The sequence below is a fragment of the Pseudomonas sp. HMSC063H08 genome (assembly GCF_001813645.1).
Taxonomy (GTDB): Bacteria; Pseudomonadota; Gammaproteobacteria; order Pseudomonadales; family Pseudomonadaceae; genus Pseudomonas; species Pseudomonas aeruginosa.
In genome coordinates this window covers 568-55,024 of the sequence record NZ_KV813494.1, presented here as the reverse complement: position 1 = coordinate 55,024, position 54,457 = coordinate 568, and the positions used below count along the sequence as shown (strand labels likewise).

Genomic DNA, 54,457 nt, shown 5'->3' with positions numbered 1-54,457 from the left:
TGGTTGATGCCATACACACCCACGTTCTCGCCAGCCACGCGACTCAGGCTGCCACCGTTAAGCACCGCGCCAGCGGTATCGCCGTTCTTCAGGCCACTGACTTGGTAGGTCAGGCTCGGATCGGCATCGCCATAGACCTTGGTCTTGCCGTCGGCGATCACATTCAGCAGTGCCTTGGTGATGGTCAGGGTTATTGCCCTGGTAGCTCAGGTCGTAGTTCGCGCTGACCAGACCCAGGCCGCCCTGGTTGATGCCATACACACCCACGTTCTCGCCTGCGGCACGGTTCAACCCACCGGTCAGGATCGAACCGGCGGTATCACCGTTCTTCAGGCCGCTGACCTGGTAGGTCAGGCTCGGGTCGGCATCGCCATAGACCTTGGTCTTGCCGTCGGCGATCACATTCAGCAGTGCCTTGGTGATGGTCAGGTTATTGCCCTGGTAGTTCAGGGTGTAATTGCTGCTGACCAGGCCCAATCCACCCTGGTTGATGCCGTACACGCCGACGTTCTCGCCAGCCACGCGGTTCAGGCTGCCGCCGTTGAGGACCGCACCGGCGGTATCGCCGCGCTTGAGACCGGAGACCTGATAGGTCAGCGCCGGATCGAGGTCGCCGTAGACCTTGGTCTTGGCATCGGCGATCACGTTCAGTTGCGCCGGGGTGATGCGCAGGTCGTTGCCGACGTAGCTGAGGGTGTAATTGGCCGTGTTGAGGCCCAGCCCGCCCTGAAGTATCCCGTAGTTGCCGACGTTCTCCCCGGCCACCCGGCCGAGGTTGCCGCTCAGCACGCCGGCGGCGGTATCGCTGTTCTTCAGGCCACTGACCTGGTAGGTGAGGGTCGGATCGGCGTCGCCATAGACCTTGGTCTTGGCGTCGGCGCTGACGATCAATTGCGCCGGCGTGACGGTCAGCTTGCCGTCCTGGCGCACCAGTTGGTAACGCTGGCTGAAATACTCGCTGCCATTGGCGTTACCGGTGATCGCGTACTGCCCGACGTTCGACGCCTGGGTCGCCGTGGTGCTGGCGGTCGCCTGGTAGAGGTCGTTGAACTGGCTGTTGACGTAGGCGTCGATGGCGTTGATGCCGGACATCGTGGCCGTCAGAGTCGGATTCACATCACCGTAGACGCGGGTAGCGTCATTGGCGGTCAGGGTGGCGGTCTGCTGGCGGGAAAGGATGTCGCCGGCAGTGGTGGTGGTCTTGAACATCTCCACCTGGGCGCGCTCGGCGAAGCTGTTGAACGCTCCCTCGCGCATGAACAGGTCCAGGCGGGTATCGACGCGGCTGGTCTTGCCGCCGAGGCCGAAGATCAGTTCCTCGGTCAGGCCGGTGCCGACGTCGTACTGCAGTTCGTCGGTCACGCCGATCACGCCGCCGAAGCCCTTGACGCCCCAACTGGTGCCCCAGTTTCCGGTCCAGGTGGTGACGCTGCCGTTGCCGGCGGCGACGGTGAACCCGCTGGGCGCACCGCCGTTCGGGGTGGCGGTGACGTTGCTGCCGTTGACCTAGTAGCGCAGGTTGGTCACCAGGTAGTCCGACGAATCGTTGGTCGGGAAACTGGCGGAACCGCTGACCCGCCGATAGGGCAGCGCGGTGAACACCAGGCGGTCGAACTCGCTGTTGCCGTCGGCGGTCAGCGTGTAGTTGCCGGTGGTGCCGACGCTGTTGGCCTCGAGAATCCGCGTGCCGACGCTGGAGACGATGTTCTGCGCCGTGCCGGTCATGCTCTGGTTGATGAACGGATCGAACACCGTGCCGCTCGTGGTCACGCCTGTGGCGTTGCTCTGCCGGTACTTGAGCGTACCGTTGAAGGTCTGCAGCGCCAGGTTGCCGGCGTAGTTGTCCCAGGAAGCCAGGTCGATGCTACCGGCGCGGCCGGCGAGGTTGGCGGCGATCAGCGCGGTACCGGCCTGCTGGCTGATCTTGCCGGCGGTGCTGGTCTGCATCCACAGGGTGCCGCTGCCCAAGTCGACGATGCCGCTGGTCTGCGGCGTGCCGCCGCTGAGGAAGTTGATGTTGCCGCCGGCGCGGATTGCCAGGCTGCCGTTGCGGAACAGGATCGGCGCAGAGATATCCACCGCACCGGCAGGTCCGGTGGCGATCAGCTCCAGGCCGCGACTGGCGCCGCCCAGGTTGCTGGTGATCAGCGGCGCTTCCACCGACAGCCGGTCGCTGGCGCTGAGGGTCACCTTGCCGCCTGCCAGCGCCCCGGTAACCACCGAGGCATTCACCGTCGCGTCGCCGCTGGCGCCGTTGGCGCCCCCCACCGAACCGGAGGTGCCGCCGGAGGCGACGATGCGCAGGGTGGTCGGATCGAGCAGCCAGGTGCCACCGTTGCCATAGGGTGCGGCGACGCTGACGTAGGCGCTGTCGGCGATGCTCAGGTTGACCTTGCCGGAGGTCTCCACCAGGCCGCCGTTGCCGCCCTGGGCGCCGCCGCGCGCGAGGATCCGCCCGTCCATGCGGGTATTGCCGTCGGACCAGACCACCGCCAGGCCGCCATTGCCCTTGCCGGTAGCCGAGACGTCGATGCTGGCGCCCTTGGCCAGCGTAGCGTTCTTCGCCCGTGGCAGCTCGCCGCGGCCCTGGAAGTCGCCGCCGATGCGCACGCTGCCGCCCTGTGCGGCGCCGCGGGCGTCGATGCGGGCGGTGCTCGCCAGGGCCACCTGCTGGCCGCTGACCAGCACGTCGCCGCCGTTCTTCGGACCGCTGACGTCGATCTTGCCGGCGACCTGGATGTCCCCGGACTTGCTTACCAGCGCCACGCTGCCCTCGCGCACCTCGGTGCCGCGGGCAAGGATCACGCCGGACAGGTTGACCGCGTTGTCGACCACCCGGGAAGCCTGCTCGGCGGTGATCAGCACGCTACCGCCGTCGGCCTGGATCGCGCCGCCGTTGCTGACCAGCGCCTGGGCATCCTGCGGCTTGCGGGTAACCGGGTCGGTCACGGCGATCGACACCAGGCCATCGCCGTAGAGGTCGATGGTCGCGGCATTGCCGGCGGCCATCGCCACGGTGCCGAGGCGGGCGTTGATCACGCCGTTGTTGGCCACGGACGGCGCGACGAAGGCCGCCAGGCCTTTCTCCGCGACGCTGATGCTGCCGTCGTTGACGATCCGCGCGTCGGGGTTTCCGGGCTGGTCGAAGATCAGCTTGCCCTGGCGGAAGTGTTCGTCGCTGATGTTCGCCGTGGTGGTGATCAGGGAGCCCACGTCTACCTTGGCCGAGCCGCTGAAGACCACGCCGTTGGAGTTGTAGATGATCACCTGGCCGGGCGCGGAGATGCGCCCGGCGATCACGCTTTCCTGGCCTGCGGTGACCCGGTTCAGGGTCGACGAGGTCACACCGGGCTGGTTGAAGCGCACCGCCTCGTCGGCGGAGACGTCGAAGCCCTTCCAGTTGATGATCGCGCGCTGGGTGCTCTGGTCGATCAGCGTGGTCTTGCCCTGCTGGCTGATCTTGATCTCGTTGGGGTTGAACTGGGCACCGGTAGGTGCCGCCATGGCCGCGTTGATGCTGGCGATGGCGAACATGAGGGTGCTGCTGGCGGCAAGGACGAAACGCCCTTCCCTACCAGCTTTCGAAGAGGTGCGCTTGCCGCGCTGGCTATCCGGACGGACCATGAAAATCTCCCTATCTGCGTGGCGCACGTCAGTTTTCCAGCACTGCAATTCGTCAGTTAAATGACGAAAATCTGAGAAGCAATTCACATTGCGCCTTGTGTGCCAAAAAAATGCCTTTCAGATCAAAAATTGTCCACTTGAAAGGGCGACCGTTCGTCGGAGTGACTCAAAAATGACACTACCGAGGTTAAATATGTAATACCGTCAAAAAACCGACAATACTTTCGGGATAATCACTGTCAAGAAAACCGGAAGACCTCCCTGGCACGCGGGTTTGCTAGGCTAGGCAGCCCCCGTCCGCTGCCGCCAAGGAACCTTCCATGAGCCATGCGCTGCGCGCCGTTTTCCTCGACCATGCCTCCCTCGACCTCGGCGACCTGGACATGCGCCCCCTGCGCGCCGCCTTCGACGAGCTGCAACTGCATGCCGCCAGCCAACCGCAGGAAGTCGCCGCGCGGCTGCACGGTGCGCGGGTCGCGATCAGCAACAAGGCGCCGATCGACGCGCAATGCATCGCCGCCTGCCCAGAGCTGGAACTGATCCTGGTCAGCGCTACCGGCACCAACAACATCGATCTCGCTGCCGCTCGCGAGCGCGGTATCGTCGTCGCCAACTGCCATGGCTACGGCACGCCCTCGGTAGCCCAGCACACCCTCGCGCTTCTACTGGCCCTGGCTACGCGCCTGCCGGACTACCAGCAGGCGGTACGCAGCGGCCGCTGGCAGCAATCCAGCCAGTTCTGCCTGCTGGACTTCCCCATCGTCGAACTGGAAGGCAAGACCCTCGGCCTGCTCGGCCATGGCGAACTGGGCGGGGCGGTGGCGCGGCTGGCGGAGGCGTTCGGCATGCGCGTGCTGCTCGGTCAGTTGCCAGGACGGCCCGCCCGGGCGGACCGCCTGCCGCTTGGCGAACTCCTGCCACGGGTCGACGCCCTGACCCTGCACTGCCCGCTGACCGAGGACACCCGCGGGATGCTCGGCGCCGCCGAACTGGCGCTGATGAAGCCTGGCGCCTTCCTGGTCAATACCGCCCGTGGCGGCCTGGTCGACGAACAGGCGCTGGCCGACGCCCTGCGCGGCGGCCACCTGGGCGGCGCCGCCACCGACGTGCTCAGCGTCGAGCCGCCGAGAAACGGCAATCCGCTGCTGGCCCCCGACATCCCGCGCCTGATCGTCACCCCCCATAACGCCTGGGGCAGTCGCGAGGCGCGGCAGCGCATCGTCGGCCAACTGGCGGAAAACGCAGAGGCATGGAAGGCCGGGCGCGCCCTGCGGGTAGTCAACGCCGGCTGATACGGCGCTGCGGGCACCGCGCACGGATGAACGGCGATCCTCGCCGACAATCCATGCGGGTATGCCAGGCCCAAGCCTGTTAAGATTTCCCATTTTTTCCGGAGCCCGCATGGACCCTCGCAGTGAAGTGCTGCTGCGCCAGCGCCACCTCTTCGCGACCCCGCTGCTGCTGGCCGGCCTGCCCGCCGACGACCTGCTCGCCGAGCTACCGCAGGCCCAGGGCTGGAGCTGGCACGCCGGCGAGCAGGCGCAGTTGGACGCCCGCTTCCCCGGCCGTAGCCGTTTCGACACGCGCGCGCCGACTGGCGCCTGGACTTCGGCCGTTCTGTTCCTGCCCAAGTCCCGCGAACTGACCGACTACCTGCTGGCCAGCCTGGCCGCCCGCCTGCCCGGCGGCGAACTCTTCCTGGTCGGCGAAAAGCGCGGCGGGATCGAGCGCGCGAGCAAGCAGTTGGCCGCCTACGGCAAGCCCCGCAAACTGGATAGCGCGCGGCATTGCCAGCTCTGGCAGGTGCGTATCGAACAGGCGCCGGCCGAGCCCGACCTGCACGCCCTGGCCCAGCGCTACAGCCTGCCGCTGGCCGATGGCGAGCTGCAGGTGGTGAGCCTGCCGGGGGTGTTCAGCCATGGCCGCCTAGATCGCGGCAGCGCGCTGCTGCTGGGGCAACTGCAAGCCCTGCCCGGCGGCCATCTGCTGGACTTCGGCTGCGGTGCCGGCGTACTCGGGGCGGCTCTCAAGCGTCGCTACCCCGCCAGTCGCCTGACTCTGCTCGACGTCGACGCCTTCGCTGTCGAGAGCAGCCGACTGACCCTCGCCGCCAACGGCCTGGACGGCGAAGTGATCGCCGCCGACGGCATCGACGGCGCGCCGCGCGAACTCGCCGCGATCGTCAGCAACCCGCCCTTCCACCAGGGCGTGCACACCGACTACCAGGCCTCCGAGCGCCTGCTGCAACGCGCCGCCGAGCACCTGGCGCCGGGCGGCGAACTGCGCCTGGTCGCCAACAGCTTCCTGAAGTACCCGCCGTTGATCGAACGCCACCTCGGCCCCTGCCGGACACTCGCCGAAGGCGACGGTTTCCGCATCTACTCCGCCCGTCGCTCCTGATTTCTGCCTGGAACCCTGTGAATGAAGCTTTTCCTCTCCCTGCCCGCACGCCCGCAGCCAGACCCTTCCGTGGCCACCCGCCGGGAGGCCGCCGATGACTGACCTGAACACCAGCCAGGGCCAGCAACTGCGGCGGGTGCTCAAGCCGCGCCACCTGAACATGATCGCCATCGGCGGCTCCATCGGCACCGGGCTGTTCGTCGCCTCCGGGGCCACCGTGGCCACCGCCGGGCCCGGCGGTGCGCTGCTTTCCTACGCCCTGATCGGGCTGATGGTGTACTTCCTCATGACCAGTCTCGGCGAGATGGCCGCCTACATGCCCGTTTCCGGCTCGTTCTGCACCTATGGCAGCCGGTTCGTCGAAGATGGCTTCGGTTTCGCCCTCGGCTGGAACTACTGGTACAACTGGGCGGTGACCATCGCCGCGGAACTGGTGGCGGCGCAACTGGTGATGAGTTTCTGGTTCCCCGAGGTGCCGGGCATCTACTGGAGCGCGATCTTCCTGGGCATCATGTTCGGCCTCAACGTGATTTCCGCGCGCGGCTTCGGCGAGAGCGAATTCTGGTTCGCCCTGATCAAGGTAGTCACGGTGGTGATCTTCATCGGCGTCGGCCTGGCGACCATCTTCGGCATCATGCATGGCGTGGAGTCGCCCGGCTTCAGCAACTTCACCATGGGCGACGCGCCCTTCGTCGGCGGCTTCCAGGCGATGGTCGGGGTGGCGATGATCGCCGGCTTCTCGTTCCAGGGCACCGAGTTGATCGGCATCGCCGCCGGTGAATCGGAAAATCCGCGGAAGAACATCCCGATCGCCATTCGCCAGGTGTTCTGGCGCATCCTGATGTTCTACATCCTGGCGATCTTCGTGATCGGCATGCTGATTCCCTACACCGACCCGAACCTGCTGAAGAACGATGCCAGCGACATCAGCGTGTCGCCCTTCACCCTGCTCTTCGAGCGCGCCGGCTTCGCCGCGGCGGCCGGGGTGATGAACGCGGTGATCCTCTCGGCGATCCTCTCCGCCGGCAACTCCGGCATGTACGCCTCGACCCGGATGCTCTACAACCTCGCCCTCGAGGGCAAGGCACCGCGCCTGTTCTCCCGTGTCTCGCGCAGCGGCGTGCCACGCAATGCGCTGTACGCCACTACCCTGGTCGGCGCCCTGTGCTTCCTCACTTCGGCCTTCGGCGACAGCACCGTCTACACATGGCTGCTGAACACCTCGGGCATGTGCGGCTTCATCGCCTGGCTGGGCATCGCCATCTCCCACTATCGCTTCCGCAAGGGCTACCTGGCCCAGGGCGGCCGCCTGGAAGACCTGCCCTACCGGGCCAAGCTGTTCCCCTTCGGCCCGCTGTTCGCCTTCGCCCTGTGCATGGTCATCACCCTCGGGCAGAACTACCAGGCGCTGGTGGGCGAACGCATCGACTGGATCGGCCTCCTCGCCACCTACATCAGCCTGCCGCTGTTCCTGGCGATCTGGCTGGGATACCGCTGGAAGAAGCGCGCGCGCTTCGTTCGCTACCACGAAATGGACGTCAGCCCGACCAATACCTGATTCACCCTGCCGCCCAGCGATTCCTCGCGGATCGCTGCGGATGCCGGCACGTTTCCTTGCGATCAGGCTCCCTCGCCGCCCTCCCGGACGAAAGTTTCCGTCCCGGGCTTGCCCAAGCCGCCCGGCTTGGGCAGAATGCGCCCCGTCCTAGGGGAGTAGTCTCCCGCGAGCGCCGCACCGGCCTCGCCCGGCACGCGTCAACACACTTGGTCCGCAGACCATGGCGCGCGCGACCCAAGCCTGCCCAGACAGGCCAAGGGTTTGACAAGACCTATGACACGCACGATCTGACCCGGGGCGGGCAGATGGCGCGTGTCATGGTGATTGGTCGACCCGCCCCTTAGGAAGCCTGATGGAATCGCTGTTCGTCCCCACCCTGATCGTTGCCCTCGCGGAAATCGGCGACAAGACCCAGTTGCTGGCACTCCTGCTCGCGGCGCGTTTCCGCAAGCCGTGGCCGATCATCGCCGGCATCGTTGCCGCCACCCTGGCCAACCATTTCGCTGCCGGCGCGGTGGGCGCCTGGGTCGCCAGCTTCTTCTCGGAAGCTACCCTCAGCTGGATCCTCGCCGCCTCCTTCATCGCCGTCGCCCTGTGGACGCTGGTACCGGACAAGCTCGACGACGAAGAGTCCGGACTGAAGAAATACGGCCCCTTCCTCACCACCCTGATCGCGTTCTTCCTCGCCGAGATGGGCGACAAGACCCAGGTCGCCACGGTCATGCTGGCCGCCCAGTATCCGCATTTCTGGCTGGTGGTGATCGGCACCACCCTGGGCATGCTGATCGCCAACGTACCGGTGGTACTGATCGGCAACCTGGCCGCCGATAAGCTGCCGCTGACCCTGATCCGCCGCCTGGCCGCGGCCGCCTTCGCCGCACTTGGCCTGTACGCCGCCTGGCACGCCGCGCAATTGACCGGCTGGCTCTGAAGGACTGCGCCGCCGGGCCCGGGATGGCTGGGCGGCCAATGCAAAATGCATAGGAACGGCTACAGTTCAGGCAGGCACCGGATGCCTGCCCCACCACTCGCCCACGAGAGCCGGAGATGCCCTCACACGACCTGAAACGACTCGCCCGCCATCACATCGAGCTGTCCTGGAACAAGGGCCGCATGGCGTTGGTGGAGCAGTTGCACAGCAAGGATTTCCTCTACAAAAGCTCGTTCATCGGCCATCCCCTGGATACCGCCGGCTATATCCGCCTGCTGCAGGACATCCGCACGGCGATGCCGGACCTGGAGGTCGTGGTCGAAGACTGCATCGGCGAGGAACGCAAGGTGTTCACCTGGAGCACGCTGATCGGCACCATCGTCCGGCCGACCCTGGGCTATCCGGCCAGCGACAAGGTGCTGAGCATTTCCGCGATGGGCTTCTGGGTGTTCAACCCGCAGGGCCAGTTGCAGGAGCTGTGCACCATGTTCGACATGGAGAGCTTTCGCGCTCAGCTGGGACTGCAGACCCGGCCCTTTGCGGAAAAAGCGCTGCCCTAGCCAACCGTCCTAGGCGTTGAAATAGCCGTTGTCGCGGAACCAGTCGATGGCGCGCAGCAGGGTGTCGTCGAGGGCGGTGGTGGAGAAGAAGCCGAGTTCCTCGCGGGCCTTGCGTCCATCGAGGAACTGCCCGCCAGCCATCACCTCGATGGCGGTTTCGTCGAGCAGCGGCAACTGGCCGCTGACCCGGTAGCGCAAGCGGCCCAGGGTGGCCAGCGCGCGAGCCATGGCCATCGACATCGGCTGCGGCGCAGGCTGGCCGAGCAGCTCGGCGATACGCCGGGTCAGGTCGGCCATTTCCAGGTTGTGTCCGGTCAGCAGGTAGCGCTCGCCGATACGCCCGCGCTCAAGGGCCATCAGCAGTCCGCGCCCGGCTTCGGCGGCATCGATGACGTTACGCTGGCCAGCGACGTAGTGGGTCATCTCGCCATTGCCGATGGCGGTGATCACACGCCCGGTGGTCGGGCCGATGTCCAGTTCGCCGAGTACCATGCCGGGAATCCCGATCACCACCGGCAGGCCGTTGCGCGCCTGCTCCCGGGCCTGCTCGTCGAGCGCCCATTTGCACAGCACGTAGGAACTCTTGCCGCTCGGCAGGCTGTCGTAGAACAACCCCTCGTGCCCCGGTAGTCCCTGGGGATGCCGGGGCATGGCATATGCCGAACCGACGTAGAGGATGCGCGGCACCCTGGCCTGCAGGCAGGCGGCATAGAACGGGTTGGTCTGGCCCAGCGCGCTGGCCACTTCCTCCTGCCAGCGGCGCGGCCGCGAAGGATAGTAGCCGGCGCTGAAGATCACCCCGTCGAGGCCGCGCAGGGCGCGTTCCAGGCCGGCGTGGTCGAGCATCTCGGCGACCCGGCACTCGGGCTCCAGATAGGCGAGACGCTGGATCTGCGAAGAAGGACGGTGGATCAGCACCAGATCGTGACCGGCGGCCCTGATGGCGCGCGCGGCGTGATGTCCCAGCAGGCCGGTGGCTCCGAGTACGGCGTATTTCACATGAGCTCCAGGGCGTGAGAGTGGCTGTTCGTCCACGGGTCCCGCAAGCGGGTCGGCCAGCAGTCTAGGCCGAACGCCGACGAGATACCAAACAGCAGGTTACGGAAATACACAACAGGCGTTTCCGATGGTAAGCCTGTCGGCGCGCCGGCCGCCCCCCGCGACCGCGCGCCCTGGCCTCACTTGCCGCGCCTGGCCTGCTGGTACAGCGGCATCACCTTGGGAATCGCGGCCTGGAGATTGGCCATCCGCGAACTGTCGGAGGGGTGGGTGCTGGTGAACTCGGGCTGGCTGGCACCGCCGCTGGCCTTGCCCATCTTCTGCCAGAGGGTGATCGCCGCTTCCGGGTTGTAGCCGGCGCGGGCGGCCAGCTCGAGACCGATCAGGTCGGCTTCGTTCTCGTTGGCACGACTGTTGGGCAGGGTCATCAGGTAGTCGACGCCGGTATTGGCCAGTTGCAGGCTTTCCTGGCCGAGGCCAGCCAGGGCGCCGATCTGGCTGGCCACCTGCACGCCGTAGGCCTTGGACATGGCCTCGCGCCCATGCTCGCGCAGGGCGTGAGCGATCTCATGGCCCATCACCGCGGCGATCTCGTCGTCGGTGAGCTTCAGCTTGTCGATCAGCCCGGTGTAGAAAATGATCTTGCCGCCGGGACCGCAGTTGGCGTTGAGTTCGTCGCTCTTCACCACGTTGACTTCCCAATTCCAGCTGGTGGCGTCCGGGCGGAAGGCGGCGGTCTGCGGGATCAGCCGCTGGGCGATCGCCTTGACTCGTCGCGCGTCGGCACTGCTGGTATCGAGCACGCCGGCGCTTTTCGCCTCGCCGAGAGTCTTCTGGTACGACTGGGCGTACATCTGGTCGACTTCCTGGCTGGACAACATGCTGAACATGTATTGCTTGCGGTCGACGCCGACGGCGCCGCCGCTGGTGGTGTTCACTGCCTGGCAACCGGCGAGCAGCAGCGCGCCGGCGAGGGTGGCGAATCGGAAGGGATGAGCCATGGTCCTTTGTTCTCCTCTGAAGGCCGAGCGCATGGTAGGCCGCGCCTCGAGCGCCGGCAACAGCCGTTGGCGAGGAAATCTCCATCGGCCGATTAAGGATTTGCCGCCCTCTTGCCGATAACCTCGCCAGAGACAATTCCAACAAGGGTCGGAAGTCCCATCATGAAGCTCAAGTCGATCCAGTTTTCTGTCGCCGCCCTCGCCGGCGCCAGCGTTCTAAGCGTCGTCGTGGTGTTGGTGCTGTATGCCCTGTTCGCCGGCGCGCGAACCCAGGAACTGGTGCAGCAACGCACCCAGGGCCTGCTGGAGAAGGTCATCAACGAGCGCCTGGTGGCCCTGGCCCGCGCCCAGGTCAGCCAGATCCAGCGCGAGCTGGAGTATCCGCTGACGGTGGTCCACGGCCTGGCCAACAGCACCCGCCTGCTCGGCGAGCCGGGCGCCGACGGCATGCCGCAGCTGAACGCCAGCCGCGACGAAATCTCCGCGCTGCTGCGTAGCACCGTGCAGAACAACCCCAAGCTGCTCGACACCTTCATGGCCTGGGAAGCCAATGCCTTCGATACCGACGCCGCCTTCGCCGGGCAACCCGGCAAGGGCTACGGCCCGGACGGTCGCTACCTGCCCTGGTGGTATCGCGGCGCCGACGGCAAGCCGATCGTCGAGGCCATGACCGACAGTATCGATAGCGAAAAGCTGCTGCCCACCGGGGTGCGCGAGAACGAATTCTACGCCTGTCCGAAAGAGAACAAGCGTCCCTGCATCATCGACCCGGCCCCCTACGAAATGGGCGGCAAGACCGTGATGATGTCGTCCTTCAACGTGCCGATCATGGTCGGCGACCAGTTCCGCGGCGCAGTCGGCGCCGACCTCTCGCTGGCCTTCATCCAGGACCTGCTCAAGCGCGCCGACCAGCAGCTCTACGATGGCGCCGGGGAAATGGCGCTGATCGCCAGCAACGGCCGCCTGGTGGCCTACACCCGCGACGACAGCAAGCTCGGCGAGCCCGCCGGCAGCGTCCTCGACGGCAACGAAGTGGACAACCTGAAGAACCTCACGATCGACCAGCCGCTCTACGACATCGACGCCGAGCACGGCCACATCGAGCTGTTCCTGCCTTTCACCATCGCCGACAGCGGCGTGCGCTGGACCCTCATGCTGCAGATTCCCCAGGCGGCGGTATTCGGCGAACTGCAGCAACTCCAGGGCGAGCTGAGCGACCAGCGCCAGCAGGATATCCTCGGCATGAGCCTGGCCGGCCTGGTGGTAGCGGCCCTCGGCCTGCTGGTGGTCTGGCTGGTCGGCTACGGCATCGCCCGGCCGCTGCGCCAACTGGTCGGCATGCTCGACGACATCGCCCAGGGCGAAGGCGACCTCACCCGCCGCCTGAGCAGCGAGCGCGCCGACGAGCTGGGCTCCATCGCCAAGGGCTTCAATACCTTCCTTGGCAAGCTGCAGAACATGATCGGCCAGGTGGTGCAATCGGTGCAGAAGGTCAGCGACTCCTCGGAGCACACCGCCGACATCGCCATCCGTACCAACCAGGGCGTGCAGCAGCAACTGGCGGAGATCGAACTGGTGGCCACCGCGGTCCACGAGATGACCGCCACCGCCCAGGACGTGGCGCGCAACGCCACCCACGCCGCCGAGGCAGCCAACCACGCGGACCAGGCCGCGCACCAGGGCAAGCAGATCGTCGAAAGCAGCTCGGCGGCGATCCAGGCCCTGGCCAGCGAGATCGGCCGCGCGGTCGGCGTGGTGCAGAACCTGGCCAAGGACAGCGAAAACATCAACGCGATCCTGGTGGCGATCCGCGGTATCGCCGAGCAGACCAACCTGCTCGCCCTCAACGCCGCCATCGAGGCCGCCCGCGCCGGCGAGCAGGGTCGCGGTTTCGCGGTGGTGGCCGACGAGGTACGCAACCTGGCGCAGAAGACCCAGCAGGCCACCGAAGAAATCCAGAGCATGATCCAGCAGTTGCAGCAGGGCACCCGCGACGTGGTGAAGGTCATGCAGGACAGCCAGGACCGCACCGACGACAGCGTGCGCCATGCGCGCCAGGCGGCCGAAGCGCTGGAGTCGATCACCCAGGCGGTATCGGTGATCAACGACATGAACACCCAGATCGCCAGCGCCGCCGAGGAGCAGAGCGCGGTGGCCGAGGATATCAACCGCAACGTCGCCAACATCGGCCAGGTCGCCAACCAGGTGGCCGGCGGCGCCGACGAGGCCTCGCAGGCCAGCGCCGAGCTGACCCGCCTGGCCGAGCAGCAGCGGCGCCTGGTGAATCAGTTCAGGGTCTAGCGTCAGGCCGGGGTCAGGCACTCCGGCCCGTCGGTTTCAGGCTTGTTGACGAAGCCGGCCAGGGCCACGCTGCGCAGGTTCGGCTGGGGCTTGGCGAGCAGGCTTATCAGCGCCGGCAGCGGCGTGTCCGGAGCCAGCCAGGTATCCTGCTCGGCCTCGTCGAGCAGCAGCGGCCGGCGGAACTCGGCGGCCGCCTGGGATACCTGGGCCACGCTGAGCCAGGTCTGTCCCTGCACCGGATAGGCCTCCCAGATGCCGGCGAAGAACAACAGGCGCTCGCCGGTGGAAACCCAGTACGGACGCTTGCGCACCCCGCGCCATTCATAGAAGCCGTTGGCCGGCAGCAGGCAGCGGCGCTGCTGGAACGCCTCGCGGAACATCGGTTGCTCGGCGAGGGTTTCCGCCCGCGCGTGGCTGGGCGTACGCGACAGGTCGGTGAGCCAGGCCGGGGTCAGCCCCCAGCGCGCCAGGTCGGCGCGGCGCGCACCGGCGTCCTCGCGAACCATCAGCACCTGGTTCGCCGGAGAAATGTTCCAGTGCGCCCGCCAATCCGCCGGAAAGCCCGGCAGGGCCGCCAGCGACGGATTCCAGCGGAACAGGGCGTAACGACCACTCATGCTTGGCACTGCCTGGTGAGGGAAAGCCGCACAGTGTAACCCGAAGCGCCACACTGGCCTTGCCGAACGCAAGCTGAATGAAACCCAATCTTAACTTGACGCGCCTATCCTCCAGGCTTATGGTGCCGCCCGCATTCTGTAACCCACACAGGAGTCCTGCATTGGACAACAGCCCTAGTCGATTGCGACAGGTCCATCCGGCGAGCTAGTCCAGCAGAACCCTCTGCCACTGCCTCGCCGAACATGGCGGACAGTGGCGATCCGCATCCCGTCCGGGATGACGCATCCCCATTTTCCCTTCGTGTCCCTTCCCTCGCGCCAACGCGCAGCGGGAAGCCGCGGTCCTGCGCAATCCATCGTCCTTTATCCGCGCGGACCGACGGCCCGCGCCAGCTCCGGCCGTCGGCCGGCAACGAGGTGAAACATGGATTGGAAAGTATTTCTCCTGCGCGTCGCGGTCGCGCTGGTCCTGGGCGCCCTGATCGGCGCCGAACGCCAGCTGCGCCAACGCCTCACCGGCCTGCGCACCAATGCGCTGGTCAGTACTGGCGCCTGCCTGTTCGTGCTGATGACCCAGGGCGTGCCCGGCCTGGCCGGCGACGCTTCGCGGATCGCCGCCTACGTGGTCTCCGGGATCGGCTTCCTCGGCGGCGGCGTGATCATGCGCGACGGCCTCAATGTGCGCGGCCTGAACACCGCAGCCACCCTCTGGTGCACCGCCGCCATCGGCGTGCTGTGCAGCATGGGCCTGCTGCTGGAGGCCACGCTCGGCAGCCTGGTGGTGCTCTGCGCCAACATCCTGTTGCGCGACATCGCCCAACGCCTGAACCGCCAGGACGTGTTGCCGGCCAGCGAGGCCGAGCAACGCTACGAAGTGCAGATCGTCTGCCGCGCCGAGGACGAGATCCAGGTACGCAGCCTGATGCTGCACAGCCTCGGCAGCAGCGACCTGCGCCTGCAATCGCTGCACAGCGAGGATCTGGACAACCCGGCCAAGCTGGAAGTCCGCGCCGAACTGCTCGGCACTCCCGAGGCTCCGGCGCAGCTGGAACGCCTGGTCAGCCGGGTCAGCCTGGAGAAGGGCGTCAGCTCGGTGCGCTGGCAGGTCTTCGAACTGGCGGCCGACTGAGCGGCGGCCGCCTCAACACAACAGGCTGCCGGGGCCGCAGGGCTCCGGCGGCTCCTCGGCCAGCGGGGCGGCGGCGTTGTAGGCGAGGATCAGCTCCCGCGCCCGCTCCGTCTGCTCGTCCGCCACCAACAACGCCAGCAGTCCGCCAGGCGGCAGTTCGCCGATGGCGCCGACCAGGTGGCGGCCGCTGACATGGGCGGCGATCCCTTCGCTGGCGAGCATTCCCACCAGCATCTCGGCCTCCAGCAGGTCGGCCGGCTCATATACGCGCTGCATCAGTCATCCTCCCGGCGGACGTTCAGTGACCAGTCCTGCCCATCGGTGCGCAGGTCGAACAGGATCGGCCGGCAGCACACCGGGCAGTCCTCGTAGTACTGCTGGTCGCCGGCGCTCAGGTCGAGCAGCGCCTCGGCCGGTTCCCCGCAGTAAGGGCAGCTATAGGCCTGGCTTTCGAGCATCGCTGCACCCCCTATGAGTTCCGTTTATAATCGCGCGGTTCAATTTTCGGCCACCCCCTGGGCGGCCTTCGCAGCATCCATATGGAACCAGAAAGCATGATGGGCGAGTTCGAAGCCATCCGACCCTACAGTGACGCCGAAGTCCCCGCGGTATTGCAACGCCTCCTGAGCGACGACGCCTTCCTCGGCGCCCTGGTCCGCTACCGCTTCCCGCGCCTGGCCGGTCCCCTCGGTTGGCTGCTCAAACCTCTTATAGCCCATCGCCTGGCCCGCGAGGTCACCGGCATCCGCAGCGTCGCCACGCTACAGGACAAGTTCGAGCCCTACGTCGACCACACCATCGAGAAGGCCACCGATGGCGTCACCTACTCCGGGGTCAATCGCCTCAAGCCAGGCTGCGCCTACCTGTTCATCGCCAACCACCGCGATATCGTGATGGACCCGGCCTTCGTCAACTACGCCGTGTACCACGCCGGCCTGCCGACCCCGCGCATCGCCATCGGCGACAACCTGCTGCAGAAATCCTTCGTCAGCGACCTGATGCGCCTGAACAAAAGCTTCATCGTGCACCGTTCGCTGAGCGGCCGGCGCGAGAAGCTCGCCGCCTACCAGACGCTCTCCGCCTACATCAACCACTCGATCCGCGAGGACCGCCAGTCGGTGTGGATCGCCCAGGCCGAAGGGCGGGCCAAGGACGGCGATGACCGTACCGACTCGGCGATCCTCAAGATGTTCCACATGAGCCGCAAGGACGAACCCTTCGCCGAAATGGTGCGCGCCCTGCATTTCATCCCGGTGTCGATCAGCTACGAATACGACCCCTGCGACCTGGCCAAGGCCCGCGAGTTGCACACCCGCGCCAGCACCGGCGAATACCGCAAGGCGCCGGGCGAGGACGATGCCAGCATCGCCCTGGGCATCACCGGCTACAAGGGCCGCGTGCACATCAACTTCGGCGCCGAACTGGAGGGCGAGTTCAGCGACGCCAAGCAGTTGGCCGCCGAACTGGACCGGCAGATCCTCGGCAACTACCGTCTGTTCCCGGTGCACTACCTGGCCTACGAGATGAGCGAGAACCGCGACCCGGACCTCGCCGTCCCCACGGCCGAGAGCCTGTTCGGCAGCGAAGAACTGGAGAAGGCGCGCAAGGAATGGAACCGCCGCCTGGAGCAATGCCCGGCCGAGCAACGCCCCTGGCTGGTGCTGCAATACGCCAACCCGGTACTCAACCAATACCGGATCAAGCAGCAATCCTGAAGACGAAAGCCCGGCGCCGCCGGGCTTCTCCATCGGGCAACGGCTTCGAACCCGCAGACGGTTATCCGCGTGCGGTTCGGCTCGCCGAGGCAGGCCCTCTCAGAACCGCGTGCTGGCCCAGCTGACCAGCAGCGCCAGGCCCAGGCAGGCGGCGCCGAATCGGTAGAAGAACAGGTTGATCCGCAGGGTCGCCTCGTCCATCGGCAATGCCTCCTCCCCCGCCTCGCCCTCCGCGGCCCAGCGCGCCAGGGCGCGACGCTCGCGTGCGCGGGTGGCCAGCAGCAGCCAGGCGCCGGCGACACCGAAGAACAGCGCAAGGCCGTTCACGGCCTGCGCGGGATGGGCGAGGAACAGCGCCCACAAGGCTTGCAAGGACATCGATAACCTCCGCAACAGGACAACACGCCGGGGCTACCGAGTAACGCCTTGGGTGAGCTGATGACAGGACGGACCGTCGGGGACGGCGGGGAAGGACTGGTCGAATTCTATCCAGAATGCATGAGCGACGGCCAGCGACGACCGGGTTGTCGCGACGAAGCGCAGCGGTTAGCAGCAATCCGTCTAAAAAAGGCGCGGCCTCGCCAGCGTGACCAGCTAGTCTGAAAGTGCTTTGCCGGTCACAGAACCCCACCCAGGCAAACGACAACACAGGAGAGTCGTCATGCTGGAAACCGCACCCCACGAACATAACTATCTGATCGACCACCTGGACGAGATCGAGGCCGTGATCGTCGATCTTTCCTTCAATGTCCAGGACGACCGCTGGCTGGTGTACTGCACCGCCTGCGGCCATGAACACCTCGACCTGCCTGAGACCGACGAACGCATCAGCATCGGCGAGCCGGACCCGTTCCACCAGGCCGCCTGAGTTTCCCGAGCGCATGAAAAAGCCCGGCATCCGCCGGGCTTTCTCGTTACCGCCGGCTCATTGCTGGCCGAGGGTCTGAGCGATGGTCGGGTCCTTGAATACGCGGCTCAGGGCGTCGCTGAGCACCTCGCTGACCAGCTTGCTGTTGGTCGCCTGGTTCGGCGCCATACCGAAGCGCTGGTTCAGCGAGGCGCCGTAGCGACCGGTGTAACGCCGGCTGCTGTTCTGCACGTCGGCGCGGAAGGTCGCGGTGATGTCGGCCTGGGTGACGTAGACGCCGTCCTTCGGCGACTGGTACTTCAGCTCGGCCAGGGTCAGGGTCAGTTGCGGCGCGTTGTAGGCGTTGGCCGAAGGCGTGTAGCCGAGCAGGCGCACGGCCGTCTCGGCCTGGGCCTGGAGCTTGGGCACCACGTCCTCGCTACGGACGGTCAGGGTGCTGGTATCGGCGTAGAGGCCGCCGCGGGTGCCCAGGGACGGGCCGGGACGGCCATCGACCACCTTGACCACCACCGGCTGGCCATGGCCGACGGCGGTCAACGGTCCTTTAAGGATCGGTTGCGGGTCCAGTTGTTGCGGGCTCAGGGCGCAGCCGCCGAGAACCAGGGCGCTTGCGGTCATCAGGCTGAGCAACAGGCGATGCAGCATGCTCATCTCTCCATGGGTTGGGCACGAATGGCCGGCAGTATAACGGCGCCGCGAAGGCACCGCAGCATTGCCTTGGACGTTCGCCACGGGGCGCGGTTCCTCGCCTGTGGCAGGTGGCGCAGGGCACGCATGCCCGGCGTTTGGCAGATACGGCGCGGCGGATTGTCCCAGGGGGCTTTCGCCGGCGGGCACTTCGTGACCGGGAATGGGAAAAAAGTCTAAGGAGCGGGGTATTTTTTGATTTTCACCGTTATAATCGCCCCCCGATTATAAGGACGCCTCCTGATCGGGTTCCGGCCCCCGCGCCATCCCCCCACAGAGAGCCGCCAGTAGAGCGCTGCCCCATGAGGCAGACGCCCTGAAACGCCTGTAGCGAGTTTTTCGGCAAGGAATGCCGCATGACCCCGCACGATTCTGCGAAGGCATGCCCGCGACAGACGAGCCCTTCCGGCCCATGTCTCCAAAAGAGCGTGGATCGAAGGTATTTCACTACTTCACGAGAGTGTGGCGAGCAATGAAGAGTTTTGCGTCGGTAAGTGCGCCATTAGCGCTTGAAACAGCCCCCCGCAGACGCGACCGCAGCGGATACCTCATGACCAGAGCCTGACGGCCCGTTCCGTCGCGAATGTGCTTGCACGACCGGATGCCCGCATGGGCCAGCCAGGCTGCCAGATCGCCAGCCCCGCGCCCGGCATCCATAGGCGATGACGCCCGGCGTCCCGCCGTTGTTGCGAAGAATCGGACATGACGGCTCCCTCCGCCGCTGCCTGCCGGCCCGTACCGGCCTCGGCCCTGCCCCGTCTGTCGTCAATTTGGTGCTGAAGATTTTGGAGAAGCGTTAATGGCGCAAAACGATCACGAAACAGTCGACATGCTGCTGGTAGGCGCCGGCATCATGAGCGCGACCCTGGCGGTCCTGCTCAAGGAACTCGACCCCAACCTGAAGATGGAAGTCGTCGAACTCCAGGAGTCCGGCGCGATCGAAAGCTCCAACCCGTGGAACAACGCGGGCACCGGCCACGCCGGCCTGTGCGAGCTGAACTACACCCCGCAGTCGGCCGACGGCAGCATCGACATCAAGAAAGCCGTGGGCATCAACACCATGTTCGAGGTGTCGAAGCAGTTCTGGTCGCACCTGGTCGCCAAGGGCACCTTCGGCTCGCCGAAGACCTTCATCAACCCGGTACCGCACCTGAGCTTCGTGCGCGGTAGTGAAGGCATCGCCTACCTGAAGAAGCGCTTCGAATCGCTGACCAAGCACCACGCTTTCGAGACCATGGTCTACTCCGAGGACAAGGCCACCCTCGCCGAGTGGATGCCGCTGATGATGCCGGGTCGTCCGGCCGACGAAGCGATCGCCGCGACCCGCGTCGAGGGCGGTACCGACGTCAACTTCGGCGCCCTGACCAACCAGCTCCTGCAACACCTGGCGCAACAGCCGGGCGCGCAGATCCGCTACAACCAGAAGGTCACCCACCTGCGCCGCGCCGATAACGGCTGGCGGGTCACCGTCAAGGACACCCGCAACGGCGGCGACCGCGAGATCCAGGCACGCTTCGTCTTCCTCGGCGCCGGCGGCGGCGCCCTGCCGCTCCTGCAACTTTCCGGCATCCCGGAAGGCAAGGGCTTCGGTGGTTTCCCGGTGAGCGGCCAGTGGCTGCGCTGCGACAACCCGGAAATCGTCAAGCAGCACCAGGCCAAGGTCTACAGCCAGGCCGAGGTCGGCTCGCCGCCGATGTCCGTGCCGCACCTGGACACCCGCGTGGTGGACGGCAAGAAATCCCTGCTGTTCGGCCCCTATGCCGGTTTCTCCACCAAGTTCCTGCGCCATGGCTCGTTCCTCGACCTGCCGCTGTCGGTACGCCCGGGCAACATCCTGCCGATGCTCTCGGTGGCCCGCGACAACATGGACCTGACCCGCTACCTGATCGGCCAGGTCATGCAGTCGCCGGAACAGCGCCTGGAAGCCCTGCGCAAGTTCTACCCCGAAGCCAGGGCCGAGGACTGGCGCCTGGAAGTCGCCGGCCAGCGCGTGCAGATCATCAAGAAAGATCCGAAGAAAGGCGGCATCCTGCAGTTCGGCACCGAGCTGGTGGCCGCCCACGACGGCTCCATCGCCGCCCTGCTGGGCGCCTCGCCGGGCGCCTCGGTGACCGTCTCGATCATGCTCGGCCTGATCGAGCGCTGCTTCCCGGAGCAGGCCCGCTCGCCGGAGTGGAGCGCCAAGCTGAAGGAAATCTTCCCGGCTCGCGAGAAAGAGCTGGAAAGCGACGCCGAGCTGTACCGCAGCGTCAGCAGCCGTTGCAGCGAGGTGCTGGAACTGACCGCGAAGAACGACGTGCAGGCCCCGGTCAACGCCGAGTGAGCCGCGCTACGGAACAAGCCGCCTTCGGGCGGCTTTTTCATTTGTGGAGTCAGGCGCCGGCCTCGCAATTGATCATCCAGGACACCCCGAAACGGTCCACCAGGGTACCGAAACAGGGCGACCAGAAGGTCTTGCCCAACTCCAGCTCGACCCGCCCGCCGTCCTCCAGCAAGGCGTCATAGCAGCGCCGCGCCTGCTGCGGGTCGCGGGTATTCAGCGAAAGGGAAATCCCGGAGATCGGCTGCAACGCCGGCCCGTGCCCGTCCGAGGCCATGATCTGGCTGTCGCCGATCTGCAGGTTGGCGTGCATCACCTTGTCGCACCAGCCTTCCGGCACCACCACCGGACCGGGCGCCTCGTCGAAACGGAACAGGAAACTCACCCTGGCACCGATGGCGTGTTCATAGAAACGCAGGGCCTCTTCGCAACGGCCGTTGAAGCAGACGTAGGGCTGGACGTACATGGGAACCTCGGCAGGCTGTTTTTCCTGTGAGTGTAGAAAAGCAGCAGCCTCTCGCAGAGCGAATAAAGCAGTCCTGGCCATTCGCCCCCCCTTGTCTCCCTGGCGCTCCGCAATGCGAGAAGGCCCGTATGCCTATCGTCCCTTGCCACCGCCAGCCGTCATTCGGGTGCTGGCGTTCGCCGACGGGTGGGATTCTTCGGCGGGCCGCGCAACGAAAAAGCCCGCCGAAGGGCGGGCTTTTCACCGCATGGCCGGCTCAGGCGCCCTTGGCCGCCTGCAGCGCTTCGATGTAGGGCGCGGCCTGGCGCTGGTCGGCGACCAGGGCGACGAAGTCGTTGCCCTTGGCGTCGCGCGCATCGAGATCGTAGCCGGCCTCGCGGAAGAAGGTGAGGAAGCGCTCAAAGTCGTCGATGCGCAGGCCGCGATAGGCCTTGATCAGCTTGTGCAGCGAGGGGGGCGTGTCGTCGGCCGGCTCGACGCCGAGGAACAGCTTGATCGACTCGTCACTGATCTCTTCGCCAATGATCTGTTTCTTGTCTTTGCGCATCGCTTTCTCTCAACGGCTCTGGGGCCGGGCTCGCCCGGCGCGGGATAAGGCCAGGCAGTTTACTCCCGGCGCGCGGCGAGGCTCAACGCGCGCGTACCGCGCCGGTGTGCAGGTCGGCCCAGACATGGCCGTTGGGATAGGCGAGGAACTGGCAATAGACCGTCTGGTTGCGCAGCAGGTCGAGCAACGCCGGGTACTGCGCCAGCGGGTAGTTGAGCGTGAGGGTGCGGGTCCCGGCATCGTAGACCGGCTTCTTCAGGCTCTTGCCTTCGCTGTCGAACTGGATCAGCACCTGGGCCAGGGTCGCGCCCTTGCTCAGCGGCTTGCCCTTCAGGCGCAGCAGGGTCGGCGTGGTGATCGGGATCGGCTGCTGGTTGGACTGCCGCTGGTTGCCCAGCACCACGCTGTACTCGGTGATCTGGATCAGTTGCTGCTGCTCCGGCGCCTCCTGGCGCAACTGGCCGTCGTCGGGCGGCAGGAAGCGCGCGTGCATCGGGGGATTCTCGGCGGCCAGGCCGGCCAGACTGACGAACAGGAGCAGGGAGCCGCACAGGCTACGGGCGAACATCGGGACCTCCGGACAGGGCGAGCCGGCACTCTAGCATGGCTGCCGACCCGCCGCCGAAGCGCTCAGGCGAACTGGGCGCGCATCCAGTCCCGGTAGGCCGGCGCATCGGCGCTGCCTTCGGCAGGCGCCCAACTGGCGAACTCGCCTTCGCCGAGCGGGCGGTAAGGCCCGGCCTTGCATTCGAACAGGATGCTGTCCGGCTCCAGCACCACCAGGGCATGGAACACCCCGGGCGGCAGGTCGACACCGGGGCAGTCCCCAGCGGCGCTCAACTCGCGCTTGTCGAGGAGTTCCCCGTCCTCGGCGAAGACCAGCAGGCCGAGACGGCCCTTGAGCACGATCAGCGCCTCGGCCTTGCCCGCATCCAGGTGCCGGTGCGGCGGGATGTAGGTATTCGGCTGGAGGCCCACTGCCATGCGGTGGCAGGGCTCCTCCATGCGGTGGAAGTTGTGATGCTGGCGACCACGCGGCGCGTTACCCGCCCCGCTCGCCAGTTCGGCGAACAATTGCTGGTCGAGGTAGCGCGGTCCGGCCATCTCAGAGCCCCTTGACCGCGAAGATGCCCGCGGCGTTGCGCCAGTAGCCCTTGTAGTCCATGCCGTAGCCGAACACGTAGCGGTCGGCGCAGTAGAGGCCGGTGAAGCTGGCCTTGAGGTCGGGCCGGGCCTTGCGCTCGTGTTCCTTGTCCACCAGTACGGCGGTGTGCACCGCGCGTGCGCCGGCATGCTTGCAGAAGTCGATGATCGCCGAGAGGGTGTGCCCTTCGTCGAGGATGTCGTCGATGATCAGCACGTCACGGTCGATGAAGGAGATTTCCGGCTTGGCCTTCCAGAACAGTTCGCCGCCGGAGGTCTCGTTGCGGTAACGGGTCGCATGCAGGTAGGACAGTTCGAGGGGGAAGTCGAGCAGCGGGAGCAGCTTGCCGGAGAAGATCAGGCCGCCGTTCATCACGCAGAAGACCACCGGGTTGGTCTCGCCGAGATCGCGGTTGATCGCCTCGGCGACGCGACCGATGGCTGCCTCGACCTCGTCGTTGTTGAACAGGCAGTCGGCTTCCGCCATGACTTGGCGGATGTGCGCGAGATCGACGGACATGGTGCTTCTCCCTGGCTGGGCTGAGAAAAAGTCGGCAAAGGTACTCATCCGGTCGCCATCGGGCAACCCCCGGCGGTCGAGTGCGAATCAGAATAATGGTCCAGACTGTGCGGAATGCATTACGCTAGCGCAATTTTTTTGCCCGCCCCCGTTGGAGACAGTCGCCCATGCCCGTACATGAGATCCGCCACCCCCTCATCCGCCACAAACTGGGCCTGATGCGCCGTGCCGATATCAGCACCAAGAACTTCCGCGAACTGGCCCAGGAAGTCGGCGCCCTGCTGACCTACGAGGCGACCAAGGACCTGCCCCTGGAACAGTACGAAATCCCCGGATGGGCCGGCCCGGTGACGGTGGAGAAGATCTCCGGGAAGAAGATCACCGTGGTCCCGATCCTGCGCGCCGGCATCGGCATGCTCGACGGCGTGCTCAGCCTGATTCCCGGCGCCAAGGTCAGCGCGGTCGGCGTCGCCCGCAACGAAGAGACCCTGGAAGCACGCACCTACCTGGAAAAACTGGCGCCGGACATCGCCGAGCGCCGCTCGCTGATCATCGACCCGATGCTCGCCACCGGTGGCTCGATGGTCGCCACCATCGACCTGCTGAAGAAGGCCGGCAGCAAGGAAATCCGCGCCATGGTGCTGGTCGCCGCCCCCGAGGGCATCGAGGCGGTACGCAAGGCCCACCCGGACGTGATCATCTATACCGCCTCGATCGACGAGAAGCTCGACGAGAACGGCTACATCATTCCGGGCCTGGGCGACGCCGGCGACAAGATCTTCGGTACCAAGCAGAAGGAAGCCTGAACATGGGCGATGCCTTCCAGGAGCCGCTCTGGCGCCAGGTGCTGTCAGGCGCGCAGATGCTGTTCGTCGCCTTCGGCGCGCTGGTGCTGATGCCGCTGATCACCGGTCTGGATCCCAACGTCGCGCTGTTCACCGCCGGCCTCGGGACCCTGCTGTTCCAATTGGTGACCGGGCGCCAGGTACCGGTGTTCCTCGCCTCCAGCTTCGCCTTCATCACCCCGATCATCCTCGCCAAGGGCCAGTTCGGCCTGGCCGCGACCATGGGCGGGGTAGTCGCCGCCGGCTTCGTCTACACCTTCATGGGCCTGGCGGTGAAGATCAAGGGCACCGGCTTCATCGATAAACTGCTGCCGCCGGTGGTGATCGGCCCGGTGATCATCTCGATCGGCCTGGCGATGGCGCCGATCGCGGCGAACATGGCGATGGGCAAGGCCGGCGACGGCAGCGAGTTGCTGCCGTACCGCACCGCGATGATGATCTCGATGCCGGCGCTGCTCACCACCCTGGTGGTGGCGGTATTCGGCAAGGGTATCTTCCGCCTGGTGCCGATCATCGCCGGCGTGCTGGTCGGCTTCGCCCTGTCGTTCGTCTTCGGCGTGGTCGACACCGCCGCAATCGTCGCCGCACCCTGGCTGGAGCTGCCGAAATTCACCGCGCCGGAATTCAACTGGCAGGCGATCCTGTTCATCGTCCCGGTGGCCCTGGCCCCGGCCATCGAGCATATCGGCGGGGTCATCGCGGTGGGCGGCGTCACCGGCCAGGACTACCTGAAGAAGCCCGGCCTGCACCGCACCCTCCTCGGCGACGGCCTGGCCACCTCGGCCGCCGGCCTGTTCGGCGGACCGCCCAACACCACCTACGCGGAAGTCACCGGCGCAGTGATGCTGACCAAGAACTACAACCCGAAGATCATGACCTGGGCGGCGGTGATCGCCATCACCCTGGCCTTCGTCGGCAAGTTCGGCGCGATCCTGCAAAGCATCCCGGTACCGGTGATGGGCGGCATCCTCTGCCTGCTGTTCGGCACCATCGCCTCGGTCGGCATGAACACCCTGATCCGGCACAAGGTCGATCTCTCGGAAGCGCGCAACCTGGTGATCGTCTCGGTGACCCTGGTGTTCGGCATCGGCGGCGTGCTGATCGGCAGCGGTACCGGTCCCGACGACATCGGCCTGAAGGGCATCGCCCTGTGCGCCATCGTCGCCATCGTCCTCAACCTGCTGCTGCCGGGCAACGACGGCTGGCAGAACAAGGCGCTCGACGAACAGCACAAGGATTCGCACTGAAACCAACGGGCGGAACACTTCGCTGTTCCGTCCGTATTCCACCCGCCTCGTTATTTTCAAATCATGTAGTCAATCGCTTACTACTTTGTAATTAAACTTCCTTGCATTTCCCAAATAACCACGCCATCTGACTAGCAGAGATTTACTCGCGCTGCTATATAGCCAGTCAAACATGACTGGCTAGCCGCTCTGCGCCGCACCCGGCGCGTCGTCAGCCATGAACTTCGAGTTTGGCGGATATATAAGGCCGATCATTTAAAGTCGTGGGAACTTTATTTATCCGCCAACGTCCTTCTGCGCCACCGACATTCATTATCGACAGGAAGTTAGAGATGAATAAACGCACTCCGGCAGTCTTGTTGTTCTGTGCCTGCGCCAGCCTGCTGGGCACCGCCCAGGCCGCCGGTACGCTAATCGGCCAGGTCGGAGTGCAGATGGTCATCGGTGCCGGCTGCACCATCATCAACGGCAGCGTCAGCGGCGGTATCAACCAGTGGGGAACCCTGGACTTCGGCAGCCATTCCGACCTCACCAACGTGGTCGACGCGCAGACCGTCGGCACCAGCGGCAATATCCAGATCCAGTGCAGCACCGGCCTGACCCCGAGCCTGACGGTGAACGCAGGCCTGCACGCCAGCGGCGGCCAGCGCTACATGCAGAACACCACCACCACCACCAGCACCATCGCCTACAACATCTATTCGGACGCCGCGCGCAGCGCGCTGATCCAGGCCAACACACCGGTGGACATCTCCTCGGTCTCCACCGGCACCGCGGTCAACATCCCCCTCTATGGCCGCGTGGTGCCCACCGGACAAAGCACACCCACGCCGACGGCGGGGACCTACACCGACACCCTGCTGGTCACCATCGCCTGGTAAGACGCGCCGCCAGGCGCGGCGCCGGGCAGCATGGTCCTGGGGGGACCGATGAGCCTGAACCGCTACTTCACCGGAGGACTGCTCTGCCTGCTCGGCTGCAACCCGGCAAACGCGCAGACCGCCACCATCGTCCTGAGCGCCACGCTGCTCCCGGCCTGCGAGGCAGGTAGCGTCGGCAGCGGCGGCGCGATCACCTTCGGCACCCTCGACTTCGGCCAGTACGCCTCCCTGAACAACGCCATCAGCGCCACCAGCCAGCAAGGCGCAGGCTCCATCCGGGTCAAGTGCGTCAGCGGCCAGACCTATGCGATCACGCTCGACGGCGGGCTCTACGGCAGCGTCGCCACGCGGCGCATGGCGAACATCGCCAACACCGCCCTCACCCTGACCTACAACCTGTACAGCGACCGCCCCGGCGGCATCGTCTGGGACAACACCACCGGCGTTGCCGCCACCGGCAACGGCAACGACCAGTGGTACCCCATCTACGGCCTGGTGCCGGCACAGACCACGCCGGTCGCCGGGACCTACCGCGACACCGTCAACGTGACCATCAGCTGGTGATGCCGATGTCCAGCCGGCATCTACTCCTGTCGCTTCTCCTGCTCCCGCTGCCGAGCCTGGTCGCGCATGCCGATCCATCGCCGATCAGCCGCGCCTTCCAGGTCCAGGCGGTGGTCGCCAACGGCTGCGCCTTCGGCACCGCCATCAGCAACAACGCCTATGACCTCGGCACCCTGAGCTTCGGCACCCTCGGCAACCTGGCCAGTCCGGTTAACGTCGCCAGCAGCTCCGGGGCCGGCTCCATCGTCCTGACCTGCACTCCGGGAATGACCGTCTCCGTCGCCCTCGACTACGGGGTCAATGGCGGCAGCAGCAGCCAGCGCTACCTGAAGCGGGTGAGCGGTAACGAGACCCTCGCCTACCAGCTCTACCAGGATGCCGCCTACTCCCAGGTCTGGGGCAACGGGGCACTCGCGCGGACCATCGCCAACTTTCCCGCCAGCACCCAGACCTACACGGTATACGCGCGCCTGTTCGCGGTCGGCAGCCTGCCGTCCGCCGGCAACTACCGCGATACCGTCACCGTCACCCTTTCGTTCTGAGCCGTCATGGAGGATCACATGCCCAGTCCACACCTACCTCTCCGCCCCGGCCGCTGGCTTGCGGCGCTGCTGGCGCTGTTCCTGGGCGGCCCGGCACAAGCCGCCAGTGCGGTGCTGATCTGGCCGATCAACCCGGCCATCGAAGCCGACCAACCGGCCACGGCGCTGTGGCTGGAGAATCGCGGCAAGCAACCGGTGACCCTGCAGGTGCGCGTGCTCGGCTGGTCCCAGGCGGATTTCCAGGACGTCTATCGCAACCAGCAGGCAGTGATTCCCAGCCCGCCCTTCGTCAAGGTCGAGCCGGGCCGCCGGCAACTGGTCCGGCTGATCCGCCAGGGCGGCCAGCCCAGCACGCCGGAGGACGCCTACCGGGTGCTGATCGACGAAGTGCCCGACGGCAGCGCGGGGCAGACGCAACGAAGCCCCGGTCTCGCCCTGCAGTTCCAGATGCGCTATTCGGTACCGCTGTTCGTCAGCGCCGACGGCGTCTGGACCCAGCCCCGCAGCGATGTCGAGCGCGACCCGGCCGACGCGACCCGGCCGAAGCTGGCCTGGCGGCTGGTCGAGGAACAGGGCAAGCGTTACCTGCAGGTGCGCAACGAGGGTAGCGTGCACGCCCGCCTCAGCCATGTCCGCTGGGAGGGCAACGGCCGCAGCCTGGCGCTGCTGGACGGCCTGCTCGGCTACGTGCTGCCCGGCCGGCAGATGCGCTGGCCGCTGCCGCCGGGGCTGCTGCCGGACGCCGGCATGACCCTGAAACTGCAACTGGCGGACAACGACGCGCCGATCAGCGTTCCCGGGTACTGAGGCGGACGTCGGTCCCGTGCCTCGCCCGTGTCAGCGGCGCTCTCGCCACCACCGCTCGCTACTGATCGGCCTGGCGCTGCTCTCCCCTGTCCATGCGGCGGACTACCTGGCCGGACTGCCGCCGCCGCAACCCGCTCCGTCCGGCGGCGGCAACGTCCTCTACTACCTGGAACTGGTGATCAACGGCCGCGACAGCGGCCAGGTGGTGCCGGTCAACGCCGCCGATGGCCATTACCTGCTCGACGCCGCGGCCCTGCGCGAAGCCGGCGTGCGCCTGCCTGGCAACCCCGCCGGACAGGTCGCGGTGGACGCCCTGCCCGAGGTCCGGGCGGACTATGACAGCGCCAGCCAGCAACTGCACCTGCAAGTGCCGCCGGACTGGCTGCCGGAGCAGCGCTTCGACGATCCCGGACTGGTCGCCCGCGCCCCGGCGCGCAGCAGCCTCGGCGCGCTGTTCAACTACGACCTGTACTACTCGGACCCCGCCGACGGCGCCACGCCCTGGCTTTCCGCGCTGCTCGAGCAACGTCTGTTCGACGGCTTCGGGGTGATCTCCAACACCGGCGTCTACACCCGCTATTTCGGCGACGCCGACAACCTCGACAGCCGCTACCTGCGCTACGACACCTACTGGCTGTACAACGACGAACGCAACATGCACAGCTACCAACTGGGCGACTACGTCAACGGCGCGCTGAACTGGACCACCCCGGTACGCATGGGCGGCTTTCGCTTCGCCCGCAACTTCGGCGTACGTCCGGACCTGGTCACCTATCCGCTGCTGCGCTTCGACGGCCAGGCCGCCGTACCCAGCACCGTCGACCTGTTCATCAACGGCTACAAGGCCAGCAGCGCCGACCTGCAGCCCGGTCCCTTCGCCATCAGCAACGTGCCGTATATCAACGGAGCCGGCGAAGCCACGGTGGTGACCACCGACGCCCAGGGCCGACAAGTGGTGACCAGCCTGCCGTTCTACGTATCCAACACCCTGCTGGCGCGCGGCCTGAGCGATTTCGACCTGTCCGTCGGGCGCCTGCGCGACGACTACGGCCTGCGCAACTTTTCCTATGCCGACAACGCCGCCAGCGGCATCTACCGCTACGGCGTCAGCGACCGCCTGACCCTCTCCACCCACGCCGAGGCCGCCAGCGACCTGCGCCTGCTCGGCATCGGCGGCGACATCGCCGTGGCCACCTTCGGCACCCTCAGCCTGGCGGCCAGCGGCAGCGACGGCCAGGGCGACAGCGGCCAGCAATACCTGCTCGGCTACTCCTACTATTCGCGACGGCTCGGCCTCAGCCTGCAACACATCGAGCGCAGCGCCGGCTATGGCGACCTCGGCACCCTGGACGGCAAGTACCAGTTGAGCCGGCGCACCGACCAGGCTACCGCCAGCCTGACCTTCGACGAGCAGGGCACCATCGGTGCCGGCTACTTCGACATCCGCGCCCGCGACGGCAGCCGCACGCGCCTGGCCAACCTCTCCTACAGCCGCCCGATCGGCAGCCGTAGCAGCTTCTACCTGGCGCTGAACAAAGATCTCGACGGCGACGGCTACAGCGCGCTGATGCAACTGGTGATTCCCTTCGACATCAACGGCCTGCTGAACATCGGCGTCACCCGCGACAGCGACCGGCGCTACAGCGAGCGGGTGATCTGGAGCCGCTCCACGCCGAGCCAGGGCGGCCTCGGCTGGAACCTCGGCTATGGCGGCGGCGCCAGCCGCTACCAGCAGGCCGACCTGACCTGGCGCATGCAGAACGTGCAACTGCAGGGCGGCCTCTATGGCGAGACCGGCAACTACACGCGCTGGGCCGATCTCAGCGGCTCGCTGGTATGGATGGACAACGCCATGTTCGCCAGCAACCGGATCAACGACGCCTTCGTCCTGGTCAGCACCAAGGGTTATCCACAGGTGCCGATCCGCTACGAGAACCAACTGATGGGCAGCACCGACGACAACGGCCATCTGCTGGTGCCCTGGGTCGCGGCCTACTACCCGGCGAAGTTCCAGATCGAGCCGCTGGACCTTCCGGCCAACGTCAGCGCGCCCGAAGTCGAGCAGCGCGTGGCGGTACGCCAGGGCAGCGGCCTGCTGCTGGATTTCCCGATCCGTGCCGTGGTCGCCGCCAGCATCAGCCTGGTGGACGAGCGCGGCGAACCGCTGCCGCTGGGTAGCCGGGCCGAAGAAACCGGCAGCGGCCAGCGCGCCAGCGTCGGCTGGGACGGCCAGGTCTATTTCGAAGGATTGCAAAGCGACAACCAGCTACGCGTGGTCCGCCCCGACGGCCGGGCCTGCCAGGCACGCTTCCGCCTGGACACGCGCAAACCCACCGTCAGCCAGGTCGGCCCGCTGGCCTGCTCGGCCCCCATCGGAGATACGCCATGAGCCGCCACTCCACGTCCGCCTGCCTGCTCGGCTTCGCTACGCTCTGCGCCAGCCCGTTGCTGCTCGCCGCCTGCACCACCAGCTCCGGCACCGGCAATTTCGGCAGCCTGAGCTCGTTCACCGTGGCCAGCACCGCCCAGACCATCACCGGCACCACCGGCTTCAAGTGCACCGGCAGCCTGTTGTCGATCCTCAGCACCAACACCATCGACGCGACCATCGCCAGCACCGCCAATCCGCTGGGCACCACGCCGCGGCTGTACAACGCCGCCAGCGGCACCTACCTGCCCTACAGCATCTGCAAGGACAACGGTTGCGGCACCGTCTACAACGTCGGCTCGACGGTACGCTGGAGCAGCACCACCTTCCTCGGCATCCTCGGCCTGTTCAACGCCACCGACGGCAGCCTGCCGCTGTACCTGCGCACCGCCACCGGGGTGACCCTGCCGGCCGGCACCTATACCGATACCATCGGCCTGAACTGGGCCTGGTACCTGTGCGCGGCGGGCATCGGCCCAGTCTGCGTATACGACGACGGCACCGCCAGCAGCAGCGTCAACGTTACCCTGACGGTGCTCAAGGACTGCTTCATCGACAGCGCTCCGGACCTCAGCTTCGGCAGCGCCGCGCTGGTCTCGGCCTTCACCGCGGTGAACCAGAACATTGGCGTGCGCTGCACCCTGAACGCCACCTATACCATCGGCTTCGACAACGGCAACAACTTCAGCGGCGGCTGGCGGCGAATGCTCAGCGGCGCCAACGCGATCCAGTACAACCTCTACAAACCGGGCGACTCGACGGTCTGGACCACCAGCAACACCCAGGCAGGCACCGGTAGCGGCGCCGCGCAGAACGTGCCGTACCGGGCCATCGTCAACCCGGCACAGGGCAACGTCCCCGCCGGTACCTACAGCGATACCGTGCGGGTCATCCTCACCTACTGAGTCAGGCCGGCTGCCGGGACGCCTTCCAATCCTCGCCGCCCTCGCCTTCCCGTCGCAGGCTCCAGTCCTTCAGGTGCTCCAGGCTGGCGCGATAGGGCTTGAGGCCGATCCCCAGCAGGACCACCGCGCCGAGCACCGCGGCCAGGGTCACCAGCAGCAGCGCGTAGCGCAGCGCCATGTCGTCGGCGAAGACGAAATCGGTGACCAGCGCCACCGCCGTCGGGCCCACGCCGAGACCGAACAGGGTGACCACGAACAGGTAGATCGCCGAGGCCTGGCCGCGCATCGAGTTGGGCATGATCTCCTGGATCGCCGCCGGGGCCACGCCGAACGGCATGCTCAGGAAGAACACCGTCGGCGCCATCAGCGCCGCCGCCCAATTGGCGTTGTCCAGCAGCGGATAGACCAGGGTGAAGGGAATCACCGCCCAGGCGGCGAGCAGCCCGACGCGCATGTTCGCGTCGCTGCGCCCGCGCTTCGCCCAGTAGTCGGCCAGGCGCCCGCCGAAGACGATGCCGAGACAGCCGAACACCGCGACGATGCTGCCGTAGACCACCCCGACATGACCGGCGTCCCAGCCGTGGGTGCGGACGAAGAAGGTCGGCACCCAGGCGCCGCTGCCGTAGCCGGCGAAGGACAGGCAGGCGAAACCGAAGTTGTGGCAGAGCACGGTCTTGCGGTTGGCCCGCAGGTAGGCGCCGACCTCGCCCAGCGGCACCGCCACGCCTGCGCCGACTCCGCGCCGAGCCGGCTCGCGGATCGCCAGCAGCAACAGGCAGAAGAGCACGCCGGCGGCGCCGAGGATGAGGAAGATCAGTTGCCACGGGCGCACCTCGCCGAACAGCGGCAGGTGCACGTCGCCCTGGGCCGAGGCGAACTTGATCACCAGCCCGCCGAGCAGGAAGGCCAGCCCCGAGCCCAGGTAGATGCCCATCGAGTAGACGCTGATCGCCGTCGCCCGACGCTCGCGCGGGAAGCTGTCGGCGATCAGCGAATAGGCCGCTGGCGACAGCGCCGCCTCGCCGACCCCGACGCCGACCCGGAAGGTGAGGAATTGCCAATAGCTGCGCGCCAGACCGCAGGCCGCGGTCATCGCGCTCCACACCAGCACGCCGAACAGGATCAGACCGCGCCGGCTGCGGTTGTCGGCCATGCGTCCGAGCGGGATACCGCAAAGGGTGTAGAACAGGGCGAAGGACAAGCCCATCAGCAGGCTCATTTCCGTGTCGCTGATGGCCAGGTCGCGGCGGATCGGGCCGACCAGCAGGTTGAGGATCTGCCGGTCGATGAAGGACAGCACATAGGCGACCATGAGGATCGCCACCGTGGTCCAGGCCGCAAGGTTGGAGGGATAGCCGTTATTGTTGTTATGCATGCCGAACTCCTGGACGCCGCCGAAGCGGCGGATGCGAAGGGAGGGTCGACAGGCAGGATAAGCCGGCAACATCCGGGCTTATACCCAGGGCAAGGGACTATAGAACTGCTGAATGCGGGAAGCGGGTTCCGGCGAATGACCGCTAGGTCATTCGCCGCCGCATGCGCTCAGAGCCTGTCCAGCATCTCGCGAGCTGGGCGGGGAAGCGGAGCTGACGAGCGGCACATGAGCACTTCAAAGCCGTCATACCGCGCCGCGCAGCGGATCATGAACAGGCTCTCAGAGCGGCCTGGCCAAGCGCCCGCTCATCTCGGCCAGGGCGCCGACCCAGGCGGGGTGGTCGTTGAGGCAGGGAATCAGCACCAGGTCCTCGCCGCCGGCACTGATGAACTGCTCGCGGCCGCGCATGCCGATTTCCTCCAGAGTCTCGATGCAGTCGGCGACGAACGCCGGGCACATCACCAGCAGGCGCTTCACCCCACGCTGCACCAGTTCGTCGAGCTTGGCGTCGGTATAGGGCTCGATCCACTTGGCGCGCCCCAGGCGCGACTGGAACGCCACCGACCAGCGCCCCTGCTCCAGGCCGGCGCGCTCGGCGAAGGCCTCGGCGGTGCGCAGGCACTGGCTGCGGTAGCAGAGGGCGAGGGCTTCGGGGCTGACGTTGCGGCTGTTCTCGGCCAGCAGGTCGTGGGCAGGATCCTTCACCAGCTTGCGGATGTGCCGCTCGGGCAAGCCATGGAAGCTCAGCAACAGATGGTCGTGGGGCTGCTGCAGGTACGGACGCACGCTTTCCACCAGGGCATCGAGGTAGACCGGCTGGTCGTAGAACGGCGGCAGCGTGCTGACCTCCAGGCCCAGGCGATGGGCGGCGATCACCCGACGCACCTCTTGTTCGGCGGTGGTCGTGGTGCTGTCGGCGAACTGCGGATACAGCGGCGCCAGGGTCACCCGCCGGATACCACGGCGCGCCAGGTCGAGCAGGACCTTCTCGATGGCCGGCTGGCCGTAGCGCATCGCCAGTTCCACCGGTCCATGCGGCCAGTGCGGCTTCATCGCTTCCTGCAGGCGACGACTGAGGACGATCAGTGGCGACCCTTCGTCCCACCAGATCGAGCTGTAGGCGTGCGCCGATTCGGCCGGACGCTTGATCAGGATCAGCGACACCAGCAGGCGCCGCAGCGGCCAGGGTAGGTCGACCACGTAGGGATCCATGAGGAACTGGTCGAGATAGCGGCGGACATCCTCCACCCGGGTCGAATCCGGGGAGCCCAGGTTGAGCAACAGCAGGGCATTCTCGGTCATGCCTGATCCTTTCGTCGGGCGTCCAGGACATCGGCCAGCGCCACGTCCAGGTCGGTGAATTGAAAACGGTAGCCGGCGTCCTGCAAGCGTTGCGGCAAGGCTCGCTGGCCGCCGAGCAGCAATCCGGACATTTCTCCCAGCCCGAGGCGCAGGACGAACCCGGGGGTCGGTATCCGCGCCGGCTTGTGCAGCGCCCGGCCCAGGGCCTTGGCGAAATCGCGGTTGCGCGCCGGGTTGGGAGCGCACGCATTATAGGGACCGCTGGCATCGGGCCGCCGCAAAAGAAAATCGATCAGCTCGATTTGATCCTCGATATGAATCCACGGCATCCATTGCCGGCCGTCACCCAGCGGTCCACCCAGGCCTAGCCGGTAGAGCGGCAACAGGCGCTCGAGGAAACCGCCCTCGGGGGCCAGCACCAGGCCGGTGCGCAGCAGCACGACACGGGTGCCGAGCTTCTCCGCCTCGCGGGCGATCTGCTCCCAGGCGAGGCATAGCTCGCTGGCGAAATCCTCGCCGGCCGCCGCCCCCTCCTCGGTCACCGGGCGCTCGCCGCTGTCGCCATACCAACCCACCGCAGAACCCGATAACAGAAGGTCCGGGCGCTGCTCGCGAGCGTCCAGCCATTCCACCAGGCGCTCGGTAAGGCGTACCCGGCTTTCCCACAGCAGCGCCTTGCGCTTGTGGCTCCAGGGTTTGTCCGCGATCGGCTCGCCGGCCAGGTTGACCACCGCGTCGAGCGGCTGGTCGCCGTACTCGTCGAAACGATCGATGCCGCGCACGCCGGCGCCGCACAGCGATTCCACCTGCTGCGGCCGCCGGCTGAACACGGTCAGCCGGTGCCCGGCCTGTCGCCAGCGGGCGCACAGGCGGCGTCCCATCAGGCCGGTACCGCCGGTCAAGAGAATGTGCATGGCTGTCTCCTCGTTTTGCCTGCGTGCCCTTTCAGTCTGGACCCTGGACATCGATCTGCCCGATGACCGTGCATCCTCCCCCCATTCCGGCGTTATCCTGTGAATGGAAGATCCGTCGGCTCCGGCCGGGGAACCCTGGCGTCGTTTTCGACTCAGCCAAGGAACAGGGCTTGCATCGCATTGGTGCCTTAGTGAACGGCGCCAGCCGTCTATTCTTCAGATAACTCGGTTGATACTTCCGAACGGAACGTCTGAAGGTTCGACAGGCCAGGAAGCGAGCCGTGCGCCGCAAGCGCGCCATCGGCGCGACGCAAGGTGCGCCTCGAAGCACGCGCAACACTGTACATTAAATCAAACTTGTACAAGAAACCTGATTCGCCTGTCCAGACGCTACACAACCAGAGAGGCATGTCATGAGCGTCCCCATCGCCATCATCGGTACTGGCATCGCCGGGCTTTCCGCCGCCCACGCATTGAGATCCGCCGGCCAGACCGTACAACTGTTCGACAAGGGCCACGGCAGCGGCGGCCGCATGGCCAGCAAGCGCAGCGAGGCCGGCACGCTGGACCTCGGCGCGCAATACTTCACCGCCCGCGACCGGCGCTTCCTCGACGCCTTGCAACACTGGCGCGAGGAAGGCTGGGTGGACGAGTGGAAACCCGCTCTCTACCAATACCGCGACGGCCAACTGAGCCCCTCCCCGGACGAGCAGCCACGCTGGGTCGGCATCCCACGGATGAGTGCGATCACCCGCGCCCTGCTCACCGATCTGCAAGTGGTCTTCTCCTGCCGCATCACCGAAGTCTTCCGCGGCAAGCAGCACTGGCACCTGCAGGACGCCGAGGGACAGAACCACGGTCCGTTCAACCAGGTCCTGATCGCCATCCCCGCTCCCCAGGCCACGCCGCTGCTGGCCAGCGTGCCGAAACTGGCGGCCACCGCCGCGAGCGTGGTCATGGAGCCGACCTGGGCGGTGGCGCTGGGCTTCCGCGAGGTACTCGACACCCCGGTGCAGGGCTGCTTCGTGCACGGCAGTCCGATCGCCTGGCTGGCCTGCAATCGCAGCAAGCCGGGGCGCGACACCGCCCTCGACACCTGGGTGCTGCACGCCACCAGCCAGTGGAGCCGGCAGCACATCGACATGGCCAAGGAGGACGTGGTCGAGCACCTGCGCTGCGCCTTCGCCGAAGTGATCGGCTGCGCCGTACCGGAAGCCGCCTTCAGCATCGCCCACCGCTGGCTCTATGCACGCCCGGCGGAGGCTCACCAGTGGGGCGCCCTCGGCGATCCCGACCTGGGCATCTACGCCTGCGGCGACTGGTGCTCCAGCGGCCGCGTCGAAGGCGCCTGGCTCAGCGGCCAGGAAGCCGCGCGGCGCCTGCTGGAACATCTCTGAGGGGATCGGGCCGTCGCCTGGCGGCCCGATGTGACAAGAAAATACCTATACAAATACATTGACCTGTACAAGATAAGTTCTAGGATGTGTCGTATGACCGCCCGGCTGTCGAGCTGCGCGCGAACCTCCTTTCCCCTCGGGAGACGACACCGATGCACGAATCTCACCCTTCCCTGACGCCCCGACTCGGCATCAGCGCCTGCCTGCTCGGCGAACCGGTGCGCTTCAACGGCGGCCACAAGCGATCCGCGCTTTGCGAGGAACTGGCGCGACACGTCGAATTCGTCTCCTTCTGCCCGGAACAGGCCATCGGCCTGGGCACGCCGCGCCCGGCGATTCGCCTGGAAGGCACTCCGGCAGCCGCCGAGGCGCGGAGCCGCGACGGCCTGGTGGTCGGCGGAGCGCTCGCCGAATATGCGCGGCGAGTGGCGCAACGGGCGGATGCGCTGGACGGGTTCATCTTCATGCAACGTTCGCCGTCCTGCGGGCTGCAACGGGTCAAGGTCTACCCTGAAGGCGGCGGCGCGCCGCGCGCCGAAGGCCGTGGACGCTTCGCCGCAGCCCTTTGCGAAGCCTTGCCGGAGCTACCGGTGGAAGAAGAAGGCCGGCTGCACGATCCGGTCCTGCGGGAGAACTTCCTCACCCGCGTGTTCGCCCATGCCCACTGGCAGGCCTTGTGCCAGCGCGGCCTCAGCCATTCGGCCATCGTCGCCTTCCATAGCCGCTACAAGTACCAGTTGCTGGCGCATTCGCCGGAGCACTACCGCAGTCTCGGCCGCCTGCTCGGCGAAGCCGGCCACTACCAGCCGGAAGCCCTCGGCACGCGTTACTTCGGCGAGCTGATGCAGGGCCTGCGCCGCTGCGCGACCCGCGGCAGCCATGGCAACGTGTTGCTGCACCTGAGCGGCTACCTGAAACGCGACCTCGCAGCCGAAGACAGGCGTGAATTGCGCGAGCTGATCGAGCAATACCGGCATGGCAACGTGCCGCTGGTGGTACCGCTGACCCTGCTAAAGCACCACTTCCGTCGCCACCCGCATGCATACATCGCCCAGCAGGCCTACCTGCAACCGCACCCGACCGAACTCGGCCTGCGCAACGCGCTCTAGGATTTCCCGATGAACTCGCCCCACCTCGAACACGGCGGCCTGCCGATCCGCGAAGTCACTCGTCTGACCGGCGTCCATCCGGTCACCCTGCGCGCCTGGGAGCGCCGCTACGGCCTGGTGGTGCCGCAACGCACCGGCAAGGGTCACCGGCTCTACAGCGAAGAGCAGGTCGAGCGCATCCGCCGGATACTCGTCTGGCTCGAGCGTGGCGTCGCCATCAGCCAGGTGCGCGCGCTGCTGGAGCGTCCGGAGGAAACCCCGGCGGCGGATGTCGAATCCCCCTGGGAACGCCTGCACGAACAACTGCTGGACGCCATCGCCGCGCTGGCCGAGCGACGCCTCGACGATCTGTTCAACCAGGCCGCTTCGCTCTATCCGGTAGCGACCCTCTGCGAAAAGCTTCTGCAACCCTTGCTGCAGCACCTCGAACGACGCTGGCAGGGACAATTCGGCGCGCGCATGGAGCGGGCCTTCTTCTTCTCCTGGTTGCGCAGCAAGCTGGGCGCCCGCCTTTATCACCAGCAGCGGCTGCAACAGGGCGCGCCGCTGCTGCTGGTCAACCAGTCCGAGCTGTCGCTGGAACCGAACCTCTGGCTGTGCAGTTGGTTGCTCGGCAGCGGCGAGGTGCCGCTGCAGGTCTTCGACTGGCCGCTGCCACCGGCCGAACTGGCCCTGGCCTGCGAACGCCTGGAAGCTCGCGGCGTGTTGCTGTACGCCAGTCATCGCCTCAACCCGGAGCACCTGCCGCGCCTGCTGGCAGGGGTTAGCTGCCCGGTGGTGCTGGTCGGACCGGCCGTGGAGATCCAGCGCGAAGCCTTCGAAACCCTGGCGCTAGCCGGCCTGCTACTGGCGAGCACGCCCCTGGAAGCCCGCCGCCTGCTCGGCGAACGAGGCCTGTTGAACCCATGAACGGACTTCCGATGAACCTGGTCTGGTTTCGCTGCGACCTGCGAACCACCGATAACAGCGCGCTCCTCGCCGCCGCCGATGGGCGCCCTTGCGTGGCCCTCTACCTACTCAGCCCGGCGCAGTGGCGGGAACACGACGATGCGCCCTGCAAGGTCGACTTCTGGCTGCGCAACCTGGGCGAGCTGCAACGCCAGCTCGCCGCGCTGAACATCCCGCTGCTGGTGCGCGACTGCGGCCACTGGCGGCAAGCCCCGGAAGTCATCGGCCGGCTCTGCCGGGAGCTGGGAATCGGCGCGGTACACGTCAACCAGGAATACGGGGTGAACGAGGAACGCCGCGACCAGGCCGTCGGCCAACGCCTGCGCGAACAGGGCGTGGCCTTCCACAGCCACCTCGACCAGCTGTTCTTCGCCCCCGGCTCGGTGCTGACCCGAACTGGCGGCTATTTCCAGGTGTTCAGCCAGTTCCGCAAGGTCTGCCACGAACGGCTGTACCAGGCCCTGCCGGGTGTCCGCCCGCGTCCGCAGCCCCAACCACCGCACGCGCTGGCCAGCGACCCGCTGCCGGATGCCGTGCCCGCCTTCCCGCGGCCGGCCGATAGCTTGCGCCGCCTCTGGCCGGCAGGCGAAGAGGTAGCGCAGGAACGCCTGCGCGACTTCGCCGACCAGCACCTGGCCGACTACCATGAACGGCGCGACTTCCCGGCGCTTCCCGGCACCAGCCAACTGTCGCCCTACCTGGCCGCCGGCGTACTCTCGCCCAGGCAATGCCTGGACGCCGCGCTGGTTGCCAACCGCGGCGAGTTCAGCGGCGGCCAGCAAGGCGCCGCGACCTGGATCAACGAGCTGCTCTGGCGCGAGTTCTACAAGCACATCCTGGTCGGCTACCCACGGGTCTCCCGGCACCGCCCCTTCCGCGAGGAGACCGAAGCCCTGCGCTGGCGCCAGGCCCCGGCGGAACTCGAAGCCTGGCAACAGGGGCGCACCGGCATACCGATCATCGACGCGGCAATGCGCCAGTTGCTCGCCACCGGCTGGATGCACAATCGCCTGCGGATGGTGGTAGCGATGTTCCTCAGCAAGAACCTGCTGATCGACTGGCGCGAAGGCGAACGCTGGTTCATGCGCCACCTCATCGACGGTGACCTGGCGGCGAACAACGGCGGCTGGCAGTGGAGCGCATCCACCGGCACCGACGCGGTCCCCTACTTCCGCCTGTTCAATCCGCTCTCGCAGTCCGAACGCTTCGATCCACGCGGCGAGTTCATCCGCCACTGGCTGCCGGAACTGGCCGGCCTGGAGCGCAAGGCGATCCACGATCCGTCCAGCCTGGGGCTGTTCGCCGGGGTCGACTATCCACGGCCGATGGTCGACCTGAAGGCCAGCCGCGAACGGGCGCTGGCGGCTTTCCGCAACCTGCCGCCGCGCGATGGTCGCGCGTAGGGCGCGTCAGCGAGCTATCGCCTCCCGCCAAATGGCTCGCTCTTTCCATAGGGCGGCGCGGCGTGGCGGAAGAATCGCAGGCATGAAAAAGCCGGGATGAACCCGGCTTTTTTCGCCCGTGCCGACTAGATCGGGATCTTGTAGAACAGGCTGTAGGACTCAATACCGTCGTTCGGCTGTTTCAGGCCGGCGTTGGAATAGTGGATCGCCCGAACGCCGACCGACTGGCCGTTGGCGAACTTCAGGCCGGCGCCGATGCGGTCTTCGAAGTTCAGGGAGGAACCCAGGTTCTGGTCGCCGACACGGGTGCCGGAGAACGCCGCCACGCCGATACCGGCCTCGATGAATGGCTTGATCGAGTCGCCGGCGAACTCGTAGACGAATACCGGAGCGAACGACAGCGAATGCTTGCCGGCGCCTTCATCGCCACCTTCCCAATAGGTGTAGCCCGCATCCCAGTAGCCGGTCAGGCGCCCGGTGGAGGTCTGCCACCAGCTCTTGTCCCAATCCCAGCTCAGGCCCAGGCGATAGGTCATGCCCGACTGGCCGGTCGCACCGACGGCGGCCGAGACGTCCGCCGCCTGGGCGGAGGCCACGTGGACGGAGGAAAGTGCGGCCAGAACGGCCAGCGGAAGTAGTTTCTTCATTGAAACGTCCTTTTCGAAAGTTGCATGAAAGCCCCCGCATTCAAGCTGCGCATTATAAGAGCGCACTTACTAAAGCAGATACTAGACCAAACGCTTTAGTTCAAAAAATCGCTGTCACGTCTGCCAGGAACGACTAAACGACTAATTTTCCTACGCTTTCCGGGCTTCCCCAGAGGATCGGCAGGATCCTTTCCATCTCCTCCGGCAGCGCGCTGGTCCAGAAACGCGGCGTCGCGGCCTGGCCAGAGGCCAGTAGCGCCCGCGCCGACAATACGCGCTCCAGCTGCCGGGCGACAGCCGCTCCCGTATCGATCACCGCCATCTCCGCCGGGATCAGCTCGGCCAGCAGGGGTTTGACGAAGGGATAATGAGTACAGCCGAGGATCAGCGTATCGCAGCCCTGTTCGAGGATGGGCGCCAGCAGGCGTTCCAGCAGTGCCCGGGTTTGCGGCCCGTAGAGATCGCCGGCTTCGATGCGCTCGACCAGCCCCGGACAGGGCTGGGTGAAGACCTGTACGTCGCTGGCGAAGCGGTCGAGCAAGGCGGCGAAACGCGCGCTCTTCAGAGTTCCGGTGGTGGCCAGGACGCCGACCCGACCGTTGCGGGTGGCCGCCGCGGCCGGCTTCACCGCCGGCTCCATGGCCACCAGCGGCACCTGCGGATAACGTTCGCGCAATTCCGCCGCAGCCGCTGCCGTCGCGGTATTGCAGGCCAGTACCAGAGCCTTGGCGCCCTGCTCCAGAAGGAAATCACCGATCCGCTCGCAGCGTTCGCGGATGTACTCCGCGCTCTTCTCGCCGTAGGGCACATGGGCGTTGTCGGCGACGTAGAGCAACGATTCGGATGGCAGGCGCGCGCGAATCTCACGCAATACGCTGAGCCCGCCGACCCCGGAATCGAAAACGCCGACCGCGGCCGACTCAACCGCCATGGCGTTGCCCGCAGACGGCACAGGAAGGATCGCGACGCACCCGCAATTCGCGGAAGCGCGTGCCGAGGGCGTCCACCAGCAGCAGGCGGCCCACCAGCGGTTCGCCGAAACCGGCCAGCAGCTTGAGCGCCTCCAGCGCCTGCAGGCTACCGACCAGCCCCACCAGCGGACCGATCACGCCGGCCTCGCTGCAGGTCAGCTCGGCCTCGCTGCCGTGCCCGTAGAGGCAGTGGTAGCAGGGGCTTGCGTCGCGGCGGGTATCGAATACCGAAAGCTGGCCCTCGAGACGGATCGCCGCGCCGCTGACCAGCGGCTTGCCGGCGCGCACGCAGGCGACGTTGACCGCCTCGCGGGTGGCGAAGTTGTCGGTGCAGTCGAGCACCAGGTCGACCGCCGCCACGGCGGCATCGAGGGAGTCCTTGTCCAGCGCGGCGCTATGGCTGACCAGGCGGATCTGCGGATTCAGCGCGCCCAGCCGGCGCATCGCCGACTCCACCTTGCCGACACCGACGCTGGTGCCATCGTGGATGACCTGCCGTTGCAGGTTGGTCAGGTCGACCGTATCGAAATCCGCCAGGTGCAGCTCGCCGACCCCGGCCGCGGCCAGGTACAGCGCCACCGGCGAACCCAGGCCGCCAAGACCGACGATCAGTGCGCGGCTGCGCTTCAGGCGCAGCTGGCCCTCGACGTCGACCTGCGCCAGCAGGATCTGGCGACTGTAGCGCAGCAGTTCCTCGTCGCTCAGCATGCCCATTGTCCGAGAGTGATCCGCTCGTTGCCGCCGAGGTCGCGCAACGTATGTACCCCGGCGAAGCCGCGGGCGCCGAGCAGTTCGCGCACCGCCGCCCCTTGATCATAGCCGTGCTCGAGCAGCAACCAGCCTTCGTCCAGCAAATGCCGCGGCGCCTGGGCGACGATCTGGCGGATATCGTCGAGGCCATCGCTACCCGCGACCAGCGCGCTCTTCGGCTCGAAACGCACGTCGCCCTCGCTCAGGTGCGGATCGCTGGCAGGGATATACGGCGGATTGCCAACGATCATCCGGAAGCGCCGGCCATCGAGGGCGGAGAACCAGTGGCTGCGGCGCACCTCGACGTTCTCCAGGAGCAACCGCTGGCGATTGCGCTCGGCCAGCGCCACGGCCTCTTCCACACGGTCCACCGCAGTCACTGTCCATAGCGGCCGCTCGCTGGCCAGGGCCAGGGCGATGGCGCCGGTGCCGGTGCCCAGGTCGAGCACCGTAGCGGTGTCCGCCGCGAGGGTCGCCAGCGCGGTTTCCACCAGCAGTTCGGTGTCAGGGCGCGGGATCAGTGTGTGTGGCGCGACCTCCAGGTCCAGGCTCCAGAAGCCCTGGTGGCCAAGGATGTAGGCCACCGGTTCGCCGTTGCGCCGACGGGCGATCCAGTCGTCGAACCGCTCGTTGGCCTCGCGCGGCACGATGCGCTCCGGCCAGGTACGCAGGAAGCTGCGCGGCTTGCCCATCGCCGCCGCCAGCAGCAACTCGGTGTCGAGCCGGGCGCTGGGCGAATCGGGCAGTTGGGAATCCTTGAGAAGGGTACAGATAGTGGTCATGTTAGTCGCCCAGGGCCGCCAGTTGATCGGCCTGGTATTCCTGCAGCAACGGCTCGATCACCTGTTCCACCGCGCCCTCCATCACCTCGCCCAGGGAGTACAGGGTAAGGTTGATGCGATGGTCGGTGACCCGCCCTTGCGGGAAGTTGTAGGTACGGATGCGCTCCGAGCGGTCGCCCGAGCCCACCAGCAGCTTGCGCGTGCTGGCGATCGCCTGCTGCGCCGCGGCCTGCTGCTGGTCGTTGAGCTTGGCCGCCAGCCAGGCCATGGCCTTGGCGCGGTTCTTGTGCTGCGAGCGCTCTTCCTGGCACTCGACCACGATGCCGCTGGGAATGTGGGTGATGCGCACCGCCGAGTCGGTCTTGTTGACGTGCTGGCCGCCGGCGCCGGAGGAACGGTAGGTGTCCACCCGCAGGTCGGCCGGGTTGATCTCGATCGTTGCCTGTTCGTCCGGCTCCGGCAGCACCGCGACAGTGCAGGCGGAAGTGTGGATCCGGCCCTGGGATTCGGTTTCCGGCACCCGCTGCACGCGGTGCGCGCCGGACTCGAACTTGAGCTTGGCGTAGACGTTGTCGCCCTCGACCCGGGCAATCACTTCCTTGTAGCCACCGTGCTCGCCCTCGTTCTCCGACAGCGTCTCGACCCGCCAGCCCTGGCGCTCGGCGTAGCGCGAATACATGCGGAACAGGTCGCCGGAGAAGATCGCCGCCTCGTCGCCACCGGTGCCGGCACGGATCTCCAGGAACACGTTGCGGCTGTCGTTGGGATCCTTCGGCAGCAGCATGCGCTGCAGGCTGTCGCCGAGGGCGGCGAGGCGGCCGCGCGCTTCGGCGACCTCCTCCTCGGCAAGGTCGCGCAACTCCGGGTCGCTGTCCTTGAGCAACGCCTGGGCGCCCTCGAGATCGGCCTGCACCTTGCGGTAGTCGCGGAACGCCAGGATCACCGGTTCGACCTCGGCGTACTCGCGGGAATAGGCGCGGAAGCGGGTCTGGTCACTGATCACCTCGGCGTCGCCGAGCAGCGCCGTCAGTTCTTCGTAGCGATCGCTGAGGACATCCAGCTTTTTCAGCAGAGAAGCTTTCATGCAGGCATAGGTACCGGTCAGTGGCGCGGCGCGCCCTCGTCGAGGGCGAACAGCTCCTGGGCCAGGGCCAGCGCGTCGATGCGGCCCTCGGCGGACATTTTCTTCATCTGCACGCTGGGCGCGTGCAGCAGTTTGTTGGTCAGGCCGCGGGCCAACTGGGCCATCACCTCGGCCGGGTCGGCACCGTTGGCCAGTTGCCGCTGGGCCTTGCCCAGTTCTTCATCGCGCAGGCGCTCGGCCTGCTGCCGATAGGCGCGCAGCACGTCCACCGCAGCCAGTTCGCGCAGGCGCTGCATGAACTCGGCGACGCCGCTGCCGACCAGTTCCTCGGCGGCCTGGGCAGCGCCCTGGCGGCTCTTGAGATTCTCCGCCACTACTTCGTGGAGGTCGTCGACGCTATAGAGGTAGACGTCGTCCAGTTCGCCGACTTCCGGCTCGATGTCGCGCGGCACGGCGATGTCGACCATGAACATCGGCTTGTGCTTGCGCTGCTTCAGCGCGCGCTCCACGGCGCCCTTGCCGAGGATCGGCAACTGGCTAGCAGTGGAGCTGATGACGATATCGCTGTTGGCCAACTCCTCGGGTATCTCCGAAAGCAGCACCGCATGGGCGCCGAACTGCTCGGCGAGCAGGCTGGCGCGCTCCAGGGTGCGGTTGGCCACCACGATGCGCTTCACGCCTTGCTCGAACAGGTGGCGCGCGACCAGGGTGATGGTCTCGCCGGCGCCGATCAGCAGCGCCTGGCTGCGGTGCAGGTCGCTGAAGATCTGCTTGGCCAGGCTCACCGCGGCGAACGCCACGGACACCGGGTTCTCGCCGATGGCGGTATCGGTGCGGACGGTCTTCGCCGTACTGAAGGTGGCCTGGAACAGGCGGCCTAGCAGCGGACCGACGGTGCCGGCCTCGCGCGCGACGGCGTAGGCCGACTTCATCTGGCCGAGGATCTGCGGCTCGCCGAGGACCATCGAGTCGAGGCCGGAGGCCACGCGCATCATGTGGCGCACCGCGTCTTCGTCCTGGTGCACATAGGCGCAGGCGCGCAACTCGTCGAGAGTCAGGCGATGGTAGTCCGCCAGCCAGGCGAGCACGTCGTCCGCGGTCGGATGGTCGATCTCCAGGTAGAGTTCGCTCCGGTTGCAGGTCGACAGGATGGCCGCCTCGCGGCTGGTGGTCAGGCGGCAGAGCTGCTGCAGCGCCTCGACCATCTGTTCCGGAGTGAAAGCCACGCGCTCGCGGACAGCCACCGAGGCGGTCTTGTGATTGATGCCGAGGGCAATGAAGGCCATGCAGGATCGCTGAGCTAATCGGGGAAACGCGCAATTCTCCTACTTCGCCAAGGGCAGGACAACCATTGCCGATGTATTGACCCCATAGACAGCTTCGTCGACGCCCGTCCCGGCCCCCTTGGGCTTGCCGGACGGCTTATGTCATGATGGCGCCACCCTCGCAGGTTCAAGGCCGGCTTTCTTCCTCTATGAACAAATCCCTTGCGCTGCTGACCGTCACGCTGCTGCTCGGCGGCTGCCAGTCACTTATCCACAAGACTCCCGATGGCACCCCGCCGGTGGAAGACACCGCGGTCGAGACCAAGGCCAAGCCGGAAAAGTACGGCTCCTTCAGCGAGGACAGCCTGTATTCGCTGCTGGTGGCCGAACTGGCCGGGCAGCGCAACCGCTTCGACATCGCCCTGAGCAACTATGTGGTGCAGGCGCAGAAAACCCGCGACCCCGGGGTTTCCGAGCGCGCCTTCCGCATCGCCGAATACCTCGGCGCCGACCAGGAAGCCCTCGACACCTCCCTGCTCTGGGCGCGCAGCGCGCCGGACAACCTCGATGCCCAACGCGCCGCCGCGATCCAGTTGGCCCGCGCCGGGCGCTACGAGGAGTCCATGGTGTACATGGAGAAGGTCCTCAACGGCCAGGGCGACACGCACTTCGACTTCCTCGCCCTGTCTGCCGCGGAGACCGACCCGGATACCCGCACCGGCCTGCTGCAGAGCTTCGACCACCTGTTGAAGAAATACCCGAACAACGGCCAGTTGCTGTTCGGCAAGGCCCTGCTGCTGCAACAGGACGGCCGCCCGGACGAAGCCCTGACCCTGCTCGAGGACAACTCCGCAAGCCGCCACGAAGTCGCCCCGCTGCTGCTCCGCTCGCGCCTGTTGCAGAGCATGAAGCGCAGCGACGAGGCCCTGCCGCTGCTCAAGGCCGGGATCAAGGAACACCCGGACGACAAGCGCGTGCGCCTCGCCTACGCGCGCCTGCTGGTGGAGCAGAACCGCCTGGACGACGCCAAGGCCGAGTTCGCCGGACTGGTCCAGCAATTCCCCGACGACGACGACCTGCGTTTCTCCCTGGCGCTGGTCTGCCTGGAAGCCCAGGCCTGGGACGAAGCCAGGATCTACCTGGAAGAACTGGTCGAGCGCGACAGCCACGTCGACGCCGCCCACTTCAACCTCGGCCGCCTCGCCGAGGAACAGAAGGACACCGCGCGCGCCCTCGACGAGTACGCCCAGGTCGGCCCGGGCAATGACTTCCTCCCGGCGCAACTGCGCCAGACCGACGTCCTGCTCAAGGCCGGTCGCGTCGACGAAGCCGCCCAGCGCCTGGACAAGGCGCGCAGCGAGCAACCCGACTACGCCATCCAGCTGTACCTGATCGAAGCCGAGGCGCTGTCCAACAACGACCAGCAGGAAAAGGCCTGGCAGGCCATCCAGGAGGGTCTGAAGCAGTACCCGGAGGACCTCAACCTGCTCTACACCCGCTCGATGCTGGCGGAGAAGCGTAACGACCTGGCGCAGATGGAAAAGGACCTGCGCTTCGTCATCGCCCGCGAGCCGGACAACGCCATGGCCCTCAACGCCCTCGGCTACACCCTGGCCGACCGCACTACCCGCTACACCGAGGCGCGCGAGCTGATCCTCAAGGCGCACAAGCTGAACCCGGACGACCCGGCGATCCTCGACAGCATGGGCTGGATCAACTATCGCCAGGGCAAGCTGGCGGACGCCGAGCGCTACCTGCGCCAGGCGCTGCAGCGCTACCCCGACCACGAGGTCGCCGCGCACCTGGGCGAAGTCCTCTGGGCCCAGGGGCGCCAAGACGACGCCCGAGCCATCTGGCGCGAATACCTCGACAAGCAGCCCGACAGCGACGTGCTGCGCCGCACCATCAAGCGCCTGACCGGCGCCGAGACTCCTTGAAACCATGCGTCTACGTCTTTTCCTCGCCGCCTCCGCGCTGGCCCTGCTCAGCGGCTGCGCCGGCCTGACCTCCCACGAAGCCCTGGAAGGCCAGGGCGATGCGCAGACCTGGAAAACCCACAAGCAGCAACTCAGCGAGCTGGATGCCTGGCAGATCGACGGCAAGGTCGGCATCCGCGCCCCGCGCGACTCCGGCAGCGGCACCCTGTTCTGGCTGCAGCGCCAGGGCTACTACGACATCCGCCTGTCCGGCCCGCTCGGCCGCGGCGCAGCACGCCTGACCGGGCGTGAAGGCGCGGTGAGCCTGGAAGTCGCCGGGCAGGGCCGCTACCAGGCGGAGTCCCCGGAAGCCCTGCTGGAAGAACAACTAGGCTGGCGCCTGCCGGTCTCGCACCTGCTCTGGTGGGTACGCGGCCTCCCGGCGCCGGACAGCAAGAGCCGCCTGACCCTCGACGCCGACAGTCGCCTGGCGCGCCTGGAACAGGACGGCTGGCAGATCGAATACACCCGCTACGCCGAACAGAACGGCTACTGGCTACCCGAGCGCCTGAAGCTGCACGGCCAGGACCTCGACGTCACCCTGGTGATCAAGGACTGGCAGCCGCGCCAGCTCGGCCGCTGACATGAGCGTGCGCCTCAGCCTGCCAGCCCCGGCCAAGCTCAATCTGTTCCTGCATATCCTAGGCCGCCGCGACGATGGCTATCACGAGTTGCAGACCCTGTTCCAATTCCTCGACCACGGCGACGAGCTGCATTTCGAAGCCCGCCAGGACGACCAGGTACGCCTGCACACGGAAATCGCCGGGGTGCCGCACGACAGCAACCTGATCGTGCGCGCCGCGCGCGGGCTGCAGGAAGCCTCCGGCAGCCCGCAAGGCGTCGACATCTGGCTGGACAAGCGCTTGCCCATGGGGGGCGGCATCGGCGGCGGCAGCTCCGACGCCGCCACGACGCTCCTGGCCTTGAACCATCTCTGGCAACTCGGCTGGGACGAGGACCGCATCGCCGCCCTGGGCCTGCGCCTGGGCGCCGACGTGCCGGTCTTCACCCGCGGACGCGCGGCTTTCGCCGAGGGCGTGGGCGAAAAGCTCACCCCGGTGGACATCCCGGAGCCCTGGTATCTCGTCTTGGTTCCGCAAGTACTTGTCAGCACAGCAGAAATTTTTTCAGATCCACTGTTGACACGCGATTCTCCCGCCATTAAAGTGCGCACCGTTCTCGAGGGGGACAGCCGAAACGACTGTCAGCCGGTAGTCGAGAGGCGTTACCCAGAAGTTCGTAACGCTTTGATCTTGCTAAACAAATTTGTTTCAGCTAGATTAACCGGCACTGGAGGTTGTGTGTTTGGGAGCTTCCCAAACAAAGCTGAAGCTGATAAAGTCTCGGCCCTTCTTCCAGACCACCTTCAGAGGTTCGTCGCCAAAGGAAGCAACGTCTCGATGTTGCACCGGAAGCTGGAAACTCTGGTCTGAGAAAGGAATGCCGAAACGGCATTCGAGCAATACCACAGGGGCGTCGCCAAGCGGTAAGGCAGCAGGTTTTGATCCTGCCATGCGTTGGTTCGAATCCAGCCGCCCCTGCCATTTTCCTCTTCTGTATTTCATCCGGATCCCTTCGGTCGACACAGGTACCTGTAGCGTGTCCAAGATGATGGTCTTCACGGGGAACGCTAACCCCGATCTTGCACGACGCGTCGTGCGTCAGCTGCACATTCCTCTTGGCGATGTTTCAGTTGGCAAATTCTCCGATGGCGAAATCAGCGTCGAAATCAACGAAAACGTCCGCGGCAAGGACGTATTCCTGATTCAGCCGACCTGCGCGCCGACCAACGACAACCTGATGGAACTGGTGGTGATGGCCGATGCCTTCCGCCGCTCCTCGGCCACTCGTATCACCGCTGTCATCCCCTACTTCGGCTATGCCCGCCAGGATCGCCGTCCGCGCTCCGCCCGCGTGGCCATCAGCGCCAAGGTAGTGGCCGACATGCTGACCGTCGTCGGGGTCAACCGTGTCCTCACGGTCGACCTGCACGCGGATCAGATCCAGGGCTTCTTCGATATCCCGGTAGACAACATCTACGGTTCCCCCGTGCTGGTGGACGATATCGAAGACCAGCGCTTCGAGAACCTGATGATCGTCTCCCCGGACATCGGCGGCGTGGTGCGCGCGCGCGCCGTGGCCAAGTCCCTGGGCGTGGACCTTGCGATCATCGACAAGCGTCGTCCCAAGGCCAACCAGTCCGAAGTGATGCACATCATCGGTGACGTCGAAGGCCGTACCTGCGTACTGGTAGACGACATGGTCGATACCGCCGGCACCCTCGGTCACGCCGCCAAGGCACTGAAAGAGCACGGCGCCGCCAAGGTCATCGCCTACTGCACCCACCCGGTGCTGTCCGGCCGTGCCATCGAGAACATCGAGAAATCCGTACTGGACGAGCTGGTGGTGACCAACACCATCCCGCTGTCCGCCGCTGCCCAGGCCTGTGGCCGCATCCGCCAGCTGGACATCGCTCCGGTCGTTGCGGAAGCCATGCGCCGGATCAGCAACGAAGAATCGATCAGCGCGATGTTCCGCTGAGGCCCAGCCTCGGCGAACGCGCCTGAACGAAAACGCCCCGCTCCGGCGGGGCCTTTGAAATCGCCCGAACGCTGGTCGCAAGCGTTCGGGCGCATTGTTATTTTTGGAGATACACAATGGTCGACTTTATTCTGAATGCCCAAGTGCGTTCCGATCTGGGGAAAGGTGCGAGCCGCCGCCTGCGTCGTAACGCCGGTCTGGTTCCTGCTGTCGTTTACGGCGGCGACAAAGAGCCCCAGTCCGTAACCCTGGAACTGCGCGAAATCGCCAAGCTCCTGGAAAACGAGGCTGCCTTCAGCCACGTGATCGCCCTGAACGTTGGCGGCGCCAAGGAAACCGTACTGATCAAGGCCCTGCAGCGCCATCCGGCGAAAGGCTTCGTGATGCACGCCGACTTCCTGCGCGTGGTCGCCGACCACAAGCTGACCGCCCACGTACCGCTGCACTTCATCAACGAAGAAGTAGCCGTTGGCGTCAAGCAATCCGGTGGCGAGATCTCCCACACCATCTCCGAAGTCGAAGTTTCCTGCCTGCCGAAAGACCTGCCGGAATTCATCGAAGTCGACATGGCCAAGGTCGAGCTGGGCCAGATCGTTCACCTGTCGGACCTCAAGGCTCCGAAAGGCGTCGAGCTGGTACAACTGGCCCACGGCAACGACCTGGCCGTTGCCAACATCCACGCTTCCCGCGTGGTGAAGGAAGAAGGTAGCGAAGAAGGCGCCGCCGAGTAATTCATTACTCGATCGCCTTTTTATAGAGAGGGGCTCCCGTCGTGACTGCCGTACAACTGATCGTTGGCCTGGGAAACCCGGGTCCTGAATACGACCAGACCCGGCATAACGCGGGGGCCCTTTTCGTTGAGCGCCTGGCGCATGCCCAGGGCGTCAGCCTCGTGGCTGACCGCAAGTATTTCGGCCTGGTCGGCAAGTTCAGCCACCAGGGCAAGGACGTTCGTCTGTTGATCCCGACTACCTACATGAACCGCAGCGGCCAGTCCGTGGCGGCGCTGGCGGGATTCTTCCGGATCGCCCCGGACGCCATCCTGGTGGCCCACGACGAACTCGACATGCCCCCTGGCGTCGCCAAGCTCAAGACCGGCGGTGGACACGGCGGGCACAACGGGTTGCGCGATATCATCGCCCAGCTCGGCAATCAGAATTCTTTCCATCGCCTGCGGCTTGGCATCGGCCATCCGGGGCACAGCAGCCTGGTTTCCGGTTACGTGCTCGGCCGCGCCCCGCGCAGCGAGCAGGAACTGCTCGACACCAGCATCGACTTCGCCCTCGGCGTGCTGCCGGAAATGCTCGCCGGGGACTGGACCCGGGCGATGCAGAAGCTGCACAGCCAGAAGGCCTGAACCACTTTTCTAGCGCCTGTCTGAGCGCGAGGGACATAGCATGGGATTCAACTGCGGCATCGTCGGCCTGCCCAACGTCGGCAAGTCCACCCTGTTCAACGCCCTGACCAAATCCGGTATCGCGGCGGAAAACTTCCCGTTCTGCACCATCGAGCCGAACAGCGGCATCGTGCCGATGCCCGACGCGCGCCTGAACGCCCTGGCCGAGATCGTCAAGCCCGAGCGCGTACTGCCGACCACCATGGAATTCGTCGACATCGCCGGCCTGGTGGCGGGTGCCTCCAAGGGTGAGGGTCTGGGCAACAAGTTCCTCGCCAACATCCGCGAGACCGACGCCATCGCCCACGTGGTGCGCTGCTTCGAAGACGACAACGTGATCCACGTGTCCAACAGCGTCGACCCCAAGCGCGACATCGAGATCATCGACCTCGAACTGATCTTCGCCGACCTCGACAGCTGCGAGAAGCAACTGCAGAAAGTCGCCCGCAACGCCAAGGGCGGCGACAAGGAAGCCCTGGCCCAGAAGGCCCTGCTGGAAAAGCTCATCCCCCACTTCACCGAGGGCAAGCCGGCGCGTTCGCTGCTGAAGAACCTCGGTGACGAGGAGAAGCGCCTGGTACGCAGCTTCCACCTGCTGACCAGCAAGCCAGTGATGTACATCGCCAACGTCGCCGAGGACGGCTTCGAGAACAACCCGCACCTGGATGTGGTAAAGGCCATCGCCGAGGAAGAAGGCGCGGTGGTGGTGCCGGTGTGCAACAAGATCGAAGCCGAGATCGCCGAGCTGGAAGACGGCGAAGAGAAGGACATGTTCCTCGAGTCCCTCGGTCTCGAGGAACCCGGCCTGAACCGTGTGATCCGTGCCGGCTACGGCCTGCTCAACCTGCAGACCTACTTCACCGCCGGGGTGAAGGAAGTCCGCGCCTGGACCGTCCGCGTCGGCGCCACCGCCCCGCAGGCCGCCGGCGTGATCCACACCGACTTCGAGAAAGGCTTCATCCGCGCCGAAGTGGTCGCCTACGACGACTTCATCCAGTTCAAGGGCGAACAGGGCGCCAAGGAAGCCGGTAAATGGCGCCTGGAAGGCAAGGACTACATCGTCAAGGACGGCGACGTGATGCATTTCCGCTTCAACGTGTAATCCCCTTCCCGTCCCAGGAAAGCCCCGGCCAAGCGCCGGGGCTTTTCGTTCCTGCCCCTCCCCATCGCCCTCTCTCCGGCGATCCGACCCCTTCCGTCTAAACGATTGAAAGATCAGAAAATTATCTAGGCCCAGGGGTTGACAGCCCCGCCCGAGATACGGAAAATGCGCGCCACTCGGCTACATAGCTCAGTCGGTTAGAGCGCAGCATTCATAATGCTGATGTCCCAGGTTCAAGTCCCGGTGTAGCCACCATATTTTTCAAGGGGTTAGCGCAAGCTAACCCCTTTTCTTTTGCCTGTGGTGACTACAAAGTGACTACAGCTTGTCCACCTCGACACCTTTACCCTTGAGTTCATGGCGCAACGCCAGTAGCTGAAGCCTAGAAAGCTCAAGCTGATTCTCGGCGATCTGATCAGCGACTTTCTGTTGCTTGCGTATCCAGAACGCAAAGCCAATGAAGCCTCCCACAGTACCAATCAGTACCAGAGCGACAGAAAACTTAACGAGCGCCTTTCGGTTTTCTACTGCGATTTCAATCCTTCTTTCCAACATCTCCTTTCTAGCGACCTGTCCAGCATTTGGCTTTTCTAAGCTTTGCAGTGAAGCAAGCTCGCCCCAGTTCTCGTAAACCACCGCATTTGAGCTCTCGCTGGCATAGAAGGTTAGATAAAAAGCCCCGATAAGAATGGTCATAGAGAAGAGCGCGACAAACTTGTACAGGCTATCCGTGGGAAGCGGGATTTTGTTTTCCATGCAAAACCTCGAACGTTTTATGTCCGTGAAGTATGCCCGGATTCGATCAAGAAAGCGGTTGATCATGGTCTGAAAGATACCCGCACTGTGTAAGGGGAGAGAGTCGAAGTGCCGACTCCAAATGTTCCGGCGACAGATGCGCATACCGCATAGTCATGGTGATCGAGGAGTGACCGAGGATCCGCTGTAGGGCCAGGATGTCCCCTCCTCCCATCATGTAGTGGCTGGCGAAGGTATGGCGGAGAATGTGGGTCATCTGGCCCGGCGTCTGGAACCCGCAACGTTGATAGGCGCAGCGGAACGCGGCGCGGCAAGACATGAACAGGCGGCCAGATCCAGGCATGCCCACCTTGAATATCAACCTCTCCAACTCGTCCGGGATCGGCACTGATCGGCTCTGCCGATTCTTGGTCCGGTGATAGTGCACCTTGCCGCCATGCACAGCGCCCCGTGTCAGGCTTTCCGCCTCTTCCCAGCGGGCTCCCGTGGCGAGACACAACAGCGCGACCGGATAGGTATGGTTGTTCATGCTGGCCTTGCACTCTTCCAGCAGTCGAGCGACCTGATCCAGGGACAGAAACGTCAGTTCGACCTGATCCGTCTTGATTTGCCGGACCTTGCCCAGCGGGTTTTCCTTGTGCCAGGAGCCCAGGCGAATCAGTTCAGAGAAGACCGCCGACAAGTAGCGTTGCTCGTGATTGACCGTCTCAGGCTTCACCTCGGTCAAGCGACGTTGCCGGTAGCGTGCCCACGCCAACGAATCGAACTCGAACGCCAGAGGGTTCCCTAGCCGCTTCGCCAGCGCCTCACAGCGCGCCAAGCGTTGCTTGCCATCCTTCAAGGTGCAGCCGTGGAGGTCATACCAAACCTTCACCAGATCGGAGAGACGGTCATCCAGCGGTCGGCCCGTCTCGCCCTTCACGGCGAAAAAATCCTGCTCATAGCGAATCGCGGCAGACTTGGTGGCGAAGCCTTTCTTGCGAATCCTGCGCCCGGAACGACCATTCTCATAGAAGTCAGCCGTCCACGTCTTGCCGTCCTTGCGTACCGTCATATCGCATATCCCTTGCGCAGATAGCGATCACACATGAGCTTGTGGATATGCCTTTCCAGATCGCGACGAGTCCAACCCTT

At 66.0% G+C, this 54,457-nt stretch carries 53 protein-coding genes, 2 tRNA genes, 1 pseudogene and 1 riboswitch; of the genes and pseudogenes, 31 read left to right on the top strand and 25 right to left on the bottom strand.

The features are described 5' to 3' along the window. Positions 1 to 3,624, bottom strand: a pseudogene (gene cdrA / locus HMPREF2924_RS21220) (two-partner secretion system adhesin CdrA); the annotation flags it as partial. 320 nt (positions 3,625 to 3,944) lie between these two features. On the opposite strand from cdrA, the gene HMPREF2924_RS21215 reads away from it, so the two are divergent. From HMPREF2924_RS21215 to HMPREF2924_RS21195, 5 genes are all read left to right on the top strand, one after another. After that, positions 3,945 to 4,916, top strand: coding sequence for a 2-hydroxyacid dehydrogenase (locus HMPREF2924_RS21215; protein ID WP_003094919.1), 972 nt, complete (start codon positions 3,945 to 3,947; stop codon positions 4,914 to 4,916). A gap of 109 nt (positions 4,917 to 5,025) precedes the next feature. Continuing rightward, positions 5,026 to 6,024 carry a class I SAM-dependent methyltransferase gene (locus tag HMPREF2924_RS21210; RefSeq protein ID WP_003135073.1) on the top strand — a complete coding sequence of 333 codons (999 nt, stop codon included), beginning with the start codon at positions 5,026 to 5,028 and terminating at the stop codon, positions 6,022 to 6,024. A 94-nt stretch (positions 6,025 to 6,118) separates the two neighbouring features. After that, complete coding sequence (locus HMPREF2924_RS21205) at positions 6,119 to 7,582, top strand: amino acid permease (protein ID WP_003114709.1); 1,464 nt, start codon at positions 6,119 to 6,121, stop codon at positions 7,580 to 7,582. A 138-nt stretch (positions 7,583 to 7,720) separates the two neighbouring features. Next, positions 7,721 to 7,844, top strand: a riboswitch (yybP-ykoY riboswitch). Positions 7,845 to 7,934: 90 nt separating this feature from the next. After that, the gene (locus HMPREF2924_RS21200) at positions 7,935 to 8,513 is read left to right on the top strand and encodes a TMEM165/GDT1 family protein (RefSeq protein ID WP_003094926.1); all 579 of its coding nucleotides are present in this window, start codon (positions 7,935 to 7,937) and stop codon (positions 8,511 to 8,513) included. A 116-nt stretch (positions 8,514 to 8,629) separates the two neighbouring features. Then, positions 8,630 to 9,073, top strand: a complete 444-nt coding sequence (locus HMPREF2924_RS21195; RefSeq protein WP_003094928.1) for a nuclear transport factor 2 family protein — start codon at positions 8,630 to 8,632, stop codon at positions 9,071 to 9,073. Positions 9,074 to 9,082: 9 nt separating this feature from the next. Here HMPREF2924_RS21195 and HMPREF2924_RS21190 read toward each other — a convergent pair whose 3' ends face one another. Beyond that, complete coding sequence (locus HMPREF2924_RS21190) at positions 9,083 to 10,108, bottom strand: NAD-dependent epimerase/dehydratase family protein (RefSeq protein ID WP_003121034.1); 1,026 nt, start codon at positions 10,106 to 10,108, stop codon at positions 9,083 to 9,085. A 143-nt stretch (positions 10,109 to 10,251) separates the two neighbouring features. After that, a complete protein-coding gene (locus HMPREF2924_RS21185) occupies positions 10,252 to 11,073 on the bottom strand; it encodes a M48 family metallopeptidase (protein ID WP_003094932.1) in 822 nt (273 codons plus the stop codon). Between the two features lie 162 nt (positions 11,074 to 11,235). On the opposite strand from HMPREF2924_RS21185, the gene HMPREF2924_RS21180 reads away from it, so the two are divergent. After that, complete coding sequence (locus tag HMPREF2924_RS21180) at positions 11,236 to 13,374, top strand: methyl-accepting chemotaxis protein (protein WP_003135079.1); 2,139 nt, start codon at positions 11,236 to 11,238, stop codon at positions 13,372 to 13,374. Positions 13,375 to 13,376: 2 nt separating this feature from the next. Here the strand turns inward: HMPREF2924_RS21180 and HMPREF2924_RS21175 are convergent, their stop codons facing one another. After that, complete coding sequence (locus HMPREF2924_RS21175) at positions 13,377 to 13,991, bottom strand: SOS response-associated peptidase (protein WP_003135081.1); 615 nt, start codon at positions 13,989 to 13,991, stop codon at positions 13,377 to 13,379. A 424-nt stretch (positions 13,992 to 14,415) separates the two neighbouring features. Here HMPREF2924_RS21175 and HMPREF2924_RS21170 point away from each other — a divergent pair, with 424 nt between their 5' ends. Further along, complete coding sequence (locus HMPREF2924_RS21170) at positions 14,416 to 15,120, top strand: MgtC/SapB family protein (RefSeq protein ID WP_003094941.1); 705 nt, start codon at positions 14,416 to 14,418, stop codon at positions 15,118 to 15,120. A gap of 12 nt (positions 15,121 to 15,132) precedes the next feature. On the opposite strand, the gene HMPREF2924_RS21165 is transcribed toward HMPREF2924_RS21170, so the two are convergent. Both HMPREF2924_RS21165 and HMPREF2924_RS21160 read right to left on the bottom strand, forming a co-directional pair. Further along, positions 15,133 to 15,396 (bottom strand): putative signal transducing protein, encoded by a 264-nt coding sequence (locus HMPREF2924_RS21165; protein ID WP_003094943.1) that lies wholly within the window; start codon positions 15,394 to 15,396, stop codon positions 15,133 to 15,135. Beyond that, complete coding sequence (locus HMPREF2924_RS21160) at positions 15,396 to 15,578, bottom strand: CPXCG motif-containing cysteine-rich protein (protein WP_003094945.1); 183 nt, start codon at positions 15,576 to 15,578, stop codon at positions 15,396 to 15,398. The genes HMPREF2924_RS21165 and HMPREF2924_RS21160 overlap by 1 nt, the downstream gene beginning before the upstream one ends. Positions 15,579 to 15,674: 96 nt before the next feature. On the opposite strand from HMPREF2924_RS21160, the gene HMPREF2924_RS21155 reads away from it, so the two are divergent. Next, entirely contained in the window at positions 15,675 to 16,835 is a 1,161-nt protein-coding gene (locus HMPREF2924_RS21155; protein WP_003135083.1) for a 1-acyl-sn-glycerol-3-phosphate acyltransferase, read from the top strand. Positions 16,836 to 16,934: 99 nt separating this feature from the next. On the opposite strand, the gene HMPREF2924_RS21150 is transcribed toward HMPREF2924_RS21155, so the two are convergent. Continuing rightward, entirely contained in the window at positions 16,935 to 17,213 is a 279-nt protein-coding gene (locus HMPREF2924_RS21150) for a hypothetical protein (RefSeq protein ID WP_003094948.1), read from the bottom strand. A gap of 283 nt (positions 17,214 to 17,496) precedes the next feature. Between HMPREF2924_RS21150 and HMPREF2924_RS36795 the strand changes: the two genes are divergently transcribed. Continuing rightward, positions 17,497 to 17,703, top strand: coding sequence for a hypothetical protein (locus tag HMPREF2924_RS36795; RefSeq protein ID WP_003094951.1), 207 nt, complete (start codon positions 17,497 to 17,499; stop codon positions 17,701 to 17,703). A 57-nt stretch (positions 17,704 to 17,760) separates the two neighbouring features. Here HMPREF2924_RS36795 and HMPREF2924_RS21140 read toward each other — a convergent pair whose 3' ends face one another. Continuing rightward, on the bottom strand, positions 17,761 to 18,348 hold the full coding sequence (locus HMPREF2924_RS21140; RefSeq protein WP_003135085.1) for a YajG family lipoprotein: 588 nt from the start codon (positions 18,346 to 18,348) through the stop codon (positions 17,761 to 17,763). Positions 18,349 to 19,189: 841 nt separating this feature from the next. On the opposite strand from HMPREF2924_RS21140, the gene mqo reads away from it, so the two are divergent. Further along, the gene (gene mqo, locus HMPREF2924_RS21135; protein ID WP_003099345.1) at positions 19,190 to 20,713 is read left to right on the top strand and encodes a malate dehydrogenase (quinone); all 1,524 of its coding nucleotides are present in this window, start codon (positions 19,190 to 19,192) and stop codon (positions 20,711 to 20,713) included. 49 nt (positions 20,714 to 20,762) lie between these two features. Here mqo and HMPREF2924_RS21130 read toward each other — a convergent pair whose 3' ends face one another. The 5 genes from HMPREF2924_RS21130 to HMPREF2924_RS21110 form a co-directional block, all read right to left on the bottom strand. Further along, positions 20,763 to 21,176, bottom strand: coding sequence for a VOC family protein (locus tag HMPREF2924_RS21130; protein ID WP_003094957.1), 414 nt, complete (start codon positions 21,174 to 21,176; stop codon positions 20,763 to 20,765). Between the two features lie 256 nt (positions 21,177 to 21,432). Continuing rightward, the gene (locus HMPREF2924_RS21125; RefSeq protein ID WP_003094960.1) at positions 21,433 to 21,723 is read right to left on the bottom strand and encodes a PA4642 family protein; all 291 of its coding nucleotides are present in this window, start codon (positions 21,721 to 21,723) and stop codon (positions 21,433 to 21,435) included. 82 nt (positions 21,724 to 21,805) lie between these two features. Beyond that, positions 21,806 to 22,291, bottom strand: coding sequence for a hypothetical protein (locus HMPREF2924_RS21120; RefSeq protein WP_003094962.1), 486 nt, complete (start codon positions 22,289 to 22,291; stop codon positions 21,806 to 21,808). A 62-nt stretch (positions 22,292 to 22,353) separates the two neighbouring features. Further along, positions 22,354 to 22,827 carry a WbuC family cupin fold metalloprotein gene (locus tag HMPREF2924_RS21115; RefSeq protein WP_003094965.1) on the bottom strand — a complete coding sequence of 158 codons (474 nt, stop codon included), beginning with the start codon at positions 22,825 to 22,827 and terminating at the stop codon, positions 22,354 to 22,356. Position 22,828: 1 nt separating this feature from the next. Beyond that, positions 22,829 to 23,386, bottom strand: a complete 558-nt coding sequence (locus HMPREF2924_RS21110) for a hypoxanthine-guanine phosphoribosyltransferase (protein WP_003094967.1) — start codon at positions 23,384 to 23,386, stop codon at positions 22,829 to 22,831. Between the two features lie 167 nt (positions 23,387 to 23,553). On the opposite strand from HMPREF2924_RS21110, the gene upp reads away from it, so the two are divergent. The 8 genes from upp (at position 23,554) to HMPREF2924_RS21070 (ending at position 31,605) form a co-directional block, all read left to right on the top strand. Beyond that, positions 23,554 to 24,192, top strand: coding sequence for a uracil phosphoribosyltransferase (upp, locus tag HMPREF2924_RS21105; protein WP_003094968.1), 639 nt, complete (start codon positions 23,554 to 23,556; stop codon positions 24,190 to 24,192). 2 nt (positions 24,193 to 24,194) lie between these two features. After that, the gene (locus HMPREF2924_RS21100) at positions 24,195 to 25,478 is read left to right on the top strand and encodes a uracil-xanthine permease family protein (protein WP_003094970.1); all 1,284 of its coding nucleotides are present in this window, start codon (positions 24,195 to 24,197) and stop codon (positions 25,476 to 25,478) included. Positions 25,479 to 25,810: 332 nt separating this feature from the next. Continuing rightward, positions 25,811 to 26,359: a Csu type fimbrial protein gene (locus tag HMPREF2924_RS21095; RefSeq protein ID WP_003135087.1), complete on the top strand. Its 549-nt coding sequence runs from the start codon at positions 25,811 to 25,813 to the stop codon at positions 26,357 to 26,359. A 30-nt stretch (positions 26,360 to 26,389) separates the two neighbouring features. Further along, positions 26,390 to 26,923, top strand: coding sequence for a Csu type fimbrial protein (locus HMPREF2924_RS21090; RefSeq protein ID WP_003135089.1), 534 nt, complete (start codon positions 26,390 to 26,392; stop codon positions 26,921 to 26,923). Next, positions 26,923 to 27,465 (top strand): Csu type fimbrial protein, encoded by a 543-nt coding sequence (locus tag HMPREF2924_RS21085; protein ID WP_003125348.1) that lies wholly within the window; start codon positions 26,923 to 26,925, stop codon positions 27,463 to 27,465. Before HMPREF2924_RS21090 ends, HMPREF2924_RS21085 begins: the two co-directional genes overlap by 1 nt. 18 nt (positions 27,466 to 27,483) lie before the next feature. After that, positions 27,484 to 28,272, top strand: a complete 789-nt coding sequence (locus HMPREF2924_RS21080; RefSeq protein ID WP_003099335.1) for a fimbrial biogenesis chaperone — start codon at positions 27,484 to 27,486, stop codon at positions 28,270 to 28,272. Between the two features lie 16 nt (positions 28,273 to 28,288). Continuing rightward, positions 28,289 to 30,661, top strand: coding sequence for a fimbria/pilus outer membrane usher protein (locus HMPREF2924_RS21075; RefSeq protein WP_023124830.1), 2,373 nt, complete (start codon positions 28,289 to 28,291; stop codon positions 30,659 to 30,661). Beyond that, positions 30,658 to 31,605 carry a Csu type fimbrial protein gene (locus HMPREF2924_RS21070; RefSeq protein ID WP_003135106.1) on the top strand — a complete coding sequence of 316 codons (948 nt, stop codon included), beginning with the start codon at positions 30,658 to 30,660 and terminating at the stop codon, positions 31,603 to 31,605. Before HMPREF2924_RS21075 ends, HMPREF2924_RS21070 begins: the two co-directional genes overlap by 4 nt. Before the next feature lies 1 nt (position 31,606). On the opposite strand, the gene HMPREF2924_RS21065 is transcribed toward HMPREF2924_RS21070, so the two are convergent. From HMPREF2924_RS21065 to HMPREF2924_RS21055, 3 genes are all read right to left on the bottom strand, one after another. Beyond that, complete coding sequence (locus tag HMPREF2924_RS21065; protein ID WP_003135108.1) at positions 31,607 to 32,980, bottom strand: spinster family MFS transporter; 1,374 nt, start codon at positions 32,978 to 32,980, stop codon at positions 31,607 to 31,609. A 279-nt stretch (positions 32,981 to 33,259) separates the two neighbouring features. Further along, a complete protein-coding gene (gene hemH, locus HMPREF2924_RS21060; protein ID WP_003094982.1) occupies positions 33,260 to 34,282 on the bottom strand; it encodes a ferrochelatase in 1,023 nt (340 codons plus the stop codon). Next, positions 34,279 to 35,196, bottom strand: coding sequence for a TIGR01777 family oxidoreductase (locus tag HMPREF2924_RS21055; RefSeq protein WP_003135111.1), 918 nt, complete (start codon positions 35,194 to 35,196; stop codon positions 34,279 to 34,281). The genes hemH and HMPREF2924_RS21055 overlap by 4 nt, the downstream gene beginning before the upstream one ends. 413 nt (positions 35,197 to 35,609) lie before the next feature. On the opposite strand from HMPREF2924_RS21055, the gene HMPREF2924_RS21050 reads away from it, so the two are divergent. The 4 genes from HMPREF2924_RS21050 (at position 35,610) to phrB (ending at position 40,053) form a co-directional block, all read left to right on the top strand. Beyond that, the gene (locus HMPREF2924_RS21050) at positions 35,610 to 36,593 is read left to right on the top strand and encodes an NAD(P)/FAD-dependent oxidoreductase (protein WP_003094987.1); all 984 of its coding nucleotides are present in this window, start codon (positions 35,610 to 35,612) and stop codon (positions 36,591 to 36,593) included. A gap of 152 nt (positions 36,594 to 36,745) precedes the next feature. Beyond that, entirely contained in the window at positions 36,746 to 37,702 is a 957-nt protein-coding gene (locus HMPREF2924_RS21045) for a YbgA family protein (RefSeq protein ID WP_023094965.1), read from the top strand. A gap of 9 nt (positions 37,703 to 37,711) precedes the next feature. After that, entirely contained in the window at positions 37,712 to 38,611 is a 900-nt protein-coding gene (locus tag HMPREF2924_RS21040; RefSeq protein WP_003135124.1) for a MerR family transcriptional regulator, read from the top strand. Then, positions 38,608 to 40,053, top strand: coding sequence for a deoxyribodipyrimidine photo-lyase (gene phrB, locus HMPREF2924_RS21035; RefSeq protein ID WP_003135126.1), 1,446 nt, complete (start codon positions 38,608 to 38,610; stop codon positions 40,051 to 40,053). Before HMPREF2924_RS21040 ends, phrB begins: the two co-directional genes overlap by 4 nt. 125 nt (positions 40,054 to 40,178) lie before the next feature. On the opposite strand, the gene pagL is transcribed toward phrB, so the two are convergent. From pagL to hemA, 6 genes are all read right to left on the bottom strand, one after another. Continuing rightward, positions 40,179 to 40,700, bottom strand: coding sequence for a lipid A 3-O-deacylase (gene pagL, locus HMPREF2924_RS21030; protein ID WP_003099307.1), 522 nt, complete (start codon positions 40,698 to 40,700; stop codon positions 40,179 to 40,181). 133 nt (positions 40,701 to 40,833) lie between these two features. Beyond that, positions 40,834 to 41,631: a glutamate racemase gene (gene murI, locus HMPREF2924_RS21025; RefSeq protein WP_003099300.1), complete on the bottom strand. Its 798-nt coding sequence runs from the start codon at positions 41,629 to 41,631 to the stop codon at positions 40,834 to 40,836. Next, the gene (locus HMPREF2924_RS21020; protein ID WP_003135128.1) at positions 41,621 to 42,379 is read right to left on the bottom strand and encodes a molybdopterin-synthase adenylyltransferase MoeB; all 759 of its coding nucleotides are present in this window, start codon (positions 42,377 to 42,379) and stop codon (positions 41,621 to 41,623) included. The genes murI and HMPREF2924_RS21020 overlap by 11 nt, the downstream gene beginning before the upstream one ends. Further along, a complete protein-coding gene (gene prmC / locus HMPREF2924_RS21015) occupies positions 42,373 to 43,203 on the bottom strand; it encodes a peptide chain release factor N(5)-glutamine methyltransferase (protein WP_003114694.1) in 831 nt (276 codons plus the stop codon). Before prmC ends, HMPREF2924_RS21020 begins: the two co-directional genes overlap by 7 nt. 1 nt (position 43,204) lies before the next feature. Then, positions 43,205 to 44,287: a peptide chain release factor 1 gene (gene prfA / locus HMPREF2924_RS21010; protein WP_003094997.1), complete on the bottom strand. Its 1,083-nt coding sequence runs from the start codon at positions 44,285 to 44,287 to the stop codon at positions 43,205 to 43,207. 17 nt (positions 44,288 to 44,304) lie between these two features. Continuing rightward, a complete protein-coding gene (gene hemA / locus HMPREF2924_RS21005; protein WP_003095001.1) occupies positions 44,305 to 45,573 on the bottom strand; it encodes a glutamyl-tRNA reductase in 1,269 nt (422 codons plus the stop codon). A gap of 143 nt (positions 45,574 to 45,716) precedes the next feature. Here hemA and lbcA point away from each other — a divergent pair, with 143 nt between their 5' ends. From lbcA to HMPREF2924_RS20960, 9 genes are all read left to right on the top strand, one after another. Beyond that, positions 45,717 to 47,489, top strand: coding sequence for a proteolytic complex protein LbcA (gene lbcA, locus HMPREF2924_RS21000; RefSeq protein ID WP_003135130.1), 1,773 nt, complete (start codon positions 45,717 to 45,719; stop codon positions 47,487 to 47,489). 4 nt (positions 47,490 to 47,493) lie between these two features. Continuing rightward, positions 47,494 to 48,111, top strand: a complete 618-nt coding sequence (lolB, locus tag HMPREF2924_RS20995) for a lipoprotein insertase outer membrane protein LolB (RefSeq protein ID WP_003095005.1) — start codon at positions 47,494 to 47,496, stop codon at positions 48,109 to 48,111. A gap of 1 nt (position 48,112) precedes the next feature. Beyond that, the gene (ispE, locus tag HMPREF2924_RS20990; protein ID WP_003135132.1) at positions 48,113 to 48,961 is read left to right on the top strand and encodes a 4-(cytidine 5'-diphospho)-2-C-methyl-D-erythritol kinase; all 849 of its coding nucleotides are present in this window, start codon (positions 48,113 to 48,115) and stop codon (positions 48,959 to 48,961) included. 36 nt (positions 48,962 to 48,997) lie between these two features. Continuing rightward, a tRNA-Gln gene (locus tag HMPREF2924_RS20985) sits at positions 48,998 to 49,072 on the top strand. A 55-nt stretch (positions 49,073 to 49,127) separates the two neighbouring features. Further along, a complete protein-coding gene (locus HMPREF2924_RS20980; RefSeq protein ID WP_003099281.1) occupies positions 49,128 to 50,069 on the top strand; it encodes a ribose-phosphate pyrophosphokinase in 942 nt (313 codons plus the stop codon). Positions 50,070 to 50,185: 116 nt separating this feature from the next. Continuing rightward, on the top strand, positions 50,186 to 50,800 hold the full coding sequence (locus HMPREF2924_RS20975) for a 50S ribosomal protein L25/general stress protein Ctc (protein WP_003095013.1): 615 nt from the start codon (positions 50,186 to 50,188) through the stop codon (positions 50,798 to 50,800). Positions 50,801 to 50,841: 41 nt separating this feature from the next. Beyond that, positions 50,842 to 51,426 (top strand): aminoacyl-tRNA hydrolase, encoded by a 585-nt coding sequence (gene pth, locus HMPREF2924_RS20970; RefSeq protein ID WP_003099278.1) that lies wholly within the window; start codon positions 50,842 to 50,844, stop codon positions 51,424 to 51,426. 40 nt (positions 51,427 to 51,466) lie between these two features. Next, positions 51,467 to 52,567 (top strand): redox-regulated ATPase YchF, encoded by a 1,101-nt coding sequence (gene ychF, locus HMPREF2924_RS20965; protein ID WP_003099270.1) that lies wholly within the window; start codon positions 51,467 to 51,469, stop codon positions 52,565 to 52,567. 178 nt (positions 52,568 to 52,745) lie between these two features. Beyond that, positions 52,746 to 52,822: transfer RNA gene (locus tag HMPREF2924_RS20960), tRNA-Met, on the top strand. Between the two features lie 63 nt (positions 52,823 to 52,885). Here HMPREF2924_RS20960 and HMPREF2924_RS20955 read toward each other — a convergent pair. The 3 genes from HMPREF2924_RS20955 to HMPREF2924_RS36540 form a co-directional block, all read right to left on the bottom strand. Beyond that, positions 52,886 to 53,323, bottom strand: coding sequence for a hypothetical protein (locus HMPREF2924_RS20955; protein WP_023094967.1), 438 nt, complete (start codon positions 53,321 to 53,323; stop codon positions 52,886 to 52,888). 46 nt (positions 53,324 to 53,369) lie between these two features. Further along, complete coding sequence (locus HMPREF2924_RS20950) at positions 53,370 to 54,377, bottom strand: phage integrase (RefSeq protein ID WP_003135135.1); 1,008 nt, start codon at positions 54,375 to 54,377, stop codon at positions 53,370 to 53,372. Next, a partial coding sequence (locus HMPREF2924_RS36540; RefSeq protein ID WP_256567970.1) for a hypothetical protein occupies positions 54,374 to 54,457 on the bottom strand: 84 nt, incomplete at its 5' end. The genes HMPREF2924_RS20950 and HMPREF2924_RS36540, both read right to left, overlap by 4 nt.

What these genes read in the sequence shown, in the direction of transcription:
- HMPREF2924_RS21215 (WP_003094919.1), top strand. Translation starts at nt 3,945, where the DNA reads ATGAGCCATGCGCTGCGCGCCGTTTTCCTCGACCATGCCTCCCTCGAC.
- HMPREF2924_RS21210 (WP_003135073.1), top strand. Translation starts at nt 5,026, where the DNA reads ATGGACCCTCGCAGTGAAGTGCTGCTGCGCCAGCGCCACCTCTTCGCG.
- HMPREF2924_RS21205 (WP_003114709.1), top strand. Translation starts at nt 6,119, where the DNA reads ATGACTGACCTGAACACCAGCCAGGGCCAGCAACTGCGGCGGGTGCTC.
- HMPREF2924_RS21200 (WP_003094926.1), top strand. Translation starts at nt 7,935, where the DNA reads ATGGAATCGCTGTTCGTCCCCACCCTGATCGTTGCCCTCGCGGAAATC.
- HMPREF2924_RS21195 (WP_003094928.1), top strand. Translation starts at nt 8,630, where the DNA reads ATGCCCTCACACGACCTGAAACGACTCGCCCGCCATCACATCGAGCTG.
- HMPREF2924_RS21185 (WP_003094932.1), bottom strand. Translation starts at nt 11,073, where the DNA reads ATGGCTCATCCCTTCCGATTCGCCACCCTCGCCGGCGCGCTGCTGCTC.
- HMPREF2924_RS21180 (WP_003135079.1), top strand. Translation starts at nt 11,236, where the DNA reads ATGAAGCTCAAGTCGATCCAGTTTTCTGTCGCCGCCCTCGCCGGCGCC.
- HMPREF2924_RS21175 (WP_003135081.1), bottom strand. Translation starts at nt 13,991, where the DNA reads ATGAGTGGTCGTTACGCCCTGTTCCGCTGGAATCCGTCGCTGGCGGCC.
- HMPREF2924_RS21170 (WP_003094941.1), top strand. Translation starts at nt 14,416, where the DNA reads ATGGATTGGAAAGTATTTCTCCTGCGCGTCGCGGTCGCGCTGGTCCTG.
- HMPREF2924_RS21165 (WP_003094943.1), bottom strand. Translation starts at nt 15,396, where the DNA reads ATGCAGCGCGTATATGAGCCGGCCGACCTGCTGGAGGCCGAGATGCTG.
- HMPREF2924_RS21160 (WP_003094945.1), bottom strand. Translation starts at nt 15,578, where the DNA reads ATGCTCGAAAGCCAGGCCTATAGCTGCCCTTACTGCGGGGAACCGGCC.
- HMPREF2924_RS21155 (WP_003135083.1), top strand. Translation starts at nt 15,675, where the DNA reads ATGATGGGCGAGTTCGAAGCCATCCGACCCTACAGTGACGCCGAAGTC.
- HMPREF2924_RS21150 (WP_003094948.1), bottom strand. Translation starts at nt 17,213, where the DNA reads ATGTCCTTGCAAGCCTTGTGGGCGCTGTTCCTCGCCCATCCCGCGCAG.
- HMPREF2924_RS36795 (WP_003094951.1), top strand. Translation starts at nt 17,497, where the DNA reads ATGCTGGAAACCGCACCCCACGAACATAACTATCTGATCGACCACCTG.
- HMPREF2924_RS21140 (WP_003135085.1), bottom strand. Translation starts at nt 18,348, where the DNA reads ATGCTGCATCGCCTGTTGCTCAGCCTGATGACCGCAAGCGCCCTGGTT.
- mqo (WP_003099345.1), top strand. Translation starts at nt 19,190, where the DNA reads ATGGCGCAAAACGATCACGAAACAGTCGACATGCTGCTGGTAGGCGCC.
- HMPREF2924_RS21130 (WP_003094957.1), bottom strand. Translation starts at nt 21,176, where the DNA reads ATGTACGTCCAGCCCTACGTCTGCTTCAACGGCCGTTGCGAAGAGGCC.
- HMPREF2924_RS21125 (WP_003094960.1), bottom strand. Translation starts at nt 21,723, where the DNA reads ATGCGCAAAGACAAGAAACAGATCATTGGCGAAGAGATCAGTGACGAG.
- HMPREF2924_RS21120 (WP_003094962.1), bottom strand. Translation starts at nt 22,291, where the DNA reads ATGTTCGCCCGTAGCCTGTGCGGCTCCCTGCTCCTGTTCGTCAGTCTG.
- HMPREF2924_RS21115 (WP_003094965.1), bottom strand. Translation starts at nt 22,827, where the DNA reads ATGGCCGGACCGCGCTACCTCGACCAGCAATTGTTCGCCGAACTGGCG.
- HMPREF2924_RS21110 (WP_003094967.1), bottom strand. Translation starts at nt 23,386, where the DNA reads ATGTCCGTCGATCTCGCGCACATCCGCCAAGTCATGGCGGAAGCCGAC.
- upp (WP_003094968.1), top strand. Translation starts at nt 23,554, where the DNA reads ATGCCCGTACATGAGATCCGCCACCCCCTCATCCGCCACAAACTGGGC.
- HMPREF2924_RS21100 (WP_003094970.1), top strand. Translation starts at nt 24,195, where the DNA reads ATGGGCGATGCCTTCCAGGAGCCGCTCTGGCGCCAGGTGCTGTCAGGC.
- HMPREF2924_RS21095 (WP_003135087.1), top strand. Translation starts at nt 25,811, where the DNA reads ATGAATAAACGCACTCCGGCAGTCTTGTTGTTCTGTGCCTGCGCCAGC.
- HMPREF2924_RS21090 (WP_003135089.1), top strand. Translation starts at nt 26,390, where the DNA reads ATGGTCCTGGGGGGACCGATGAGCCTGAACCGCTACTTCACCGGAGGA.
- HMPREF2924_RS21085 (WP_003125348.1), top strand. Translation starts at nt 26,923, where the DNA reads ATGCCGATGTCCAGCCGGCATCTACTCCTGTCGCTTCTCCTGCTCCCG.
- HMPREF2924_RS21080 (WP_003099335.1), top strand. Translation starts at nt 27,484, where the DNA reads ATGCCCAGTCCACACCTACCTCTCCGCCCCGGCCGCTGGCTTGCGGCG.
- HMPREF2924_RS21070 (WP_003135106.1), top strand. Translation starts at nt 30,658, where the DNA reads ATGAGCCGCCACTCCACGTCCGCCTGCCTGCTCGGCTTCGCTACGCTC.
- HMPREF2924_RS21065 (WP_003135108.1), bottom strand. Translation starts at nt 32,980, where the DNA reads ATGCATAACAACAATAACGGCTATCCCTCCAACCTTGCGGCCTGGACC.
- hemH (WP_003094982.1), bottom strand. Translation starts at nt 34,282, where the DNA reads ATGACCGAGAATGCCCTGCTGTTGCTCAACCTGGGCTCCCCGGATTCG.
- HMPREF2924_RS21055 (WP_003135111.1), bottom strand. Translation starts at nt 35,196, where the DNA reads ATGCACATTCTCTTGACCGGCGGTACCGGCCTGATGGGACGCCGCCTG.
- HMPREF2924_RS21050 (WP_003094987.1), top strand. Translation starts at nt 35,610, where the DNA reads ATGAGCGTCCCCATCGCCATCATCGGTACTGGCATCGCCGGGCTTTCC.
- HMPREF2924_RS21045 (WP_023094965.1), top strand. Translation starts at nt 36,746, where the DNA reads ATGCACGAATCTCACCCTTCCCTGACGCCCCGACTCGGCATCAGCGCC.
- HMPREF2924_RS21040 (WP_003135124.1), top strand. Translation starts at nt 37,712, where the DNA reads ATGAACTCGCCCCACCTCGAACACGGCGGCCTGCCGATCCGCGAAGTC.
- phrB (WP_003135126.1), top strand. Translation starts at nt 38,608, where the DNA reads ATGAACGGACTTCCGATGAACCTGGTCTGGTTTCGCTGCGACCTGCGA.
- pagL (WP_003099307.1), bottom strand. Translation starts at nt 40,700, where the DNA reads ATGAAGAAACTACTTCCGCTGGCCGTTCTGGCCGCACTTTCCTCCGTC.
- murI (WP_003099300.1), bottom strand. Translation starts at nt 41,631, where the DNA reads ATGGCGGTTGAGTCGGCCGCGGTCGGCGTTTTCGATTCCGGGGTCGGC.
- HMPREF2924_RS21020 (WP_003135128.1), bottom strand. Translation starts at nt 42,379, where the DNA reads ATGCTGAGCGACGAGGAACTGCTGCGCTACAGTCGCCAGATCCTGCTG.
- prmC (WP_003114694.1), bottom strand. Translation starts at nt 43,203, where the DNA reads ATGACCACTATCTGTACCCTTCTCAAGGATTCCCAACTGCCCGATTCG.
- prfA (WP_003094997.1), bottom strand. Translation starts at nt 44,287, where the DNA reads ATGAAAGCTTCTCTGCTGAAAAAGCTGGATGTCCTCAGCGATCGCTAC.
- hemA (WP_003095001.1), bottom strand. Translation starts at nt 45,573, where the DNA reads ATGGCCTTCATTGCCCTCGGCATCAATCACAAGACCGCCTCGGTGGCT.
- lbcA (WP_003135130.1), top strand. Translation starts at nt 45,717, where the DNA reads ATGATGGCGCCACCCTCGCAGGTTCAAGGCCGGCTTTCTTCCTCTATG.
- lolB (WP_003095005.1), top strand. Translation starts at nt 47,494, where the DNA reads ATGCGTCTACGTCTTTTCCTCGCCGCCTCCGCGCTGGCCCTGCTCAGC.
- ispE (WP_003135132.1), top strand. Translation starts at nt 48,113, where the DNA reads ATGAGCGTGCGCCTCAGCCTGCCAGCCCCGGCCAAGCTCAATCTGTTC.
- HMPREF2924_RS20975 (WP_003095013.1), top strand. Translation starts at nt 50,186, where the DNA reads ATGGTCGACTTTATTCTGAATGCCCAAGTGCGTTCCGATCTGGGGAAA.
- ychF (WP_003099270.1), top strand. Translation starts at nt 51,467, where the DNA reads ATGGGATTCAACTGCGGCATCGTCGGCCTGCCCAACGTCGGCAAGTCC.
- HMPREF2924_RS20955 (WP_023094967.1), bottom strand. Translation starts at nt 53,323, where the DNA reads ATGGAAAACAAAATCCCGCTTCCCACGGATAGCCTGTACAAGTTTGTC.
- HMPREF2924_RS20950 (WP_003135135.1), bottom strand. Translation starts at nt 54,377, where the DNA reads ATGACGGTACGCAAGGACGGCAAGACGTGGACGGCTGACTTCTATGAG.